The organism is Achromobacter sp. 1011791174, assembly GCF_059760925.1.
Window position 1 is genome coordinate 55,984 of sequence record NZ_JCBANH010000003.1, and the last position, 56,159, is coordinate 112,142.

At 69.5% G+C, this 56,159-nt stretch carries 48 protein-coding genes and 1 pseudogene (2 of these 49 only partly in view); 20 read left to right on the plus strand and 29 right to left on the minus strand.

Translation table 11 applies throughout. The features are described from left to right. From AC6LJ5_RS01945 to AC6LJ5_RS01990, 10 genes are all read right to left on the minus strand, one after another. Positions 1–60, minus strand: partial view of a helix-turn-helix domain-containing protein gene (locus AC6LJ5_RS01945; RefSeq protein WP_498139699.1) — the beginning only. Its footprint begins 1,161 nt before the window's first position; only the first 60 of its 1,221 coding nucleotides appear in the window; the start codon lies at positions 58–60; the stop codon falls past the left edge of the window. Between the two features lie 22 nt (positions 61–82). Then, positions 83–568, minus strand: a complete 486-nt coding sequence (locus tag AC6LJ5_RS01950) for a DUF6882 domain-containing protein (protein ID WP_498139700.1) — start codon at positions 566–568, stop codon at positions 83–85. A 42-nt stretch (positions 569–610) separates the two neighbouring features. Then, complete coding sequence (locus AC6LJ5_RS01955) at positions 611–1,120, minus strand: GNAT family N-acetyltransferase (RefSeq protein ID WP_498139701.1); 510 nt, start codon at positions 1,118–1,120, stop codon at positions 611–613. Between the two features lie 100 nt (positions 1,121–1,220). Continuing rightward, positions 1,221–5,306: a hypothetical protein gene (locus AC6LJ5_RS01960; RefSeq protein ID WP_498139702.1), complete on the minus strand. Its 4,086-nt coding sequence runs from the start codon at positions 5,304–5,306 to the stop codon at positions 1,221–1,223. After that, entirely contained in the window at positions 5,303–7,558 is a 2,256-nt protein-coding gene (locus AC6LJ5_RS01965) for a hypothetical protein (protein ID WP_498139703.1), read from the minus strand. Before AC6LJ5_RS01965 ends, AC6LJ5_RS01960 begins: the two co-directional genes overlap by 4 nt. 38 nt (positions 7,559–7,596) lie before the next feature. Continuing rightward, positions 7,597–12,240: a DUF6603 domain-containing protein gene (locus AC6LJ5_RS01970; protein WP_498139704.1), complete on the minus strand. Its 4,644-nt coding sequence runs from the start codon at positions 12,238–12,240 to the stop codon at positions 7,597–7,599. Between the two features lie 17 nt (positions 12,241–12,257). After that, positions 12,258–13,865, minus strand: coding sequence for an endonuclease/exonuclease/phosphatase family protein (locus AC6LJ5_RS01975; RefSeq protein WP_498139705.1), 1,608 nt, complete (start codon positions 13,863–13,865; stop codon positions 12,258–12,260). Between the two features lie 109 nt (positions 13,866–13,974). Further along, positions 13,975–15,480, minus strand: coding sequence for a hypothetical protein (locus tag AC6LJ5_RS01980; protein ID WP_498139706.1), 1,506 nt, complete (start codon positions 15,478–15,480; stop codon positions 13,975–13,977). A 12-nt stretch (positions 15,481–15,492) separates the two neighbouring features. Further along, on the minus strand, positions 15,493–20,073 hold the full coding sequence (locus AC6LJ5_RS01985; RefSeq protein ID WP_498139707.1) for a YncE family protein: 4,581 nt from the start codon (positions 20,071–20,073) through the stop codon (positions 15,493–15,495). A 210-nt stretch (positions 20,074–20,283) separates the two neighbouring features. Then, complete coding sequence (locus AC6LJ5_RS01990; RefSeq protein ID WP_498139708.1) at positions 20,284–20,490, minus strand: hypothetical protein; 207 nt, start codon at positions 20,488–20,490, stop codon at positions 20,284–20,286. 69 nt (positions 20,491–20,559) lie between these two features. On the opposite strand from AC6LJ5_RS01990, the gene AC6LJ5_RS01995 reads away from it, so the two are divergent. Beyond that, on the plus strand, positions 20,560–21,090 hold the full coding sequence (locus AC6LJ5_RS01995) for a MarR family winged helix-turn-helix transcriptional regulator (RefSeq protein ID WP_498139709.1): 531 nt from the start codon (positions 20,560–20,562) through the stop codon (positions 21,088–21,090). Further along, positions 21,087–21,953, plus strand: coding sequence for a DNA alkylation repair protein (locus tag AC6LJ5_RS02000; protein WP_498139710.1), 867 nt, complete (start codon positions 21,087–21,089; stop codon positions 21,951–21,953). Before AC6LJ5_RS01995 ends, AC6LJ5_RS02000 begins: the two co-directional genes overlap by 4 nt. Before the next feature lie 29 nt (positions 21,954–21,982). Here AC6LJ5_RS02000 and gstA read toward each other — a convergent pair whose 3' ends face one another. After that, entirely contained in the window at positions 21,983–22,582 is a 600-nt protein-coding gene (gene gstA / locus AC6LJ5_RS02005; RefSeq protein ID WP_498139740.1) for a glutathione transferase GstA, read from the minus strand. Positions 22,583–22,710: 128 nt separating this feature from the next. On the opposite strand from gstA, the gene AC6LJ5_RS02010 reads away from it, so the two are divergent. Then, positions 22,711–23,592: a LysR family transcriptional regulator gene (locus tag AC6LJ5_RS02010; RefSeq protein WP_498139711.1), complete on the plus strand. Its 882-nt coding sequence runs from the start codon at positions 22,711–22,713 to the stop codon at positions 23,590–23,592. An 80-nt stretch (positions 23,593–23,672) separates the two neighbouring features. Continuing rightward, a complete protein-coding gene (locus AC6LJ5_RS02015) occupies positions 23,673–24,098 on the plus strand; it encodes a GNAT family N-acetyltransferase (RefSeq protein WP_392410756.1) in 426 nt (141 codons plus the stop codon). Positions 24,099–24,122: 24 nt separating this feature from the next. On the opposite strand, the gene AC6LJ5_RS02020 is transcribed toward AC6LJ5_RS02015, so the two are convergent. Then, positions 24,123–25,028, minus strand: coding sequence for a LysR family transcriptional regulator (locus tag AC6LJ5_RS02020; RefSeq protein ID WP_392410757.1), 906 nt, complete (start codon positions 25,026–25,028; stop codon positions 24,123–24,125). A gap of 162 nt (positions 25,029–25,190) precedes the next feature. On the opposite strand from AC6LJ5_RS02020, the gene AC6LJ5_RS02025 reads away from it, so the two are divergent. The 5 genes from AC6LJ5_RS02025 (at position 25,191) to AC6LJ5_RS02045 (ending at position 29,889) form a co-directional block, all read left to right on the plus strand. Further along, the gene (locus tag AC6LJ5_RS02025; RefSeq protein ID WP_498139712.1) at positions 25,191–26,411 is read left to right on the plus strand and encodes an MFS transporter; all 1,221 of its coding nucleotides are present in this window, start codon (positions 25,191–25,193) and stop codon (positions 26,409–26,411) included. Between the two features lie 131 nt (positions 26,412–26,542). Further along, positions 26,543–27,070 carry a 2,4'-dihydroxyacetophenone dioxygenase family protein gene (locus AC6LJ5_RS02030; RefSeq protein ID WP_103274723.1) on the plus strand — a complete coding sequence of 176 codons (528 nt, stop codon included), beginning with the start codon at positions 26,543–26,545 and terminating at the stop codon, positions 27,068–27,070. Between the two features lie 138 nt (positions 27,071–27,208). Next, on the plus strand, positions 27,209–28,186 hold the full coding sequence (locus AC6LJ5_RS02035; RefSeq protein WP_498139713.1) for a tripartite tricarboxylate transporter substrate binding protein: 978 nt from the start codon (positions 27,209–27,211) through the stop codon (positions 28,184–28,186). Positions 28,187–28,219: 33 nt separating this feature from the next. Then, positions 28,220–28,939, plus strand: a complete 720-nt coding sequence (locus AC6LJ5_RS02040) for an SDR family NAD(P)-dependent oxidoreductase (protein ID WP_498139741.1) — start codon at positions 28,220–28,222, stop codon at positions 28,937–28,939. 128 nt (positions 28,940–29,067) lie between these two features. Beyond that, positions 29,068–29,889: an IclR family transcriptional regulator gene (locus tag AC6LJ5_RS02045; protein ID WP_498139714.1), complete on the plus strand. Its 822-nt coding sequence runs from the start codon at positions 29,068–29,070 to the stop codon at positions 29,887–29,889. On the opposite strand, the gene AC6LJ5_RS02050 is transcribed toward AC6LJ5_RS02045, so the two are convergent. Both AC6LJ5_RS02050 and AC6LJ5_RS02055 read right to left on the minus strand, forming a co-directional pair. Then, entirely contained in the window at positions 29,886–30,845 is a 960-nt protein-coding gene (locus AC6LJ5_RS02050; protein ID WP_498139715.1) for a DMT family transporter, read from the minus strand. The genes AC6LJ5_RS02045 and AC6LJ5_RS02050 overlap by 4 nt on opposite strands. A gap of 160 nt (positions 30,846–31,005) precedes the next feature. Continuing rightward, positions 31,006–31,872, minus strand: coding sequence for an AraC family transcriptional regulator (locus tag AC6LJ5_RS02055; protein WP_498139716.1), 867 nt, complete (start codon positions 31,870–31,872; stop codon positions 31,006–31,008). A gap of 334 nt (positions 31,873–32,206) precedes the next feature. On the opposite strand from AC6LJ5_RS02055, the gene AC6LJ5_RS02060 reads away from it, so the two are divergent. Further along, a complete protein-coding gene (locus tag AC6LJ5_RS02060) occupies positions 32,207–32,872 on the plus strand; it encodes a hypothetical protein (RefSeq protein WP_498139717.1) in 666 nt (221 codons plus the stop codon). Next, positions 32,869–33,633: a tetratricopeptide repeat protein gene (locus tag AC6LJ5_RS02065; protein ID WP_498139718.1), complete on the plus strand. Its 765-nt coding sequence runs from the start codon at positions 32,869–32,871 to the stop codon at positions 33,631–33,633. The genes AC6LJ5_RS02060 and AC6LJ5_RS02065 overlap by 4 nt, the downstream gene beginning before the upstream one ends. Positions 33,634–33,696: 63 nt before the next feature. Here the strand turns inward: AC6LJ5_RS02065 and AC6LJ5_RS02070 are convergent, their stop codons facing one another. The 4 genes from AC6LJ5_RS02070 to AC6LJ5_RS02085 all read right to left on the minus strand — a co-directional run bounded on the left by AC6LJ5_RS02070 (position 33,697) and on the right by AC6LJ5_RS02085 (position 37,164). Further along, positions 33,697–35,025, minus strand: a complete 1,329-nt coding sequence (locus tag AC6LJ5_RS02070; protein WP_498139719.1) for an RNA polymerase sigma factor — start codon at positions 35,023–35,025, stop codon at positions 33,697–33,699. Then, the gene (locus tag AC6LJ5_RS02075; protein ID WP_103274718.1) at positions 35,022–35,432 is read right to left on the minus strand and encodes a VOC family protein; all 411 of its coding nucleotides are present in this window, start codon (positions 35,430–35,432) and stop codon (positions 35,022–35,024) included. The genes AC6LJ5_RS02070 and AC6LJ5_RS02075 overlap by 4 nt, the downstream gene beginning before the upstream one ends. 140 nt (positions 35,433–35,572) lie before the next feature. Continuing rightward, positions 35,573–35,989 (minus strand): YciI family protein, encoded by a 417-nt coding sequence (locus AC6LJ5_RS02080; RefSeq protein ID WP_392410764.1) that lies wholly within the window; start codon positions 35,987–35,989, stop codon positions 35,573–35,575. A gap of 185 nt (positions 35,990–36,174) precedes the next feature. Next, positions 36,175–37,164: a D-2-hydroxyacid dehydrogenase family protein gene (locus AC6LJ5_RS02085; RefSeq protein ID WP_498139720.1), complete on the minus strand. Its 990-nt coding sequence runs from the start codon at positions 37,162–37,164 to the stop codon at positions 36,175–36,177. An 88-nt stretch (positions 37,165–37,252) separates the two neighbouring features. Here AC6LJ5_RS02085 and AC6LJ5_RS02090 point away from each other — a divergent pair, with 88 nt between their 5' ends. Then, on the plus strand, positions 37,253–38,179 hold the full coding sequence (locus AC6LJ5_RS02090) for a LysR family transcriptional regulator (protein ID WP_498139721.1): 927 nt from the start codon (positions 37,253–37,255) through the stop codon (positions 38,177–38,179). Positions 38,180–38,255: 76 nt separating this feature from the next. Here AC6LJ5_RS02090 and AC6LJ5_RS02095 read toward each other — a convergent pair whose 3' ends face one another. From AC6LJ5_RS02095 to AC6LJ5_RS02110, 4 genes and pseudogenes are all read right to left on the minus strand, one after another. Next, positions 38,256–38,609 carry a YciI family protein gene (locus tag AC6LJ5_RS02095; protein WP_103274714.1) on the minus strand — a complete coding sequence of 118 codons (354 nt, stop codon included), beginning with the start codon at positions 38,607–38,609 and terminating at the stop codon, positions 38,256–38,258. A gap of 216 nt (positions 38,610–38,825) precedes the next feature. Continuing rightward, positions 38,826–39,623 (minus strand): annotated as a pseudogene (locus tag AC6LJ5_RS02100) (OmpA/MotB family protein); the annotation flags it as partial. Beyond that, the gene (locus tag AC6LJ5_RS02105; protein WP_103274712.1) at positions 39,620–40,486 is read right to left on the minus strand and encodes a motility protein A; all 867 of its coding nucleotides are present in this window, start codon (positions 40,484–40,486) and stop codon (positions 39,620–39,622) included. The pseudogene AC6LJ5_RS02100 and the gene AC6LJ5_RS02105, both read right to left, overlap by 4 nt. A gap of 234 nt (positions 40,487–40,720) precedes the next feature. Further along, positions 40,721–41,281 carry a GNAT family N-acetyltransferase gene (locus tag AC6LJ5_RS02110; RefSeq protein WP_103274711.1) on the minus strand — a complete coding sequence of 187 codons (561 nt, stop codon included), beginning with the start codon at positions 41,279–41,281 and terminating at the stop codon, positions 40,721–40,723. A gap of 157 nt (positions 41,282–41,438) precedes the next feature. Between AC6LJ5_RS02110 and AC6LJ5_RS02115 the strand changes: the two genes are divergently transcribed. Beyond that, positions 41,439–42,998, plus strand: coding sequence for an NYN domain-containing protein (locus AC6LJ5_RS02115; RefSeq protein ID WP_498139722.1), 1,560 nt, complete (start codon positions 41,439–41,441; stop codon positions 42,996–42,998). Positions 42,999–43,029: 31 nt separating this feature from the next. Here the strand turns inward: AC6LJ5_RS02115 and AC6LJ5_RS02120 are convergent, their stop codons facing one another. Further along, entirely contained in the window at positions 43,030–43,824 is a 795-nt protein-coding gene (locus AC6LJ5_RS02120; protein WP_498139723.1) for an AraC family transcriptional regulator, read from the minus strand. A 116-nt stretch (positions 43,825–43,940) separates the two neighbouring features. On the opposite strand from AC6LJ5_RS02120, the gene AC6LJ5_RS02125 reads away from it, so the two are divergent. The 3 genes from AC6LJ5_RS02125 (at position 43,941) to AC6LJ5_RS02135 (ending at position 45,203) form a co-directional block, all read left to right on the plus strand. After that, positions 43,941–44,246 (plus strand): hypothetical protein, encoded by a 306-nt coding sequence (locus tag AC6LJ5_RS02125; RefSeq protein WP_498139724.1) that lies wholly within the window; start codon positions 43,941–43,943, stop codon positions 44,244–44,246. A 139-nt stretch (positions 44,247–44,385) separates the two neighbouring features. After that, positions 44,386–44,892: a 2-thiouracil desulfurase family protein gene (locus tag AC6LJ5_RS02130; protein ID WP_392410769.1), complete on the plus strand. Its 507-nt coding sequence runs from the start codon at positions 44,386–44,388 to the stop codon at positions 44,890–44,892. A 2-nt stretch (positions 44,893–44,894) separates the two neighbouring features. Beyond that, positions 44,895–45,203, plus strand: a complete 309-nt coding sequence (locus AC6LJ5_RS02135; RefSeq protein WP_498139725.1) for a hypothetical protein — start codon at positions 44,895–44,897, stop codon at positions 45,201–45,203. 22 nt (positions 45,204–45,225) lie between these two features. Here the strand turns inward: AC6LJ5_RS02135 and AC6LJ5_RS02140 are convergent, their stop codons facing one another. Continuing rightward, positions 45,226–45,735: a hypothetical protein gene (locus tag AC6LJ5_RS02140; protein ID WP_498139726.1), complete on the minus strand. Its 510-nt coding sequence runs from the start codon at positions 45,733–45,735 to the stop codon at positions 45,226–45,228. Positions 45,736–45,854: 119 nt separating this feature from the next. Then, positions 45,855–46,424 carry a carboxypeptidase regulatory-like domain-containing protein gene (locus tag AC6LJ5_RS02145; RefSeq protein WP_498139727.1) on the minus strand — a complete coding sequence of 190 codons (570 nt, stop codon included), beginning with the start codon at positions 46,422–46,424 and terminating at the stop codon, positions 45,855–45,857. A 64-nt stretch (positions 46,425–46,488) separates the two neighbouring features. On the opposite strand from AC6LJ5_RS02145, the gene AC6LJ5_RS02150 reads away from it, so the two are divergent. Both AC6LJ5_RS02150 and AC6LJ5_RS02155 read left to right on the plus strand, forming a co-directional pair. Further along, positions 46,489–47,046, plus strand: a complete 558-nt coding sequence (locus AC6LJ5_RS02150; RefSeq protein ID WP_498139728.1) for a TetR/AcrR family transcriptional regulator — start codon at positions 46,489–46,491, stop codon at positions 47,044–47,046. 142 nt (positions 47,047–47,188) lie between these two features. Continuing rightward, entirely contained in the window at positions 47,189–48,199 is a 1,011-nt protein-coding gene (locus AC6LJ5_RS02155) for an aldo/keto reductase (protein ID WP_498139729.1), read from the plus strand. Here the strand turns inward: AC6LJ5_RS02155 and AC6LJ5_RS02160 are convergent. Further along, a complete protein-coding gene (locus tag AC6LJ5_RS02160; RefSeq protein ID WP_392410774.1) occupies positions 48,120–49,475 on the minus strand; it encodes an MFS transporter in 1,356 nt (451 codons plus the stop codon). The two genes, AC6LJ5_RS02155 and AC6LJ5_RS02160, sit on opposite strands and share 80 nt — an antisense overlap. Before the next feature lie 85 nt (positions 49,476–49,560). Continuing rightward, complete coding sequence (locus AC6LJ5_RS02165) at positions 49,561–51,240, minus strand: GMC family oxidoreductase (protein WP_498139730.1); 1,680 nt, start codon at positions 51,238–51,240, stop codon at positions 49,561–49,563. Between the two features lie 193 nt (positions 51,241–51,433). On the opposite strand from AC6LJ5_RS02165, the gene AC6LJ5_RS02170 reads away from it, so the two are divergent. Beyond that, complete coding sequence (locus AC6LJ5_RS02170; protein ID WP_498139731.1) at positions 51,434–52,303, plus strand: IclR family transcriptional regulator; 870 nt, start codon at positions 51,434–51,436, stop codon at positions 52,301–52,303. 19 nt (positions 52,304–52,322) lie between these two features. Here AC6LJ5_RS02170 and AC6LJ5_RS02175 read toward each other — a convergent pair whose 3' ends face one another. Then, a complete protein-coding gene (locus tag AC6LJ5_RS02175; protein WP_392410777.1) occupies positions 52,323–53,504 on the minus strand; it encodes a low temperature requirement protein A in 1,182 nt (393 codons plus the stop codon). Between the two features lie 116 nt (positions 53,505–53,620). Continuing rightward, on the minus strand, positions 53,621–55,069 hold the full coding sequence (locus AC6LJ5_RS02180; RefSeq protein WP_498139732.1) for an MFS transporter: 1,449 nt from the start codon (positions 55,067–55,069) through the stop codon (positions 53,621–53,623). 408 nt (positions 55,070–55,477) lie between these two features. Between AC6LJ5_RS02180 and AC6LJ5_RS02185 the strand changes: the two genes are divergently transcribed. Beyond that, a protein-coding gene (locus AC6LJ5_RS02185; RefSeq protein ID WP_103274698.1) for a nitrilase family protein crosses the window boundary here: on the plus strand, positions 55,478–56,159 show its 5' portion. Its footprint extends 221 nt past the window's final position; the window shows 682 of its 903 coding nt (coding positions 1–682); the start codon lies at positions 55,478–55,480; its stop codon lies off the right edge, out of view.

Here is a 56,159-nt window from a genome sequence, read left to right on the forward strand (position 1 = left end):
CGCGCCCAGCGGATCGCCCGAGGCGAGCGCGCGGGCGGCGGCGGCCAGGGGCGCGTCCATGGAATGTCCCGGCGCGGCGGCCTCAGCCCTGGGACAGGGTCACGGCGCCAAAGGTCATCCACACGCAGGCGGTTTCCGACGCCTGTCCGCGATAGGTGCCGCTGGCGCCGCCCAGGCGCATGGCCACGGCGGCGAATTCCCAGGCCCGCATGTCGTCGCATTCGACTTTTCGATTGCTGTACTCGGGCAAGCCATGGGCTTCGCCGAAGGCGCGCGCCAGTTCGGCGTGTTCGGCCAGTTCCGGCGGCACGGACGGGTGATCCCAGCCCCACAGGAAGGATCCGTCGTCGCTGTTGGTGGTGCCGACGATCTGGACAGGGGCCGAGGCATGCATGCCGTCGGGCAGCACGAAGCGGATCAGCCCTTCGTCCATGTCCACCGACCAGCGCTCGGCTTCGTCCAGGTGCCAGGAACCGCAATGGGCGGCGGTGGCGGCCTTCATGCCTTCCAGGCTCTGCGCGATATAGACGCGGGGGTCGGCGGGGGCGGTGTTGTGGGCGTCGGTCATGAGTGGATGGTTCCAGGAAAGGGGTAAGAGTGATGACGTGGGTCAGGCCGAGGCCGGACGCGGCAACAGATAGGCCACGGTGTCGCGCCCGTAGTGCGTTTCGGTGCCGGCCTGGACGAAGCCGAGTTTTTCGAGCACGCGCCGCGAGGCCAGGTTGTCCGGCCAGGCGACGGCGGACAGGGCCGCGACATCCAGCATGCGCCATGCATAGTCGCACAGCTGGCGGCCGGCTGCGGTGGCGCAGCCCCGGCCCCAGGCGCGCCGTTGCAGCCGGTAGGCGAGCTGGATGCGGTCGGTGCCGGGCAATGGCGTCAGGCTGGCCCAGCCGACCGCGTCGCCGTCGGCCACCACGGCCCAGTGGCCGAGCTTGCCGGGCGCCTCGCGCAGCCAGTCCAGCAGTTCGCGGCGGCGCGCCTCGGTGGCCGGCTTGACGCCGGTGCTGTAGCGCATGACCTCGGGGTCGGACTCCAGGGCCAGCAGCATGGGCACGTCGTCCACGCACATGCGGCGCAGCAGGACATGGCTGGCGGAGGCGGCAAGGGGCGGATTCATGCGTGGCATCGGATCAGGGGCGGGGGCGGCGCGCGGGCCGTCGACGGCAGGATACCAGGGCGCCGTTGCGGGGATTGGAGGCCCCACGGACGGTCCGCGCTTAGGTGGGCTGCGCGCCGGCCGGTTGCACCGTCAGGACGGCCATGTCGATGCCGTCGTCGCTGCCTTGCAGGTTGTCGTAGTCGAAGTAGATCCTGGCCTGGGCAGGCGCCGTGGCGCTGACCTTGAGCTGGCTGATGGCGATGCTGAGCGACGCGCCGGGCGGCAGCGTCAGGTTCGCCTCCGTCACGGCGGCCCAGTACTGCCCGTAGCGCGCGTCCTGCAGCGGCAGGAAGCGCCAGCCGGGCGCGGCGTAGCGGATGTCCGGCACGTTCGCGTCGTCCACCAGCGCGCCCAGGTGCAGGTACAGGGCCGAGCCGGTGGCGGGCTGGTCCTCGCCGCTGGTCTGTCCGGGGGTGAAGACGATGGGCGTCTTGCGGCGGTTCTGGATCGTCAGCGTCAGCGCGCTGTCGGCGCCGGCGCGCACCACCGGCGCGCCCTGGGCGTTGGTCAGCGTGAATTGCAGCAGGTCCGGATTGAGTCGCAGCCAGCCCTCGGTCAGGCTTTGCGGGCTGTACTGCCAGATCGCACCGGCGTCGACCGGCTGCAGATCCGGGTCCACGTTCCAGCGGGGCGCGTTCTGGCCGTCGATATCCTCGGTGATCCAGGACGGGTTGTAGCCGGCGGCGCGCGGCAGCGGCACGGACAGGCCGCCATGGGCGCGCAACAAGGGAAAGGCCGGCATGGTGAACTCCAGCGCGGCGAGGATGTCCTCGTACTGGTCCGCCGGCAGGGCCAGCGTTTCGGTGGGCAGGATGCCCATGCTGGCGTGAATGGGCGCGCGCGGATCCACCAGCATCAGCAGCTTGGTTTCCGGCTCGGGCGGAGCATCGGGCGCTTGCATCGAGGCGGCCGCGGGCGACAGCGTGAGCCGGTCCACGGCGGGCGCCACCACGCCAGGATCGGCGCCGGTGGCGGCCTGGCTGTAGAACGTGCCGGTGTCGTAGCCGCCACCGGACGCGGCGGTGAAGTAGCCGACCAGCCCGTCGTCCAGCCGCTGCAGGTCGCCTATGACCACGGGGAAGCGGATGCCGCCAATGGCGTGATCGGTATCGGCGAAGGCGCCGCCCGACAAGGTCGCATAGCTTTGGTCCAGGTCCGCGAATCCCTGGCGCTCCAGGCGCAGCGAGGTCTGCGTGAGCGCCAGCGGACGGCCGACCAGCAGACCCAGGCTGGACTGGCTGTCGGCGGCGGCCGGGGAAATGCTGCCGGCCGAGCGGTCGCAGGCTTGCCAGAACGCGCGCAGGAACTGCGGCGTGGCGCCGCCCAGCGCGAGGGCCAGCGCGCGCAGCTGCGGATTCTCGTGCGCCATCACGGTTTGCAGGTCCGCGTCTATCGTGCCCTGGTTGCCCGGCGCGGATTGCCACAGGACCGCGCCGCCGTCGGCGCGCACCGCGATGGTGCCCAGCGGATTGCCCTGCGCGTTGTACAGGAAGAAGCTGTACGACAGGTGGCTGGGCAGCAGCCAGCCGCAGACCGGCGTGGTGGCAGGGTGCGCGTTCATCTCGTCGTAGCCGCTGCTGTCGGCGGCCAGCCAGCGCCACAGCAGGCGCGCGGGCTGGCTCAGCCGGGGCTGGGCATAGGCCACGCCCGGCACGGCGGCGCCCTGGGCCTGGGTCGTCAGGCTCTGGGCCAGATAGGTGTTGCGGATATTGACGGGGCGCTTGCGGCCGAACGGGTCCATCACCTGCGCGGACACGGTGAAGTAGCCGGCGCGCACGCCGCTGTAGGCGCCGTTCAGCTCGGGCGCCAGCGGCGCGATGTCGGTCAGCGAGCCGACCACGGTCTGCAGCTGCGAGGTGGCCGAGCGGAACGGCAGCGGCGCGGTGGCGGACACGCCGATGCTCAATTGCAGGCTGCGGCGGCGGCTGAGCAACTGGTCGTTCAGCCCAGTCATGCTCTGCATGCTGATGTCGGTGGCGGCCAACTGATCGGCGATGGTTTGCAGCGTCGGGTCCGGCTGCCGCGCCAAATCCCGCGCCAGCTGGTTGCGCAGGTTGTCCGCCGACGCCGCCGACAGGATGGACAGGCCTTGGTACAGATGCGTGCCCGACGCGGGATCGCGCGAATCGAAGTCGATGCTGGCGGGGTCGATGTGGATGCCGTCCGCCCCGGGCTGATAGGCGATGGCGCCCGGCGCGTTGGGGTTCAGCAGGTAGTTGGCGGTGAAATAGCGGGGTGGATAATCCACGGCCGCGCCGGCCTGGGCGGTGGCCAGCAGCGGGTGATAGTTGACCTGCCATAGCACCGCCAGCGAGCACCATGGATTGGCGCCGGGCCAGGCGCCCACGCCCACGGCCGATGGCGGCAGGCCCTGCGCGCTGGCGTAGTAGCGGGCCGCGCCGCCCTCGGTCCAGGCCGTCAGGTCGGCCGCCAGCGCGGCCGGGGCCAGGCCGCTGGCGCGCGCGCCGATCGCGGTGCATAGCAAGGCCGCCTCCAGCACCAGCGCGCCGACGGCGGGGTCGGGCAGGCGGTTGGGCGCGGGCGGAGCCAACGGCGCGTAGCTGGCGGCGCGCAGCGTGGTGGACGGACCGATCGATACGGTGTCCAGCACCGCGTCGGCCAGCCGGCACGGCAGATAGCCCGAGGGATGGTAACGGCCGTCGCCGCCATAGCGCAGCGCCGGCGCGGCGGCGTCGCCGGCCAGCAGCAGCACCGGCTCGGCCGGACCGCGATAGCTGGGGGCCGGCGCCGTGGTCAGCGTCAGCTCGCTGCCCAGCAAGGCGCGCACGGCGGCGGCTTGCGCGGCGACCGCGTCGTCGGCTTCATGTTGATGCCGGTCGATCGCGCCCTGTAAGGCGAACTGGCTGGAGAACGCGCTCAGCGCGGCCTGCTGGTTGACGCTGTCCACGCTGAACAGCCGCAGCCAGGCGGAGAACAACTGCCAGCGCGCCTGGCGCACCTGGACGGCGGAGGCATCGGCCGCCAATCGCAGCAGGTTGAGCTGGTTGAGCGCGTCGGCCAGCGGCAGGGGCAGGTCGATGGCCTCGGCGTCGTCGCGCGTCACCGTGTAGATCGTGCCGGCGTCCTGCGCGCTGAATTGCAGCGCGTGCAGCGTTTCCTCCAGCAGCGCCAACTGGCCCGGCGCGGGCGCGGACAGGCCGGGCAGCAGGCCGGTGGCATACAGCGTGAGCAGTTCCTCGTAGATGGGCGTGGCCGGGCTGTTCAGGCCTCGGAAGTAGGCGGCCAGCGCCTCGGCGGGATGATTGCCGATGGCGACGTCGCCATCGATGGGCGAGGGCGCGTCGTCGACATAGCGGGTGTGGGGATTCCAGACCAGGCCCTGGATCAGGCCGTTGTACAGCGAGCGGTCGGCCTTGGGATCGGCGCTGGCGCAGGTCCAACCCAGGGTCTGCTGCAATTGCGCCAGGCTGGGCGCGCCCCGCAGCGGATCCTGGGTCGGATCCGCGTACCAGCCGGTGACGGTGTACAGCAGCGCCACGCCGTCCGGGCCGGGATTCAGATCGGTCAGGTCGTCGTGGAAGCCGAATACGCCTCGGGAGTTCGGGTAGAAGGCGGCGAAGGCGATGTCGCCGGTGGCCACGGCATGCAGGTCCGCGCCGGTCTGCGCGCGCAGGCCGCGCGCGGCGTTGGCCGCCGAGGCCGGGTCGCTCCAGCCGGCGTCGAACACCTGCGTGGCGCCCAGGAAGCGGAAGCCGCGTTGCGTGGGCTGGCCGTTGGCCGCGGCGACCGCCACGGGCACGGTGGGCGCATGGCCGGCGGCGGGCGGCGTGTCCGACAGCAGATCGCTCTGCACGATCCAGTGGCGGCTCGTCAGCGCGTCGGGCGCGATGCGGCTGACCAGCCAGCGGTTGGGCAGCGCCGGAAAGCGCAGCGCATCGCCTTGCGGCGCGCGGGTCAGGGCGTCCGGCATGGCCCAATGCAGGTGCACGCCCTGTTCCATGGGCCATAGCGGCGCCTGGCTCGGATCGCGGCTGACGTTCAGGCCCAGGAAGGCGGGACGGTCGCGGCTGACCTGGTTGCTGTAATCGGTGCTGCCGCCGGCGAAGGCGCGCGCGGGGCCGGCGGCGTCCAGCGTGCCGATGCAATAGGCCGTGAGGTCGACGGGTACGATCAGGGTGCTCATCGCAGGTACTCCACTTCAACGACGCCCTTGGTCATTTCGAGCGCGTACTCGGCCGAGGTGAAACCGCTGGGCAGCTTTTGCGAGAAATCCCGCGTCAGGCGCAGGCTGATGACGCCGGCCGAACCGGCCACGTCCAGCGTGCGGCCGTCGGCGCGCACGCTCAGGCAGGCGCGCGCGAACTTGCCACCCGGGTCGCAGGGGCTGACGAAGGGCTTGGGATTGCTCGTGTACTGCTGGCCCGGCGCCTGCCCGTCGGGGCCGCCGCTGACGGCGCGCAGCGTGGTGTAAAGAGCGTCGGGCATGCCTTCCACGCCATGATGCTGCTGTTCCGGCGGTTCGCGCAGGCACAGCGAAACCAGCTCGCCGTTGAACAGGCACAGCACCGTGTCGTCGGACAGGCGCGCGATGCGCAGGGCGGGCAGCGCCTGCTGCATCTTGGCGTCGGCGAAACCCAGGATGCGCAGCTTGGGCCAGCCGGCGATGGCCTGCGAGCGGATCAGGCAACCGGTGACCGGCGCCTGGCCGGCCCTGATGCCGGCGGCGTGCAGCGCGCGGCGCCGGTTGGCCGCGCGCAGGCCCATGCCCATGCGGGCCTGGGCGCGCAGCGACGGGGCATGGCGCGCCTCGATCGACTGCGGCGACACGCCGGCGCGGCCGATGCTGAAGGCGCCGTCGATCAGCGCGTCCATCCAGTTGCTGTCCAGCCAGAAAAAGCGGATGGACTCGGGCGGCAGCATGCGCTCGTCCGGCACCAGGTAGCTGAACGGAATGCCCTGCAGCGTGGCTAGGTTGGAGAACCAGTCCGCCACCTCGTCGGGCAGCGGCGGCGGGCCGTCGCGCAGCAGGGCCGCGCGTTGCGACATGAAGCCCTGGAACAGGGGCGCGCCCTGCAGGCGCTGCGCCAGCAGCTGTTGTTCGGCCGCCATGGCCTGCTGCTGCGTGACCGAGCGCTTCCACGCATACAGCTGATTAGCCATGCCGGCGCTTTGCAGGGCCATCAGCTGTCCCAGCTGCCAGGCGGCGCCGTAGGACACATCGAACAGGCCCGTATAGGGGTTGTAGGCGTTGGCGGCGTCCGGACTGTTGTAGTAGGCGGCGGCGCTGGCGGCCGGCACCGGCAGCGGAGACAGCGGGCCGCGATAGAAGGAGACGGTCTTGCCGCCGTGGCGCAGGTGATGGTTCATCGGCACATAGCCCATCAGCAGGGCGTTGCGCATCAGCACGGCGGCATCGTCGGCGCTGGCCTGGCCGCTGGCTTGCGCGGCCATGGCGGCCGCGAGCCGGGCGGCGCTGGGCGGCGGCCCGCCCGCGGGCAGGCAGGGCGTGGTGACGCGCACGCCGTCGGGGCCGGGCGCGTTCAGGTTGCTGAGCAGCTGCGACAGCGTCTGGTCGAGGTTGTTGGCGGTGAAGGTCCAGCTGCGGTAGACCAGCAGGCGCACCTGTTTGACGCGGGAATCGATCAGCGGGCTGGCCTGGCCGCTGGCGGACGGCAGATAGTCGGCCATGCCCTCGAGCGACACCAGATAGGCGCGCGCCGCGCCATTGGAGGGCGCCGTGCGGTTGGCGACCACCACGGCGCTGCGAGCGCGGTCGGCGTCCGTGTCCGGTCCGTGCAGGGTGTCGACCTCGCGCACATGGGCCAGGTAGGCCAGGTCCGCGGCGGCGGGCGCGACCTGGTTGAACAGGTCCACGGGCAGGTCGATCACGCTGCAGGCGTCGTCCGGGGTTTCGCCATAGCCCAGCACCGACAGCAGCGCCGCGCCGTAGGACAGCTTGGATGCCGGCAGGGTGCCCTGGCCCGTGGCGCTGGATCCGGTCACGGTGATCGTGGTGCCGACCGGCACCAGGTCCTTGGCGGTGGCGGCGATGGGCAGCGGCGCCGGCTGCTGGTCGCTGTTGTCGCACACCAGCACGGCCAGCCAGGGGGACTGCGGGTAGGTATGGGCCGAATGCGGCGTGTCCAGCCCGCGTTCCCAGGGCAGGGTGCAGCGCGTGAGCGTCACGTGCGGCAGCACGCCGTCGAATTCGCCGTTGGCCAGGTTGGGCGGGAACACCGCGTCGATCTCGGTGGCGGCCAGCGCGAAGCGCTCGCCCTGGACCACGAAGCTGCTGGCCGCGCTGAAGCTGCCTGGATCCTGGTTCGGCACCGTGTGCGTGGCGCGCAGGGTGTAGACGCCGTCGCGCAGCGGCGGGATGTCGTTCTGGATGAAGACGACCTGCTTGTCGAGCTGGCTTGCGGTGTAGGTGCTCATGGGCTCCGGTCCGGTTCGGTTCCTGTTGCGCGCTGCCGTCAGGCGGCGGCCTGCTCGCCCAGCAGCCTGAGGCGGGGCGCGGATTCCAGGTCGTTGGTGGCGGGGTTGGCCAGGCGCGCCACGTTGACCTGGGTGTCCACGTACACGCCCAGCGGCGCCAGCGCGGCCGGGGCCGAGGAGATGGTGCCGGCCACGGTCTGGCCGGAGAAGTCGTCGCCGGCGGGCGGCTGTCCGGGGCTCCAGGCGAACGGCCGGATGTCATCGTCCAGCGTGTACAGCAGCGATTCCAGCGGCACCGGACACAGGGTGTCCGGCGGCGCCACGCAGGGACTGAGCGAGAGGCCGACCAGCGCATTGGCGAAGCTGGCGTCGGTCAGCGCGGTGCCGGGATCGACCTGCGGCACGCCATTGGCGTCGAGCTGCTTGACCTCCCACAGCGCCTTGGGCGCGTTCGACAGCATGCGCACGGCCTGCAGCGTCGAATCCTCCTCGGATTCCAGGCTCAGCGTCAGCGCGGGGTTGAAACGGCCCGACGCGATCCGCGCCGGGCCGACGCCGAAGCTGTTGTTCACCGGTATCGGCTTGCCGGAGGGATCGCAGGGTTGCTGCGCGTCCGGCGCCCAGCCCAGGTTCGCGAAACCGGCATGGTCGGGGTTGGTGTCGAACGCGACGTTCTTGGCCGGGATGGTGGTCAGCACGCTGCATTGGAAGGTCTCGGCGCTGACCAGGTAGCAGGGGCCGTCGGCGGTATCGGGCAGGCGGCGCACCAGGCCGCCGGTCAGGTTGATCTGCACCACCGCGGGCTGGACATCGTCGGCGCGCGGGGCGGACGCCGCGCCTTCCAGCCGGCCGCGCCGCGTCCTGCGCGCCATGGCCGGCGGTGCGTTGGACGGCAGCAGCTGCTGGACGAACTGCGACCAGGGAATCTTGGTGTCGCCCTGGCCGGCGTCGCCGAAGCTGATGGTGAAGGAGATGATGGACAGGTCCACGCGGGCCTGGCCAGAGAAGGGCGGTCCCTTGAGCGTCAGCTCCACGCCGATGTGGATGGTGACGGAAATGCTGAACAGCCACAGGTCCACCGTAAAGGAGGCGCCCAGGTCGATGCCGCCGTTCACGTGGTAGTGGAACGGCTTGAAGGTCATCAGGAAATCGGCCCAGTAGGTGAACCAGGCGCGGATCGGGCCGCTGTCCCAGACCGCGCTGAGCTTGCCGCCGGCCATGATGACGTTGGGCGTGACGGCGAAGTACAGGCCGCCGGTGATGCTCAGCTCCGGAATCACCTGCCAGTTCAGCCCCAGCCGGGGCACCACCGGATAGTCCTTGGGCACGGTGAAGTTGGGGTTGTAGCCGCCCAGGCTCAGCACCGCCTCGCCGGCGCGCTCGCCCTTGAACCAGACGTAGAAGGCGAAGCCGCCGGTCAGCTTGCAGTCGCGCGACAGCACGTAGCTGTTGTCGGTCAGCTGGCCGGCCACGGCCACCAGTCCGCGCGCATACGAGAACGACACTTCCAGCGCGATCTGCACCTCGGCCACGGGCACCGGATCCTGCGGCGGCACGGTCACGGTGGACAGGCCCAGCAGGTCGATCTCCACGTCAGCGCCGACGCTGACGGTGAGCAGCGCGAAGGAGTCCACCAGCTCGAAGCTGGTGAAGCGCAGGCCGGCCGCCAGCCAGTAGTCGCCCACGCTGGGCGCGACCACGCCCGACTGCGACAGCATGGTCAGCACCGCCTGGACCTGATCGCCGATGGGCTTGGACGGATCCATGGACGGCGTGCCGTCCCCCTGCGCCCACTGCACCAGCGGAAAGCTCGCCACGCCCGAGACATCGGGCACCAGCAGCTTGCGATTGAAGCCCACGCCGGCCGCCACGCCGTTGACGAAGAACGCCGGCGGTCCGCCCAGCGGCGCGTTCAGCACGCCGTACAGGAAGAAAGAGGGGTGATCCTGGTATTGGGCATAGCCCGCCAACGCGGCCAGCGAGAACTGCGGCACCTTGACGCTGAGCGCGCCGGTGAAGTCCAGCGGATCCAGCGTGCCCAGCATGCCGCCCATGATGGACACCGGCCCCTGCTGGTAGCTGATCGCCAGCCCCTCGATGGTGAAGGCCAGGCGCGGCTGCTTGATCGGCGAACCCATGCCGATGCCGATCAGGTCGATTTCCAGGCCGCCGGCGGCCAGGCTCAGGTTGGACAGCACGTACAGGCTGCCCTGGTCGTAGGCGAAACCCACCTTCTGGATAGAGACCGGGCCGAACGACTTCTGCACGTTGACCCAGGTCACGGACGACGGCGCGGGCGACGCATAGGGCGCGTGCGCGCGCGCCAGGCCCTTCGTGTTCGCCGGAGCCGGCGGGCTGGTCAGCAGCATCGTGAACTGGCCCAGCTCGATCTGCGCGGCCATCGAGAAGCCCTTGGGCACGGCGTCGCCCTTGAGCTGGGCGGCGGGCTCGGGCAGCACGGGCTTGGGCGACAGGCTGTTGATCAGCGTGACATCGTCGGCGCTCAAGGCGGCAGAGGACACGATCAGCTTCAGGTTCTTCAGGCCGGCCTTGGCGTCCTGTGGCACGGCCTTGCCGATCAGCGGCAGGCTGGACAGCGGGAACTCCAGCGCGATGTCCATCGCGAACAGGAACTTGCGCTGGCCGTTCTCGCTGACGATGGCGATCATCGCGTCGGCCAGGTCGATCACCAGGCCGTCCGGCAGGCCGGCGGCCACGTCCGGCACGACGCTGGCCAGCAGCTTCTTGACGTCGATCTCGCCGGCGCCGTCGTGCGCCTGGTATTGCGCCAGCAGCACGGTGCGCGGCGCCTGCGGATCGCTGCGCGTGTCCACGATCAGGTCGAACTCCAGACCGCCCACCAGCAGCGCGCCGCCGAAGTTGATGTGGTAGCCGGTGCCTTCCTTGGCCACGTCCACCGCCAGCATCAGCTCGACATCGCTGCCGCCCACCTGCAGGCCGATCTGGCAGCCGAAGTGGAACTGGGGCGTGCCGGTGTCCAGGTTCAGCCCGAGGTTGGAGATGGTGGTGCCGCGCAATGCCGCGGGCACCGCGCCCGACACATTGAATTTGTGGGCCAGCGCGGCCAGCAGCGCGTCCAGCGGCACGATCTGGCCCTCGGCCAGCCCGCCCTGCAGCAGCCAGGCGTCGCTGGCGGCGGGGCGCTCGGCACGCATGACCAGGTCGAATTCCGGCGCCGGCGGCTCGGGGCTGGGGCCGTCCTGGTCGGCCAGGGCAAGGGCGGGCAGGGCGCTGGGAGGGATCTGGAAGGTCAGCGTGCCGCTGACCCAGCCAGACAGCGTGGGACTCAGGGCGCCGTTGTACTGGACATCGACGCTGACGGCGGCCAGTTCGATGCCCAGGTCCTGCAACACGCTCCAGCGGCCGGTGATCGTGGCAGAGAGTTCATAGAAGCTGATGTCCGGCTGCAGCGTGACGACGAAGTCCTCCACCGTCAGTTCCGGAAAGGGCAGGCCGGGCGCGAAGGCGTGCACCAGGTCTGACAGGCTCAGCGTGGCGCCGGGCGCCTGGCTGAGTTCGACCACGTAGTTCAGGCCGGGCTGGGTCTGTATGCCCAGCAGCACGGGGCAGGTGGGAGTGAGCTGCAGATGGGCGACCGCGCCGAATTCCATGGCGCCCGTCGGGGGCTGGATGTTCCAGTCGAACGACAGGCTGTCGATCGCGATCGACGGCAGCGCGCTGAAGGGCTGGAAGCCGCCCAGGTCGAGCGTGATCTGGAGCCCGGCCGACAGCACCTGGGCGCTGGAGGTGTCCATCGTGAAGGACAGGCCGGTGAGCTGCAGGGCGGAGGCGGCCTTGGAAACCGCCTGTCGCACGGGGTCGGGCAGGCAGCTCAGTGGATCGACGTGGCCGATGTAGGCCGCCAGATCGGCGAAATCCTTGAGACTGGCGCCGGTGAATGCGGCCGTGAACAGGACTTGCGAGCCGTTCGAGGGCAGGCTGGCCTGCGCCGTTGCCTTGATGGACGGCCCGACCGCGATTTGCGCCCGGATGCCGGCCTCGATGACCGAAATGACGGGCTGGCCGGCGGGCGCGATATTGCCGAAGTCGTAGGTCAGCGCCAGGTCCGTGAGACTGATCGGTCCCAGCGCGACGGACGCCGGCGTGCTTGCCAGCGTCATCAGCGGCGTCTGGCCATCGCTGACGGGACCGGTCACGGCGCGCGGCGGGGCGCCCAGCAGGGCCGCCAGGGCGGGATAACCGGCGGCGATGTCCAGAACGGCCAGCATGTTCATGCCCGGCGGCAGGTCGATGCCCTGGCCGGCATCGCGGTAGGGGGTCGAGCACAGCACGATGCCGCCGCCGGTGAAGCGCAGGCCGGCATAGTCGCGGATCAGCACATTGGGATAAAGCTGCGCCAGGGTCCAGGGCGCGGCCGGAGTCAGCGTGAGCAGCAGGTCGATGCCGTCGCCGTTCGGCGTCAAGGCCAGCGCGGCGACGCAGGCCGCCGCGCCGTAGCTCACCGTGCCGTTGACCGTGGCGCGCTTGCCGTCGGCGCTGGGCGCGACAACGGCCGCGCCAAACGGCACCGTGCCATCGGGAAAGCCGATGCGCAGTAGCGGGTCCAGGGCGGGGCATTCGATCAGCGCGGCGTTGAACGGCAGATTGTTCCGCGCGTCCAGCGCGCCGCGCAGCGTCGCTACCAGGGTGTTGACGTCCATGTCTGCGGCTCCGGCCGTTACGCGGCTTGCCAGCGCGAGTAGTGCAGCGCCTGGTGGAAGATGTTGTAGGTGGTGGCCTGGCCGGGGTTGAACGTCATGCTCTGATAGGCGCCGCCCACCGGATAGCGCAGCACCACGGTGAAATCGTTCATCAACGCGTACAGCTCCGCTTCATGCACGTACAGCATGCGCCCGCCGGCAATGCCGGCGACGTAGCGGGCGTACAGCGCCTTGAACCCCTTGGTCTTGAAGGGATCGGTGTCATTGGCCAGCAGGCGGTTCAGCATCAGAGATTCCGTCGGCTGGCCGCTGAACTGGTTGATCATGGAGGACAGGATCGCGGCGCGGATGCCCGGTGTGTTCGGCATCTCTTCCTCGGTCTTGTAGCTCTGCAATTCCGTCGTCATTGCATTGCGCTTGGCGGGGGCGTTGGCGTCCACGTAGATGCCGCCTTGCAATACCCCGTGGATGGCATGGAACAGGCAGTTGTTGTTGGCGCCGCTGGTGGGCAGCACCTGATCGGAGCCCTTGCCGGATCCGGCGCCCTTGATCGTGAATTCCGCCCATACCGGCAAATGGTCGCTGATGCCGGTGACGGCATGCTGCCGCTTGTACATCGTCCGATGCACTTCGTACCACTGCTCGGCGGCATCGGGGTCCGGCGGCGAGAAGCACATGGCCGGTCCCAGCGTTTTCGCGCGTTCCAGGATGAAGTCGATGACGCCGCAGGTCTTCCATGTCAGCGAGGGCATGAACTTGCCGTGCTTGCACAGGCTGAAGATGTTGTCGTAGGCGCTGACCAGCCGCAATGGCTCGCTGCCTTTCGGCGAATAGGTGGTGTACTGCACGAACTCGGGCGTGCTGATGTTGGTCTGGTAGTTCCTGAGCAGGCTCTTGTAGGTGTCCGGCGCCTGCTTGATATCCATGGAATAGTTGAAGTCGCCCAGCACCAGCGTGTCGACTTCGGGCAGCGGATACTTGCTCTCCTTGTATAGCCATTGACGTCCCGTGCCGTACCAGAGTCCGCCGCCGACTTCCGCCAGGGTCGCCAGCTGGTTGATGCCGTAGCCGGAGCCATTGGTCTTGGAAAACTGGTCGCAGGGCGTGCGCGCGTGATAGGAAACCAGATTGACAAGCACGGTGTCGGTGCCGGCTTTTACGTTGACGGTGAGCATGCCGGGCCGCCGGCCGGGAAAGTTGTCTTCCCCGGGCTTGCGCAGGATGACGGGGTCTCCCACCATGACAATGGCGTCCGGCGGTTCGGCATGGGCGCGCTTGGACTTGGCGGGGGAAGCCTTGTAGAAAAACGCGTAGGCGTCCCGCTGACTTTTGCGCTTGGGCGCCTTGCCGGCGTTTACACCCGAAACCTCGGCTTGCCAGCCGGCATTCGTGTCGAGTTCATGCAGCTTGGTGCACAGTCTCTGCACGACGGCCTTCGACGTGTCGGAGATGGGCATGCCGATCTTGCTGGCGATGCCATTGCCGATCATCAATTCCTGGATGCAGATGATGTCGGCCTGGCTGCCGACGATGATGTCCGCCATGGTGGCCAGATCGTCGGACGGTATGGTTTCATGCGATCCGAACGTGCGCAGATTCCACGAAAGCACTCTCAAGCTGGCCATGAGGCTGACCTTCCATGAATGGGGCGGGCGCGACGCGCGGGACGCGTCGCGGGGAACGCATGCGCGTCCCGCGCCGGGGCGCAGGACGCGCGCGGGGGGACGCGCCGGCTCAGCGGACCGGGGAAACCTTGGCGCCTATGCCGGGTTCCTCCAGCAGCACGATGCTGAAGCTGGCCTGCGCCGGCGGCGCCGTGGCGCCCTGGGTATAGGTCAGCACCGCGCTGGTGGCCAGGCCCGCCGGGTAAGTGACGGGCCAGACCACGGCCGCGCCGCTGGCGGGCACCGTCATGGCGGGCGCGACCACGGTCGAGGCGGCATCCGCGCCGGGTATCGACAGGCTGACGGTGCCGTCCGTGGGAATGTTGCGCAGCTGCACGCCCACGTAGCAGTTGCCCGCCGCCGACACGTTGATCGCCTCTTCCATGCTCATGCTGATGGCCGGCGCGGTGGCGGCGCCGACGGCCAGCCAGGCGAGTTGCGGCTGCTGCGCCAGGAAGCCCGTCACGGCCTTGGTCGTGAAATAGCTGAATACCGACAGGTCCGGCGCTTGCGGCGCGCTGGAATTGTCGACATAGGCCGCCAGGATCCAGGACTGGCCGCTGGGCTGGGCCGGTGGCGTCCAGACCAGCGGTATGGTGGAAACGGCGATCTGGCCGGCCTGCGTGTAGCTCAGGTCGACCCAGTTGCGCGGCTGTCCCGCGTAGCTGAAATTGGTGGCCTGCCAGTTGGCGGGCGAGGGGGCGGCGGTGCTGGTCCAGTACAGGTAGACGCGCGAGCGGCCCGCGCCCGGCCGCGTATTGATGGCGCGCACATAGACGAAGTTGCGCCGGTCGGCGGCGGCCTGGTTGTTCAGCGTGGTCGAGCCGTATGACGGTTGGCTGGTGTAGGCGCTGGCGTCCTGCGTGGCGTTCACGCCGGCGACGATGAGGTCGGGGCTGGTCTGCGCGCCGGCGCCGCCCTGGCTCGATCCCTGGCTGGGGGCCTGCCGCAGGAACGCGCCCCGGAACTGCGTGTCGGCGATCGCGATCTGCGCATTGGCCTGCAGATAGGCCGCCAGCGCGGCGGCATTGGCGAACGGCGTCGCCGGTAGCGTTGGAGGCCGGGGCGTGGCGCTGTTGTCGATCCAGGAGATCAGGACGTAGCTGGCGCCCGCCGTGCTGGGCTGCGGCGGGGTCCACAGCACCGGCGTGCCGGTGGCAACGAGCTGGTACGTGGCGGCCGCGTTGATGCCCACATAGTTCTGGCTGACGCCGCCGACGCTGAAGCCGCTGCTCTGCCACTTGCTCGGGTCCAGCAGCTGGTCGCTCTGCGCGTAGTACAGATAGATGCGCGACGTCTGCGGCCCCGTGCTGGTGTAGTTGGTGCCGCGCACATAAAGGTAGTTGGCCTGGCCGAACGTGGGCTGCTGCTGGAACACCCAGCGCTTGGCGTCCGGATCGGAGAACAGGCCGGCATCGAAGGCGGCGGCCGTCCCGGTCACGATCAGGTCGGGCGACTGGGGCAGGCCGGGGCCGGGAGACTTGTCCAGGCTTTGCCGGATGACGATGCCGGTGAGCTTGTCCGTGGCGCGCGTGGGATCGATATCGCCGCGCGCCTGCAATTCTGGTAGATGCATGGTGGGGTGTCCTTATCGCGCGGCGGGCGTCTTTTGGGCGCCGAAGCTGAGGTTGTAGGTGTTGGTGCCGACGATGAACACCGGTATCCCGCCCCAACGCCGGAAGGGGCTGGGACGACCCATGCGCACGTGGCGTCGCTCCAGGTCTCGCATCAGCGCCGGGCCGGTCTGCACGCCCATCGTCACGCGGATCTTGGCGTTGTCCGGCATGGGCGTCGCGCCCGGCCAATGCTGTACCTGGATGCTGGTGACGAATTCCGAGGTGAAGACCAGCGGGTTGTTGCGCGGCGTGAAGCCGCCCTGGTATTGGGACAGCGAGCTCTTGGGCTGGTACACCGAGTTGTCCGGACCGGTGCCCTGCACGTTGACGGAGAAGTAGCCGTCCAGCGGCACATTGGGGAAGGTGACCGACAGCATCACCTGGCCGCCGCCGGCGGGCATGGCGATGACGTTGGTGTAGGAATTGTCGGGCGGAATGGCCGTCACTTCCGTGGTGTTGCGCCAGGCCATGTTGTGATGCGACGAGATGAAGTTCACCAGGTCGTCGAAGGTGGTGAACTTGCTGTAGTGCGCGAAATCCGGCGGCTGCGGGTTGGCGCTGTTGTCCACCCAGGCGATCACGCAGTAGTGGTCCGAGCCCGGATCCAGCGAGGGCGGCGTCCAGATCAGCGGCAGCGGCGCCACGCCCACGCCATTGCTGTCGCCGCCCTTGACCGGCGCGGGCACGTCCAGCCAGTTCTGCGGCTGGCCATTGACGGTGACGTTGGCCGAGGACCAGTTGGCCGGCCACAGCGCCATGCTGCCCTTGGTGTAATAGAAGTAGGCGCGCGACTTGATGGCGGCGTTGGTGGTGTTCAGGCCGCGGATGTAGACATAGTTGGGATTGTTCAGCGCGATCTGCTGCTGCACGTAGTCCTTGGCGTAGCCGCTGTCCGTGGTGAAGATGGACAGGTCCGGCGCGATGTTCGGGCCGTAGGGAATCACGTCCGGCGAGCTGGACCAGCCGGTGGCCGGCGAAGTCGGCGTCTCGCCCAGCGAGTGGCGCATGAACAGCGCGCTGCTGACATCGCCCACGCCGCCTTCCAGATGGGCCAGCGCGGCCAGCCTGGACATCAGCGCGGCGCTTCGGCCGAAGGCGCCGGCCGCGCGCGTCGACGGCGTCGCGCCCATCTGGATCTGCTCGACCACGCCCAGCGTCTGGCTGACCAGGTTGGCGGTATAGATGGCCGATCCGTCAGGCGCCACCGACAGCCCGCTGGCGCCCTGCGCCTGGCCCAGGTTGGCGGCCAGCGGCAGCGTCTGCACGATGCGCAGCGAGGCCGGCTCCAGCACCCGCAGCGCGGCGGCGTTGATGTCGGTGGCGAACAGCCGGCGGCCGTCGGGCGAGTATTGCAGGCCGGTCAGGTTCACGTAGGGCTGCGGGATCGCGGCGATGCGCGATTGCAGCGTGGCCGTGTCGATGACGGTGACGGTGTTGTTCTGTGTGCCGGCGTTCAGCACGCAGACGCTGCGGCCGTCCGGCGACACCGCCAGATCCTGGGCCTTGACGTCGCCCTGGATGATCTTGGGGTCGAGTACATAGCTGGCGCCGCGCGCCCGGATCACGCGGACCTGGGCGGCGTCCACATTGACCAGGAACAGCGAGGCGCCGTCGGGCGTGGCGCGCAGCAGGATGCGCCGGGCCGACGTGGCGGTGTACAGCGCGACCTGGAGGGTCTGTTTCCAGCCGATGGCGCTGACGGCCGCGCCGCCCTGGAATACCACCAGCGACAGGGCATGCGCGGCATCGGCGCAGACCATCCAGACGGTGTTGCCGTCGCCGGATACCGCCAGCGCGACCGGCGCGGCGCCCGCGCCGGCCGAGATGGTCAGCGGCGAGACGTCGAGCGTCTGCGTATCGATGGCGTAGAGCGTCGGGTCGCCCTGGACGATGGCGAACGCCAGGTGCGCCAGGGGATCGGGCGAGCTGACGCAACGCAGCACGGGCTTGTTGGCCAGCAGGCTGCGCGTCTGTCCGGATTGCAGCCCGTACACCAGGATGCCGGGGCTGGGCGTGGTGGCCGGCAGCGAGGCGTCGTGCCAGGCCGCCACCGCGGTGCCGCTGGCGCAGGCCTCGACGCTGGTGGGATGGATGGGCAGGCTGGGCGGCGTCTGCGTGGATGCCTGGTAGGTGGCCAGGGTCACCACGCCGAGGCCGCCGGCGGCGGCCACCAGCACCTGCTGTCCGTCGGGCGATACCGCCAGGCCGGCCGGGGCGGCGCCGACGCCCGCCACGGTGCCCAGCACCGCGGCGGTGGAGGGCAGGCCCCAGCAATCGATCAGCGACAGCGTGCCGTCGCCGCCATTGGCGACGAAAGCGTAGGCGCCGTTGGGAATGATGCCGATGGCGCCGGGCGCCGAGCCGACGTTCAGCGTTTTGCGTTGTCCGGTATTGGGATGGTCGGGATCGATGGCCACCACCGTGCCCGTGCTCTTGCACGAGACCAGCAGCTGCTGCCCGCCGGGCGCGGCGGCCAGGGCGGTGGGGCCGCCGCGCACCGACTGCACCAGGGTCACGCCGCCCGGCGCGCCGCTGTTGGTCAGGCCGATCATGGATAGCGTGTCGTCGCCCTGGTTGGCCACGAACACGCGTGCGCCGGCGGCATCCAGCGTCAGTCCGGCGGGCTGCAGGCCGACCGGGACGCTGGCTTCGAACTGGAAGCCGTTGGCGCCGCCCAGCAGCGACACCAATTGGCCGTTGCTCTGGCTGGAGGCGCCGGCCACCGTGATGAACAGGCGCGGGCCGTTCGGACTGTAGGCGATGGCCTGGCCGGCGCCGGGAAGGGTCACGACCGACGGCGCGCCGAATTGCGGCAGGCCATCGATGCCGAGCGTCGCGGAAAAGACCGATACGGTCTTGTCGGCGTTCAACACCGCCACCGTGCCGCCATCCGGCGAGAAGACCAGCGCCTGCGCCACGCGGTTGGTGGCCACGCTGCCGACGACGGAATACTGGATGGTGTCCAGCACGGACAGGCCGGCGACGGTGCCGCCGCCAGCCAGCAGGTAGGGGCCGGTGGGCGAGGCCGCGACCACCGAGGGCGGCGAACTCAGCGCATGGATCCTGGCCTGCGGGTCGAACGCGCTGATCACGATGCGTCGGGTCAGGCTCAACGGGTTCTGCGCCGTCGTGGGCGCCAGGCTGACCATCTGCGGCTGCGTCACGGAAACCGTGGTGCCGCTGACGCGCGGAAAGCTCTGGCCTTCGAACGCCGGGCCGGTGGAGGTGATGGTGACGCCGTCGCTGGAATCCACCGCCCAGTTGAAGCGCGCATCATGCGACAGCGAGCCCGCATAGATATCGGCCGGCATCGCCGAAAAGGCATTGACCACCGGCAGGGCGATGGCGTCGACGGTGCGGCGGTCGACGTTTTCCACGGTGCCGGCCGCGCCGGTTGCCGTGAGCAGGAACGCGGTCGATTCCGCGTCCAGGGTGGCGTCTATCTGCGTCTTGCCGGTCACGGGCGTGATGGCGTAGGCCTGGGTCAAGGTCAGGCTCTGCGCGCCGTTCGTGGTCCAGCTGACCTGCACCTGGGCCGAACCGTTCGAGAACACGGCGGGATTGGGCGTTACCTGCAGGCTGCCGATCTGCGCGTGCGCGACCTTGTTCAGGATCAGCATGAAGGTGCCGTCGCGGTAGCCGGGCACATTGGCATAGGCGATCAGCATCGCGGTTGCGCCGGGCTGATAGGTGGTGACCACGTTGCTGAAGTTCACCTGCACGATGGACTGCGGGCCCAGGCCGACGATGGGCGCGCCATCGGGCGGCTGCAGCGTCCAGCACGGGCTTTGAGCCTGCGTGTTCTGCGTGATCTCCCAGGCCTGCGCGTTCTGGCCGGCGGTCGCCTGGATCAGGGTGCCGTTGGCGGCGTCGGTGAGCGCGCCGAAGCCATAGCGATCCTGGGGCGCGCCATAGACGAAGCCCACCGTGAAAACGGTGTCCGGGCCCGCCAGCACCTGGGTTTGCTGGCGGTTGGCGAACTGCAGGCCGAAGAGGTTGCGCGCGGTCAGCGTGGCGGTTGGGCTGTTGACGATGCCGTTGGCGCTGAGCGCGACGCTCAGCACCGTGGACAGGTCCAGCTGGCCCGAGGGCTTGTTCTGCAGGGCGACGGCAAAGGCGCCATACGAGCCCGCCACGCCCGGCACGTTGTAGTACTCGGTGTACAGCTGCACCTGGGGACTGGCCAGGGGCGCGGGCACGGTGATGCCGTCGATCGCCACATTGACCACGCCGGCGGTGCCCGATGCGAGGGGAATGGGCCGCAGCGGCGTCATGCCGAATACGCCCTGGCCGGGGAATTTCTGGAATTGCCAGTCCGGTGCGCTGAAGTCCAGCCTGGTCCAGGTGTCGGCGCTCATTTGCAGGGCGCTCAGGTCCACATAAATCGTGGTGCCGGAAACCGGGGGCGAGGCTGGGTCGGGAATCTCGCCCGGCGACAATGTGGTGGAACCCGAACTTAACTGGATTTGCAGCGTGGCCTGGTTATAGCTGCTGTCCGAAGTGATATAGATGACGTTTTCAGCGTCGCGGTCATCGGCTTTATTGATAATCAAAAAACCCAATTGCATGGCCGCTGTCGCAGCGACAGCCGTGGTGTCTTCCAACATTCGAGTTCCTTTATGGAGATACTAGGGACCAACGTCAGTGCCGACCAGATTGCGTGCTGTCAGTGCGCGCGGGCAGAGTATATATAGTCTTAAATTTGGCGAGAAGTGGATTATTGAAAGGTTTGGAATTTTTTTGTTGACCCCGTTTTATTCTCTCTAAATATCACCGGCATATATATTCATTTTCATTAAATTGCCGCAATCGCCATGTTCGATTTTTTTGTCGACAAAATAATAAAAAATGGTGTTTTGGGAAATGCTGGGTACGGTTTGAAGCGGTGGGCGGGCAGGGCGGATGCTGGGTTGATGAATATTCAGATCGGGGTTCGCGGCTGTCCGTCCGGTTATCCAGGCGATGCGCAATCCGGAGTCTCGATAAATTTGTTAGGCACCATATGATATGCTGCCTTCTTTTTGACGCAGGATCAGGCCATGGCAGACCCGGAACGCATGCTGGAACCCAAGCACCGCGCCTTGCTGGATGAGTCGGCGCGGCGCGGCTTGCCTTCGGCGGATGACGTGCGCCTGTGCTTCCAGTTGCTGGCGACCGCCGGCGCGATCGACCGCGATTGCGCCGCGCGGCTGGCGCCCCGAGGCCTGTCCGAAGGCAAGTTCGTGCTGCTGTTCCTGTTGCATGGCCAGGCCGGCGGCTTGTCGCCGCACGAACTTGCCGAGCGCGCCGGCGTTACGCGCGCCACCGTGACCGGCCTGCTCGACGGGTTGGAGCGCGACGGCTTTCTGCGGCGCGAGGCCGATGTCATCGACCGGCGCAGGGTGCAGGTGGTGCTGAGCGCCAAGGGCAAGGCCGCGGGCGCGCAGCTGTTCGCCGAACACACGCAATGGATAGGCGGATTGTTTGGTGGCCTGTCCGCGTCGGAACGCAAGCGGTTGGCCGAACTGCTGGCCAAGGTATGGCGCGCCACGGGCAGTGGCCGCGCGGCGATGGAGGAATCGGAGCGATGAGCAGGACAGTATCCAAGGCGGCGACGGCTGGCGCGCGCGTGCCCGTGGCGCGCACGCGCAAGACCACGGCCGGCGCGGGCAAGGCCGCGCCACGCGGCAAGACCTCCGCCGCCGGGCGCGGCGTGCAGGACATCAGCCCGGCGCGGCGCGCGCAGCTGGACGCTGGCGCGCCGGCATCCAACCTGACCGAGTGCCTGGCGGTGGACTTTGCCGCGCTGATGGCGGCCGCCGTGCCGCAGGCCGGCGCCGACGCGGCAGAGGCCCTGCGCGTGGCGGCGGGGCAGGGCATCTCGCGCCGCATGGCGCTGGCCGGCGCCCTGCTGCTGGAGCGCCTGGGACCGGCGGGCTTCGAGTCGCTGCGCGCGCATGCGTCCGACACGGTGCGCGGCTGGGCCTGCTTCATGGCGGGCGCGATGCCGGGCCTGGAACTGGAAGCGCGGCTGCGCCTGATCCGGCCGCTGGCGGACGACGCGCACTTCGGCGTCAGGGAATGGGTCTGGATGGCGCTGCGCCCCGGACTGGCGGCGGAACTGCGGCGCTCGGTGGCCTTGCTGACGCCGTGGACCAGGGAACCGTCGGAGCGCCTGCGCCGCTTCGCCAGCGAGTCGCTGCGTCCGCGCGGCGTGTGGTGCGCGCACATCGCCGAACTGAAGGCCGATCCGGATATTGGCCTGCCGCTGCTGACGCCATTGCGCGCAGATCCGTCCGTGTATGTGCAGGACTCGGTGGCCAACTGGCTGAACGACGCCAGCAAGGACCAGCCGGACTGGGTGCGCGGCGTATGCGCGCGTTGGCAGGCCGACGCGCCGGCCGAGGCCACGCTGCGGATCTGCAGGCGCGCGCTGCGCACGGTCGGCGCCTGAGGCGGGCGCTGCCGAGGCCAGGCTGGCGCTCAGGCCTCGGCTTGCAGGGCCGCGAGCGTGTGCGGCCGCTGGCCGATGCGCGCCATGTAGGCATGCAGCGCCGGCCAGCGTTCCAGCGCGATGCCGAAGCGCGGCGCCCAGCGCAGCACGGTGTACAGATAGGCGTCGGCCACGCTGTAGCCGGCGTCCAGCAGCCAGTCGTCGGCGTCCAGCGCGGCCGCCGTATAGTCCAGCCGCTTTTCCAGCCGCGCCTGCCACCAGGCGCGCGCCGATGCTTCCAGATCCGTGTTGAACAACGGTCCGAAGCCGCCGTGGATCTCGGCCGAGATGAAGGCCAGCCATTCGTGCAGGCGGTGACGCGCCCACGAGTCCGCCGGCGGCGCCAGCCCGGCTTCGGGCTTCAGGTCCGCCAGATACAGCAGGATGGCCGGGCCCTCGGTCAGCACCCGGCCGTCCGCGAGCTTGAGCGCGGCGACATAGCCCTTGGGATTGATGGCGAGAAAGTCCTCGCCTCGGTCGCTGCGCTTGGCGCGGTTGTCCACGCGCGACAGCGCATGGGGCAGGCCCAGCTCGCGCAGCACGATATGCGGCGCCAGCGAGCAGGCCTCGGGGGCGTAGTACAGGGTCAGGGGAGCGGGGGAGACATCGGCGGTCATGCTGGGATCCGGCTGGGTGAGGTGGAGCCGCCAGCATGAACCCGTCTCTGGTATGCGTAAAATTAACTTATCAGAAAGTAGGTATAAGACGAACTAATGCCATGATGAACCTCGTCCATTGGCGGCTGCTGCAGGCGGTGGCAGACGCCGGCAGCATCACCCACGCCGCCGCCCTGGTCGGCATGACCCAGTCGGGCGCCAGTCAGGCCATCGCCCAGCTGGAAGACAGCATGGGCGCGCCGCTGTTCCTGCGCGAACGCCGCCGCACGGTGCCGACCGCGCTGGGCCTGCAGGCGGTGGCCGAGGCCCGCCTGATGCTGGCTTCGCTGGACCGCCTGCGGGCGTTGGCGCGACAGGCGCGCGGCGAGGCCGGGGGCACGCTGCGCCTGGCCAGCCTGCCTATCGTGTTCTCCACCATCCTGCCGCCGCTGCTGCGGCGGTTCCGGCAGGCGCATCCGGGCATCGAGGTCGTGCCGCTGGAGGCCAGCGACCATGAAATCGAAACGCTGCTGGCGGCAGGCACCGTGGATCTGGGCGTGGTGCTGAACGCGCCGCCGGACAGCGGCGTCTGCCCGCTGGGCGAGGATGACTGGGTGGCCGTGGTGCCCGCCGCGCATCCGCTGGCGCGCGGACCCGGCGGCGGCGTGGCGCTGGCCGACCTGGCGGCTCAGCCCTTCGTGCTGGCCACCGGCGGCTGCAGCGTCAACGCGGGCAGCGTGGCCGAGCAGGCCGGGCTGGCGCTGCGCGACGTGCGCGCCACCGTCACGGAATGGTCCAGCGCCTTCGCGCTGGTGCGCGAGGGCGTGGGCGTGACCCTGGCGCCCGAGCTGACCCTGCCCGAAAACCGGCGCGGTCTGCGGGTGCTGCCGCTGACCGCGCCGGTGCGCCGTCGCTTCGGGCTGGCCGCGTCGCGGGCGGCGGTGGACACGCCGGCGGTGCGGGCATTGTTCGCCACATTGCAGGCGCATGACGGCTTGGCCTGAGCGGCGTTCGCGCTGCCCTGCGCCGGTCATGCGGCGGACATGCGGGCGTCATATCGTCTGCGTTTTTTGGAGATCGGGCCATGCGCATCCGGGACGCGGAAATCAAGGACGCCGCGGCGATCGCCGCATTGCTGGGCGAACTGGGCTATCCCGGCACGGAGGATTTTTGCGCCGACAAGATCGCGCGCATCGCCGCGCATCCGGACGCGCGCCTGCTGGTCGCGCAAGCCGGGGACGGCGGCGTGCAGGGCTTCATCGGCCTGCATTTCATCGTGCAGCTGGCCTTGCCGGGCGACTTCTGCCGCATCACGTATTTCTGCGTCAGCGAGGCGGCGCGCGGCCTGGGCGTGGGTCGCGAGCTTGAAGAGACGGCCGCGCGGCTGGCGCGCGAGCGCGGCTGCGACCGCATCGAGGTGCATTGCCACGAGCGCCGCGTCGACGCGCACCGTTTCTATTACCGCCAGGGGTATGAGGAATCGCCGAAGTACCTGATGAAGCGCGCATGACGCCGCTCTTCGAGGCAACAGGGCTCAGGCCAGCGTCTGCAACGCTTCCCTGAACGCCCGTGCCGCCGGTCCCAGCGGCTGGTCGATGCGATGCGCCAGATAGGTCTCGACGGCGACCTGGCTGCCCCGGCCCAGGCTGCTGGTGGGCAGTCGCAGCAGCCGGCCCTCGGCCAGGTCGCGCTCGGCCTGCCACAGCGGCAGCCGGCCCCAGCCCAGGCCGGCCAGGATCATGGCGTGCTTGGTGTCCTGGCCGCTGACGCGGCAGGTCTGCGGCGACAGCACGGCGAAATCGCGGCCCTGGCTCAACGGCGAGGCATCGGTCTGCACGATCTGCACATGGTCGGCCAGCTCGGCCGGCTCCAGCATCTGCCCGGCGACGACGCGGCCGGCCAGCGCATGGCCGGCGCCGACCACCGCCACCATCTGCACCGAGGACAGCGCCTGCACCGCGATGCGCGGGTCGCGGAAATGCTCGCCGGCGATGATGCCCAGGGCGTGGCTGCGGTCCAGCAGGGCGGCGATCGGGCCGCCCAGCGGCAGCACCGTGACGCGCGGCGCCACCGACGGGTAGGCTGCGCGCATGCGGCACAGCGCGGCGCCCACGTGGGCGATGGGAAACAGCGTATCGACGACCAGCGGCAGTTCGAGTTCAACGCCTTCGCCCAGCCCCTGCGCGCGCGCCCGCATGGCGTCGACCCGCAGCAGGATGTCGCGGGCATTGGCCAGCAGTGCCTGGCCCTGCGGCGTCATGACGGGACGCCTGCCCTGGCGGTCGAACAGCGACACGCCCAGTTCGGATTCCATGTTGGCGATGGCATGGCTGACGGCCGACTGCACCCGCGACAGCTGGCGGGCGGCGGCGCGGAAGCTGCCGGCGTCGGCCACGGCGGCGAACACGCGCAATTGGTCCAGGGTGAGGGCGTCCAGCATGGGCGTCAGTGATCTATGGAATCGATCGGTTGCGTCAAAAGATTATCACTTAACAGGATCGCCACGGACGGGCATGCTGGCGGCTTCGATACGCGGACACAGAAGGCGGCGATGGACCAGCACGAGACCCGGACGGCCCGGGCGCGGAAGACGGAGCAGGGCATGCGGCGCACAGGCGACGGGCAGGGCGGGACGCCGGCGGGCACGCGCTGGGCGGCGGTGCTGGCCATCGTGGGCGCGGGCGTGGTGGCGGCGTTGCAGGTGGGCAAGGTCATCATCGCCGCGCCGCTGTTGCGGCGGGACATGGGGCTGGACTTGGCCGCCGTCGGTTCGCTGACGGCGGTGTTCTCGGTGCTGGGCATGGTCGGCGGCATCGCGGCCGGCGGCGTGATCGCGCGCTTCGGCGCGCGCCGCATGCTGCTGCTGGGGCTGGCGGCCACCGCGCTGGGCACGGCCGCGGGCGCGGCGGCGCCGGGCTACGGCGCGCTGCTGGCATCGCGCGTGCTCGAAGGGCTGGGTTTCCTGATGATCACCGTGGCGGGGCCGGCGGCCTTGCAGCGGCTGGTGACGCCGGCGCGGCGCGACCTGGCCTTCGCGCTATGGAGCTGCTACATGCCGGGGGGCATGGCCGTCGCCATGCTGGCCTCGCAGGCGTTCGCGGACTGGCATGCGTACTGGTGGTGCGCGGGCACGGCGGCGCTGCTGGCGTTGGCCTGCGTGGCGCTGCTGGCGCCGCCGTCCGCCGCCGGCGCAAGCCTGTCCTGGCGCGGCCTGCGGCAGGACACGATCGACACGCTGGGCACGGCCGGTCCGGTGCTGCTGTCGCTGACCTTCATGCTGTACAGCCTGATGTTCTTCGCGCTGTTCAGCTTCCTGCCGGTCCTGCTGATGGAGCGGCTCGGACTGTCGCTGGCGCAGGCCGGCCTGTACAGCGCCATTGCCACCGTCGCCAACGTTATCGGCAACCTGGGGGCGGGCATGCTGCTGGCGCGCGGCTGGCGGCGTTCGACGCTGATCGCGATCGCCTGCGCATCGATGGCCCTGATCGCCTTGCTGATCTTCCGCTCGGGCGCGCCGGCCATGACGATCTTCCTGCTGTGCGTGGCGTTTTCGGCCGTTGGCGGCCTGATCCCGGCCACGCTGCTGGGCTCGGCGCCGCTGCTGGCGCCCAGGCCGGCGCTGGCGGCGGCCTCGGTCGGCCTGGTCATGCAAGGCAGCAACCTGGGCCAGGTGATCGGGCCGGTCACGGTGGGCGCCGTGATCGATCGCCACGGCTGGCCCAGCGCCGCCTGGGTGGTGGTCGCGGCCGGCGCGGGCGGCCTGCTGATCGCCTGGGGGCTGCGCCGCCTGGGCCGGCGCGCGTCGCACGCGGCGCGGCTCTAGTGTGCTGTCCCGCAGGGGCGCTCACACGAAGTCCAGTCCTGGCCGCTACGGGTTTTCATCAATTCCCGCGCGGCTTGGGCTGCTTACAATTATCCATATTGTGAATGATTGTCCACAATATGGATAAAAATATGCCCGTAGAGACACCCGACCAGACTCCCTTGATGCCTTACCAGTACCCGAATCCGCCGGACGCGCTGCCGGAGATCGTGGTGCCTCACGCGATCCCGCAGGACGAGCGCCTGTGGGTGCCGCAGGCCGAGAACGTGTGGTTCCGGCCGCTCTGTCTGAACGCCAGCCAAGGCTATTGGATGAACCTGCTCAGGGTCCGCAAGTCCGGCGTGCTGAGCCGCCACCGCCATCCGCAGGCGGTGCATGGCTTCGTGCTCAAGGGACGCTGGCGCTACCTGGAACATGACTGGGAGGCCGTGGAAGGCAGCTATGTGTTCGAGCCGCCCGGCGAGACCCACACGCTCTATGTGCCCGAGGACGTCGAGGAAATGATCACGTACTTCCAGGTCAACGGCGTCATGTACTACACGGATCCCTGGGGCAAGGGCATGGGCTTCGAGGACGTGTTCACCAAGATCGACATGTGCCGCAAGCACTTCGAGGCGGTCGGCCTGGGCGCCGGCTACGCCGACCAGTTCATCCGCTGATCCAGTCCGGCTGGCGCCGTGGCGCCGCACGCCAGCCGCCGCATTGCAGGCGCCGCCCGCGCGGCCGTCCGGCCATGCTTCGTCCGGATCCGTGCCGCGCATCACCACAGCACAAGACCAAAGAGCAAGGGAGACAAGATGAGTGAGCACAATATGCGGCGCCGCGTCCTGGCGCGCGGCGCGGCGGCGATGGCCGCGCTGGCGTTGTTCGGCGGGCCGGCCGTGGCGGCGGATTTTCCCAGCCGGCAGATCGAGCTGATCGTGCCGTTCCAGCCCGGCGGCGGCACCGACGGCGTGGCGCGCGCCTTCGCCGAGGCGGCCCGCACGCACATTCCGCGCAGCATCGTGGTGCTGAACAAGCCCGGCGCCAGCGGCGCCATCGGCTGGACCGAGATGATCAACGCCAAGCCCGACGGCTACAAGCTCGCGGTGGTGACGGTGGAGCTGGTCACGCTCAAGCCCATGGGGCTGGCGAAGTTCAACCAGGACGACATCCAGCCAATCATCCAGTTCAACGCCGATCCGGCCGCCATCACCGTGCACGCGGACGCGCCCTGGAACACGCTGCAGGAGTTCCTGGCCGACGCCAGGAAGACGGCGGGCAAGGTGTCGGTGGGCAATGCCGGCAACGGCTCGATCTGGCACTTCGCGGCGGCGGCGCTTGGGGAAAAGACCGGCATCGAGTTCAACCACATCCCGTTCCAGGGCGCCAGCCCGGCCGTGCAGGCCTTGCTGGGCAAGCACGTGGACGCGGTGGCCGTCAGCCCGGCCGAGGTGGCGCAGTACGTGCTCGCCGGCAAGCTGAAGATGCTGGGCGTGATGGCGGACCAGCGCGTGAAGAACTTCGACAAGGTGCCCACGTTCAAGGAAATGGGCATAGATCTGAGCCTGGGCACCTGGCGCGGCATCGCCGGGCCGAAGAACCTGCCGCCGGAAGTCCTGGCGTATCTCAAGGCCGAGTCGCGCAAGGCGATCGACGAACCGGCCTTCCGCGAGGTTCTGGAGAAGCAGTACCTGGGCTTCTCCTATGCCGACGACAAGGGCTTTCGCGACAACATGACGCGTGACGCGGCCGTCTTCACCGAACTGGTGAAGACGCTGCCCATGAAGAACTGAGTCCGGCGCGAGGAACGCATGCAAGCGATGGACATGACGTATCGGCAGGACATTCTCGCGGGCAGGACGGCCCTGGTGGCCGGCGCCACCCAGGGCATCGGCGCGGCCATCGCCAACCAGCTGGCGGCGATGGGCGCCCGGGTGGTGGCGCTGGGCCTGGGGCCGGGCGATGGCACGCTGGACGCCTCGGTGCGCACGCGCCAGGCCGACGTCACGCGCCAGCAGGAGGTGGACGCGGCGCTGGCCGACTTCGACCGCCTCGATATCCTGTTCAACTGCGCCGGCATCATCAAGCGCGGCCAGGAGCACGATCCGGACGTGTTCCAGCAGGTGCTGGACGTGAACCTGACAGGCACCATGCGGGTCTGCGCCGCCGCGCGGCCCGCGCTGAAGGCGGCGCGCGGCTGCATCGTCAACACGGCGTCCATGCTGACGTTCTTCGGCGGCGGACTGGTGCCCGGCTACGCCGCCAGCAAGGGCGGGGTGGGGCAGTTGACCAAGTCGTTGGCGATCGCCTACGCGCCGGACGGCATCCGCGTCAACGCGGTGGCGCCCGGCTGGATCGCCACGCCGCTGACCCAGGCGCTGCAGGACGACCCGGCCCGCGCCGGGCCCATTCTGGCGCGCACGCCGCTGGCGCGCTGGGGCACTCCCGAGGATGTGGCGCGGGCGGCGGTGTTCCTGTGCACGCCAGCTGCCGCTTTCATGACGGGCGTGGTGCTGCCGGTGGACGGGGGATACATGGTGGCCTAGCGTCGTTTTCAGCCTCGACAGGCAGCAAGGCCGCGCGGGCGTGAGCGGCGGGTTATGCTGTCCCGCCTTTCCGCCCGCTTTCTTTATCCGCGCGGCCGCAGCCGCGCCCGGATACACAGGTTCCTCGCATGTCTTCCGCCACGCCCGCTTCCGCTTCCAACTCCGCCGACAATGGCGTCGCGGGCACCGCCGCGTTTTCCAAGTTCATGCGCGTGCTGCAATGGGTGGCGGACAATCCCGAGCCCGTGGGCATCGCCGAGATCGCCAAGGCCACCGGCTTTCCGCGTCCCACCGTGCACCGGATCGTGGCGGCGCTGACGGCCGAGCGGCTGCTGGTGGAGATCGGCGCGACCCGCAGTTGGACGCTGGGCCATCGCCTGGTGCAGCTGGCCAGCCGCAGCTGGAGCCGCTCGGGCCTGCGCACGGCCGCGCGCGACGCCCTGCGCGCGCTGCGCGACGAAACCGGCGAAACCGTGCATCTGGCCGTGCCCTCGGGCCTGTGCATGGTCTATATCGAGAAACTGGAAAGCCCCAGCGCGGTGCAGATGGCCTCGCGCATCGGCACCAGCGTGTGCCTGCATTCCACCGCCGTGGGCAAGGCCTACCTGGCGGCGCTGGCGCCCGACGCGGCCGAGCCGCTGCTGGGCCAGATCGGCTACGAGCGGCAGACGCCGCAGACCATCGCCGACGCCGCTGCCTTGCGCAAGCAGCTGCTGGACGTGCGCGCCTGCGGCTGGTCCACGGACGCGCAGGAGAACGAGCAGGATATCCACTGCTTCGGCGCGGCGGTGCGCGATGCCGGCGGCCGTCCGGTGGCCGCCGTCAGCGTCAGCACGCTGGCGTTCCGGCAGAAGCCAGACATCCAGGCCAGCTACGTGGCGCCGCTGCTGCGCGCCTGCGCTGCGATCGGCCAGCGCCTGGCCGAGAATCCCAACCTGGCCTACGCCTAGGCCTGCGCCGCCATCGGCTCGGGCTTGACGCGCACGGCGCGCAACACGCCCCCGATCAGGCAGCCGATGCCGATCAAGGTCAGCGGCTGCGGCATCTGGCCGCGCAGCATGTAGGCATAGGCCAGCGCCGCCAGCGTCTCGAACACGATCAACTGCCCGACCAGCGCGGTCGGCAGGCGCTGGCTGGCCTCGTTCCAGCACAGCGTGCCCAGCCACGACGCGAACAGGCCGATGGCGGCCATCAGCGCCAGGAACACTTCGGGGCGCGGGCCCAGCGGCATGGGAAAGGCGTTGCCGGTCGCCGCCATGCCGGTCCACAGCAGCGCGTAGCCGGCCAGGGCCAGCGGCAGCGTGGCCACGCCCTGGGCGGTGGCCCAGGTGCGCGGGCTGCGGTCGGGATGGGCGCGCAGCCAGTCGGCGTTGCGCAGCGGATACCAGGTCCAGCAGGCCACGGCGGCCAGCGCCAGCAGCGCGCCCAGCGCGTAACGGCCCAGGTCGGCGTCCGGATCCTGGCGCAGCGCCTGCAGCTCGACCTGGTTGACGCAGGCGATGCCCAGCGCGATCAGCGCCAGCGACGGCGCCAGCCGCTTCCAGGGCAGCCGCCCGTCACGGCGCGCGTTGCGCAGGTTGGCGCTGACGGCGATCACGACCGGCAGCGTGCCGATGATCATGGTGGGCACCGGCCCGCCGGCGCGCTGGATGGCGCTGGCCAGGCACAGGTAGTACAGCAGGTTGCCGATGGCGGCCAGCTTCAGCGCCTCGATCCAATCGGCGCGGCCCAGCTGGCGCAGCGCGCGCCGGTCCAGCCAGGCGAGCGGCAGGGCGATCAGGCCGAAGGCCAGGTAGCGCGCCACCGATTGCAAGGCCGCCGGATACTCGGGCAGCAGCAGCGGGCCCACGAACACCAGCCCCCACATCAGGCCGGCGGCCAGGGCGTACAGGGTTCCAGCCCACATAGAATCACTCCGGTTCCAGACAAGGAAAACGCGGCCAGTCTATCGGCGGCAGGAGAGGGCGGTCTTGTACCAGATTGCTGCGCGGGCGTTGGCGGCGCATTCCCGCGACCGCGTCGGCAGCGCCGGCGCGGCACCCGCGCCTGTTCGGCGATCTGCGGTCTCAGGCGCGCATCTGCTTCTGGTAGCGCGCGGGCGTGACGCCGTAGCGCCGGGCGAAGGCCCGCGTCAGGTGGGCCTGGTCGGTCAGGCCAGCCGCCAGCGCGACCTGGGCGGGCGGTTCGCCGGCGGCCAGGCGGCGCTTGGCCTCGAACAGGCGCAGCGCCATCAGCATCTGCTGCGGCGTGGCGTGGCAATGCGCCTGGAAGCTGCGCAGGAAATGGAAGGGGCTCAGGCCGGCCTCGCGCGCCAGCTCTTCCAGCGTCAGCCGGCGCGACAGATGCGCGCGCATGTAGTCGATGACCGGCGTGAAGCGCGGCGCGCCCTCGGCGCGGACCGGGCGCGGCACGCGGGCGTGGCGGCGGAACTCGGCCAGCAGCGCGTGCAGGGCGCTGTCGAAGGCCAGCGGCTCGCGCGCGCGCCACAGGGCGTCGAGCAGGGCGGTGACGCGCGCGGCGCTGGCCGTGTCCAGGCCCACGGCCGTGTCGAACCACCAGCCGTCCTCGCCCGTCACGCGCGCGACCACGTCGGCGTCGATGTACGCCATGCGGTAGCGCCAGCCGCCCTCGGTCTCGGCGCGGCCGGTGTGCAGTTCATCGGGATTCATCAGCACCACCGAGCCGGACGGCGCCAGGTGATCGGCGCCACGGTAGCGGAAGCGCTCCACGCCGGATTCGATGGCGCCCAGCCCGAAGGCGTCGTGGGTATGGGGCTCGAAGGCGTGGCGGATGATGTGGGCGCGGTACAGCTCCACGCCGGGCCGGTGACCGGGGCGGCGGAATTCGGCGCGGTCGTCCGGATGGTCGAATGCGTCCGGCACGCCCGCCATGGCGGGCGCGGGTTCGTCGGGGGAGGTGGAAACGGGGCGCATTGCGGCACTTGGAGCGAGTTGTGCAAAGGGCGAGCGCAGCTTCTGTCGGATGAACCGATTTCGGCAGTTGCCTCGTGATTATGAGCGCATACCGAATTCCTGGCTGGGCTGCATTTTCTGTGCCTGCTGTGCTTGTGCATGACATACATGCTGCCCAATACAAGTTCACAACGCACTCTAGCACCAAGTGATTGCGTTCTAGTCTTAGCGGCAGGACGCTAGTCCTTGATATATAGTGCAGGCCGGCATATCAAACGCCCGATCAATACGGACTGTCAAGTGCCATGACAAAGCGAGCCTGTTCCATCTATTGACCATTCCCGCAGGAGATCCAGTGTCCAGTTTTCTTCGCACGTTGCTTGCCTCGAGTTTGATCCTTGCTGCCCCTTCCGTTTCGACGGCAGGCAGTCCGCCCGTGTCGGCAAACGAGGCGCTGCGCCTGTTTGCGAGATGCGACGCATCGCTTTTCAATGCGCTCAAGGAAAATCCGAATCTGTTCGGGGCTCCCGTTGAGGTGAAGTCCAGGGGGAAAGCGGCGACGATCGCGGTTGGCAACCCGCTATCCGACAAGGGGCGGGATCAGGTTTTCAAGGCACCGCTCGACATTGACGGGTTGCGCCTGATCGCCTGGCACGATGAAGTGTCCTATGACGAGGAACTCGGCGGCTTTCTGTTCTGGGGGTTCAAGGCGGAAGGCGATATCAACGCCGTGGCCAAGAAAATGAATGCGGTCCTGCCGGCTTCGGGAAAACTCGTGAATGCGGGCGACGTCTGGGTTCGCGCCGAAGTCCGCATGATTGGCGACCCGGCGGACGCCTGGCGACCGAACCGCGCTGGTAGCGGGACGGTGACTCCGAAGGGAAGCGTCGAGCGCGTACTCATGCTTGAGCGTGACGCCGATGGCCAGACCACTGTTCTTTGCACGCTCCAGGGATCGATTACGCCGCCGCTACTCCAGGCCCTGCGTCCCGATCTGACCATCGCCGAGTATCCGCAATGAAGCCGCGCATCTCAGCAACGTTGACCGCTGCCATCCTGGTTCTGCTTGCAGGCTGCGTCTCCACGCCGAAGACGGGTCTGGCGGATCGCTCGCCTGTGCGTGAGACGAGCGCTTGCCAGCAGACGGAAAACACGAAGTTCACCAAGGACGGTAAGGGCCTTGCCGATCCAGATCTGGTCATTCGGAATCTGTCCGCTTGTCTCCAAAGCTGGCCCGACGCGCCGAGGGGGTATCGGGCGGCGACGCTGCAAATGCGTGCCATCGGCTATGAGCAACTGAAGGATTATGCGCATGCCATTGCAGACCGCGAGGAGTCGTTGCGCTTGAAGCCGCCAAGCACGGGTTGGGACATTATCGACCTCGCAAGCAATTATCGGAGTATTGGGCAGTCTGAACGGGCGGTCGAACTGCTTCGGAAAATGCTCCAGGACAATTTGGGCCTCAGGGGCAAGGGCACGACCCCGGGCATGCCGAGCTATTATCATCTCGGCCGGGCGCTGGTCGAGCTGCAGCAGTGGTCGGGTGCCGCCGAGTCCTTTTCCGAAGGCATGCGCTACCAACAGGATTATGTGTGGGCATATGCCTATCGTGGTCTGGCCTATGACCGGATGGAGCAGCAGGCACTTGCGCAGGTCGACATCAACAAGGCACGCTCGTTGATCGGGGCGCTCAAACCGGACGCTCGTGAGGAAGCTCGCCAGACAATTAAGGAACCGCCATTTGCGGAATTGTTCGCAAAGTACCCTGAGCAAGGAAATTAGCGCGAGCCATGGACTTGGCCAGGTGCTATTGCAAGTTCATAGCACCTCCCAGGCACGCGCGCGTCAGGCCGGGCCGTCCCGCATCTGCGCCGCGCGGGCCAGCAGCATGTCGCGTTCGCGGGCGTTTCGGGTCATGCCGGCGGCGCGTTCGAAGGCCTCGCGCGCCTCGGCATGCCGGCCCAGCTTGGCCAGCAGGTCGCCGCGCACGCTGGGCAGCCAGTGGTAATTGGCCAGCGCGCCCTCGGCCTCCAGCGCGTCCACCAGGTCCAGCGCGGCCCGCGGGCCGAAGGCCATGCCGACCGCCACTGCCCGGTTCAGCTCCGCCACTGGCGAGGGCATGGCCTGGACCAGCGCGTCGTACAGCGCCACGATGCGCGGCCAGTCGGTGTCCTCGGCGCGACGGGCGCGGGCGTGGCAGGCCGCCAGCGCCGCTTGTAGCGCGTAAGGGCCGAGCGCGCCGCCCAGCGATTCGGCGCGCGCCAGCGCGGCCAGCCCGCGACGGATCAGCAGCGGATCCCAGCGGCCGCGGTCCTGGTCCATCAACAATACCGGCCGGCCCTGGGCGTCGGCGCGGGCGGCCAGGCGCGAGGCCTGCAGCTCCATCAGCGCGACCAGGCCGTGCGCCTCGCTGTCGCCGAGCGCCAATTGCGCCAGGATGCGGCCCAGGCGCAGCGCTTCGTCGCATAGCGCGGGCCGTGTCCAATTCTCGCCCGATGTGGCCGAATAGCCTTCGTTGAAGATCAGGTAGATCACTTCCAGCACCGAGGCCAGCCGCGCGGCGCGCTCGCCCGGGCCGGGCACTTCGAACGGCACGCGCGCGGCGGACAGGCTGCGCTTGGCGCGCACGATGCGTTGCGCGATGGTGGACTCGGAGGCCAGGAAGGCGCGCGCGATCTCGGCCGTCGACAGGCCGCCCAGCAGCCGCAGCGTCAGCGCCACGCGCGCCTCGGTGGACAGCAGCGGATGGCAGGCCGTGAAGATCAGCCGCAGCAGATCGTCGCCGATATCGTCCTGGCGCGCGGCGTCCAGCGCGTCGACGAAATCCGGTTCCACGTCGGCCTCCAGCGCCTGCAGCTCGTGGCCGATCTGCTCGTGCTTGCGGCTGTGCAGCGCGTCCAGCCGCAAGCGGTCGCGGGCGCGGTTCTTGGCGGTGGTCATGAGCCAGGCTCCGGGATTGTCGGGCACGCCGGACGCGGGCCAGCGTTCCAGCGCGGCGACCAGCGCGTCCTGCGCCAGCTCCTCGGCCAGGCCGACGTCGCGCACCAGCCGCGCCACGCCGGCGATGACGCTGGCGGCCTCGATCCGCCAGACCGCCTCGATGGCGCGGTGGGTGGCCAGCGCGGCCGGACTGTCCGGCGCGCCGGCGTCGGCCGAGGGCTTGTTGCCCCTCATGCCTGCGGCGGCACCGCGCCCGGCTCCATGTACACCAGTTCCCAGACATGGCCGTCCAGGTCCTCGAAGCCGTGCGAATACATGAAGCCGAGATCCTGCGGGCTGCGCGGCACCGCGCCGCCGGCGGCGCGCGCGCGGGCCACCAGCTCGTCGACATGGGCGCGGCTGTCGCAGGACAGCGCCACCAGCACCTCGGTGGATTGATGGGCGTCGGCCACCGGCTTGCCGGTGAAGGTCTTGAAGAAGTCCGTGACCAGCAGCATCACGAACAGATTCTCGCCCGCGACCAGGCAGGCGCCCTGGTCATTGGTGAACTGCGGATTGAACTCATAGCCCACGCTGCGGAAGAAGGCCTGCGATTTCTTCATGTCGCGGATCGGCAGGTTGACGAACATATGCTTGTGCATGGCAATTCCTGGTGTCTGATGTCGAAGGAAAAAACGGTATCCAATACGCCCAGCTCGCCCCGGACCGGGGTCGCACGGAGCCGGCTCCGCCGGGCCGTAGCGACGCCCCTGGGGGAGCGCGTAGCGCTCGGGGGGGGCTTCTACTGTTGTCCGTTGCCAGGAATGTCGCGGAACCGTTCGATGGCGGGGCTGGGCGCGAAATCCTCCAGCTCGTACAGCTGCCGCACCTCGACCGAGCAGGGCTGGCCGGGGAAGGGTGAGGGAAAGCGTAGCGCCCATTGCATGGCTTCCTCGCGCGAGCGGGCCTGGATCATGGTGTAGCCGGCGATCAGCTCCTTGGTTTCGGCGAAGGGGCCGTCCAGCACCTTGCGTTCGCCCTGGGCATCGTAGTGGACGCGCCAGCCCCTGGACGAGGGCAGCAGGCCGTTGGCGTCCAGCAGCACGCCGGCCTTGGACAAGGCCTCGTGGTAATTCACCATCGCGGCAAGCAGGCTTTCTTCGGGCATGCGGCCGGCTTCGCTGTCGGCGGTGGCGCGGACCATGATCATGAATCGCATTTCTGAGTCTCCGGGAGGGAAAGATCCAGGCCCGGATCCGGGCTTGGATCGGGGCTTGTACTGGCACGACGAACGGAGAGGATGCAGATCGACAGTCCGCTTGTATTCCTGGGGTAAACCCCTAGAAAAAAATCCCGCGACGGGTGTCGAGGGACGGGGCGATACGGGTTCAGGAGAACGGCGCGCTAGGCGCCGCCAGGCCTGGTCGCCAGCACTTCCGGATTGACCACATGGATCGGCTGGCCGGCGGCATAGGACACGATCTGGTCGAACACGTCGGAGAATTGGGTCTCGTATTCGTCCTCCGTGACATAGCCGATGTGCGGCGTGCAGATCACGTTGGGCAGGTTCAGGAGCGGATGCCGGGTGTCGCGCAGCGGCTCTTCCTCGTACACGTCCACCGCCGCCATGCCGGGCCGGCCGGCGCGCAGCGCCTGTTCCAGCGCGCCCGGCGCGATCAGGCCGGCGCGGCTGGTGTTGACCAGCAGAGCGCCGGGCTTCATGCGCGCCAGGTCATCGGCCGTGACGATGCCGCGCGTGTCCTTCACCAGTCGCATGTGCAGCGACAGCACGTCGCAGGCCTCGAAGAAGGCGGCCTTTCCCGGCGCCGTGTCCCAGCCCTCGTCGCGGGCGCGCTGGCGCGAGGCCTCGCGGGCCCAGACCAGCACCTTCATGCCGAAGGCCGCGCCGTAGCGCGCCACTTCCGCGCCGATCCGGCCATAGCCGTAGATGCCCAGGGTGCGCCCGCGCAGCGTGCGGCCCACGCCGATCTGCCAGTCGCCGGCCTGCAGCGCCTTCATCTGCTGCGGGATCTGGCGCATGGCGGCCAGCGCCAGCCCCCAGGTCAGCTCGGCGGCGGCATAGGACGGCGTGCCGGCGTGCTGGTTCGAGGACACGATGACGCCATGCGCGGTACAGGCGGCGATGTCGATATGCGGATAGACGCTGCGCTGGCTGATCAGCTTCAGGCGCGGCAGCTGGGCGATCAACGGCGCCAGGATCTGGGTGCGCTCGCGGATCAGCACCAGCGCGTCGGTGTCGCGCAGCCGCTCGGCCAGCGCGTCCGTGTCCTGCACGTGGTCGTTCCACACGGTGACCGCGTGGCCGTCCAGCTTGCGGAAACAGGGCAGGCCCCGCAGCGTGTCGAAGTAATCGTCGAGGATGGTGATGTTCATGTCGGTCTCCCTGGCTGTGCCGGCATTGTGGACGCGACGAGCGGCGCACGTAAAATGAAATTAATTGCCCGATTGATGCATTTTTCTCATGAAAATAGACGTGCTCGGCGTGCAGGCTTTCGTCGCGGTGGCGGACCACAAGAGCTTTCGCCGGGCGGCGGGCGAACTCAGCATCACCCAGACGGCGCTCAGCCGCCGCCTGCAGAACCTGGAGTCCTTCCTGGGCGTGCGGCTGGTCGAGCGCAGCACCCGCTCGGTGGCGTTGACGCCGCCAGGCGAGAGCTTCCTGCCGCAGGCGCGCCGGCTGCTGACCGACCTGGCCGCCGCGCTGACCGAGATCCGCGAAACCGGCAAGGCCAGGCGCGGCGACGTCACCATTGCCTGCGTGCCGACCATTGGCGTGCACTACCTGCCGCAGATCCTGCAGCGCTATAGCGCCGATCATCCGCAGAACCGCGTCAAGGTGCTGGATCACTCCTCGGCGGTGGTGGCCCAGGCGGTGCTGACGCGCGAGGCGGAGTTCGGCATCAACATCGCCGAGTCGCATCCGCCCTCGCTGGAAAGCGTGCCGCTGCTGCAGGACGATTTCGTGCTGATCTGCCGCGATGACCATCCGCTGGCGGGCCTTGAGGCGCTGCCTTGGAAGGCATTGGAAGGACACCGGCTGATCTTTCCCGGCGCCAGCAGCAACAACAGGCCCTTGCTGGACCATGCGCTGGCGGAAAGCCAGCTGGAGCTGTCAGCCTTCTACGAGGTGCAGCGCAGTTCGACGGCCGTCGGGCTGGTGGCGGCGGGCGCCGGCATCGCGGTGGCGCCCAGGCTGGCCTGGCAGGCGGGCTCGTATCCGGGCCTGCGCGTGGTGACGTTGCACACGCCGACGGTCAGGCGCACGTTTTCGTTGCTGAGCCGCAAGGGCGCTGTGCTGTCGCCGGCGGCGCAGGCGCTGCACGACCTGATCCTGAAGCATGGCCGGCAGGCGCCTGCCGGGTCGCGGCGCGTTGGCAAGGGCGGCTGAGGTTGCCAGAGGAGAAAGACGGGGGCGCGGCTACTGAGCAGGCTGGCGAGGCATTCATGGAGCGGTCGAAGCCGACTCAAAGAAAGCAGGGGCCCAGCTCGCGCACTTCCACGGTGGCCCAGGCGGCGGCCGGGCATTCGGCGGCCAGCGCCAGCGCTTCCTCGCGCGTGTCGCAATCCAGCAGGAAGAAGCCGCCGATCATTTCCTTGGCCTCGGCGAAGGGGCCGTCGACCACGCTGCGCTCGCCGTCGCGCACGCGCAGGCGCACGCCCTCGGCGTCGGATTTCAGCGATTCGGCGCGTTGCAGCAGGCCGCGCTCGTTCAGGCTTTCGGCATAGCGCAGCATGGCGCCATAGGCCTCGCGGCCTTGTTCGGGCGTGCGCTCGGCGCGTTGGCCGACCGGTTCGACGATCAGGAGCAGATAGGACATGGAGGGAGGTTCCTGGCGCAGGGCAGGCCGCCAGCTTAGCGCCGTTCGCGGCCGGCGGCGAGAGGCGCCGCCGCCCGCCGCCGCGCAGGACGTGGCCGGCGCGGGCGCCGGCGCGGCCTTGGGCGGCTGCGTGATGTCCATGATCAGCTCGACGCGGCGGTTGGCGGCGCGGCCGGCCGGCGTTTCGTTGCTCTCGATGGGTCGCGTTTCGGCATAGCCCACCGCGCGCAGGCGGCCGGCGGACACGCCGTCGCGCACCAGCTCGCGCAGCACGCTGGTGGCGCGGCTGCTGGACAGCTCCCAGTTCGAGGCGAACTGGCGGGTCTGGATCGGCACCGTGTCGCTGTGGCCCTCGACCGAGACCTGGTACTCGTTCTTGTTCAGGATCGCCGCCAGCCGCTTGATCACGTCCAGCCCGGCGGGGCTGAGCGTGGCCTGGCCCGAGGCGAACAGCAGCTCGTTGCTGATGCGAAAGCTCACCGATTGCTCGTTGACGATCACGTCCACCGATTTGCCCAGGTCGGCCAGTCCCAGCGACTCCTTGGACGGGGCCTTCAGCGGCGGGGCGGCCTCGGCGACGATCTCGCCGTCGCTTGCCGTGGCCGGCGCGGCCGCCTGGGCCGTGGCCTCGGGCGCGGCCCATTCGGGCGGAATGGCGACCTTGTCGAACTCGGAATATTCGCCGTCGTAGGCGGGCAGGCCGCTGGCGGCCAGCGAGCCGACCAGCTCGACCGGTTTGCTCTCGCCGGGGAAGCCGTGCAGGCGCGAGATGGCCAGCATCACCACCAGCATGGCCAGCAGCAGCGTGATCAGGTCCAGGTAGCTCAGCAGCCAGTTCTCGGAATCCTGCTCGACCGCCTCGTCCACGTGCCAGCGCGCGTAGCGGTCCTTGCCGCCGGCGCTCTTGCTCTGGCTCATGCGCCAGCCGCTGTTCTCGGCGGCCTTCTGCGCGCGCAGCTGGGCCTGGCGGGCCTGTTCGATCCGCTGCGCCAGGGAGGGAGAAATCAGGCTCATTGGCGCGCGGCGGCGGGGCGGGCGATGGACACGGGACGGGCGCCGGCCTTGACCTGGCCTTCGGTCCTGGCCGGCTGCGCGGCGGGGGCGCCGCCGTCATAGATCTCGTCCTCGACGTGCATGACGAAGGAATTGAGGGTCTCGCGCACGACGGCCGGGCCGCGCTTCTCGCACATCATGGCGATGCCTTGCAGCACCATGTTCATGGATTCGACGCGGCGGGCGGTGCGGCGCTCCAGCTTGACCGCGATGGGCTTGCACACCAGGTTGGCCAGCAGGATGCCGTAGAACGTGGTCATCAGGCCGATCGCCAGCTGCTGGCCGATGGTCTGCATGCTGCCGTCGCCCAGGATGGCCATCAGGTTGATCAGGCCCACCAGCGTGCCCAGCATGCCGAAGGCCGGGGCGAAGGTGGCCATGACGCGGAACATCTGCGCCTCGGCCTGTTCGCGCGCGCGCAGCCGCGCCACGCGCCATTGCAACAGCTCGATGATCTGGTCTTCCGGGGTGTTGTCGATGATGAGCTGCACGCCGGTGCGCAGGAAGGGGTTCGAGACCTTCTTCAGCTCCTGTTCGACCTTGTGCACGTCGGTGTTCATCCACAGCTGGGCCATGTTCACCAGCTCGTCGATGTCGCGCTGCTGGTCGTGCTGGTCGTTGCGGAACACGGTGCGCACCAGCTTGAACACGCGCACCACCTCGGACAGCGGGTAGGCGATGAAGAGCGCGGCGCAGGTGCCGCCCAGCACGATGGCCAGGCCCGGCAGATTGAAATACATGCCGGGGTTGGTGGCGGACAGCGCCACCACGATGATCAGGGTGAGCAGGCCGACGGCGGCCCCGATGACGGTAGACGGATTCATGGATCTGGCCCGAAGGGAAGGCGCTGCGCGGACGCAGCGCTGGATGCTGGGGCATTCTAGCCAGGGCGGGCCGCCTTCAATCGGCGGGAAAACGGGGCGAAAAGGGCGGTAAGCGGCGGCTTGGCGCGGGCGGCGGGGAGCAGGAGCGCCGTGAGCAAATCGGGGACGCATGGAGGGGCGCAATCGCCGGAGCCGCCCGCGCCGGCCGTCCGTTCGCAAGGCCAGCCCCTGGCGTCAGCGGTTGCGGCGCGCCAGCCACTCCTCGCGGCTGATTTCCCACAGCTCGCTCGGATGGCGGCCGCTGACATAGCCGCGTTCCTCGGTGCGCAGCAGCCGCATGCCGGATTTCTCGGAGATGCGGCGCGAGGCGGCGTTAGGCGCGGCTTTGGGCGCGCGCAGCAGCGGTTTGCCCAGCGTCTCGAACCAGTAGCCGGTCACGGCCTCGCAGGCCTCGCTCATGTAGCCCCGGCCCTGCCAGGCCGGCGCCAGCCAGAAGCCGCGATGATTGTCCGGCTCGTCGTCCATCAGGCTGATCACGCCGATCAGCGCCTCGGGCGCGGCCTGCTCGCGGATCGACCAATGCCACTGCTGGCCGCGCGCCATGGCGGGCAGGGCCAGGTTCTCGACGAAGTGGCGCGCGCCGTCGGGCGGATAGGGCCAGGGAATCTGGTCGGCCAGGTAGCGCACCACTTCCCATTGCGGAAACAGGCGCTGGATGGCGTCGGCGTCTTCGCGCGCCAGCGGGCGCAGGATCAGGCGGGGGGTGTGCAGGACGGGCAGGTCTGGGGCGGACATGGGACGGGGCGGGCGTGGCGCCGGGTGCGGCGTGTAATGGCGGGAATGCGACGGCGAGGGATAGCAGGCGGGAAAAGGGGGCGCGGCCAGGGGAAATGTATATCATGACGGCCTGAGCGACGCGTCCGCGCGGCCGTCGCGGCATTGGAGAAAGACTGTGAATACCCCCAACGAAAACGTCAGCATGGCGCTTTTCTGCGACTTCGAGAACGTGGCGCTGGGCGTGCGCGATACCCGCTACCAGAAGTTCGACATCCGGCCGGTGCTGGAACGCCTGCTGCTCAAGGGCAGCATCGTGGTCAAGAAGGCCTATTGCGACTGGGAGCGCTACAAGGAATTCAAGGCCCCCATGCACGAGGCCAATTTCGAGCTGATCGAAATCCCCCACGTGCGCCAGTCCGGCAAGAACTCCGCCGACATCCGCCTGGTGGTGGACGCGCTGGACCTTTGCTACACCAAGTCCCACGTCAATACCTTCGTGATCATCAGCGGTGATTCCGATTTCTCGCCGCTGGTGTCCAAGCTGCGCGAGAACGACAAGAAGGTGATCGGCGTGGGCGTCAAGCAGTCCACCTCCGACCTGCTGATCGCCAATTGCGACGAATTCATCTTCTATGACGACCTGGCCCGCGAAGGCCAGCGCGCCGCCGAGTCGCGCCGCGACAGCCGCGACAGCCGTGGCGCCGGCGGCGGCCAGCGCCGCACGCCGGAAGAGGAGCGCCGCCGCAAGGAAGAACAGGAAGCCCGCAAGACCCAGGCGGTCGAGCTGGTGGTCGAGACCTTCGACGCGCTCATGGCCGAGCGCGGCGACGGCGACAGGATCTGGGCTTCGGTGCTGAAGGACGCGCTCAAGCGGCGCAAGCCCGATTTCAACGAGTCCTACTACGGCTTCCGCGCCTTCGGCAACCTGCTGGAAGAGGCGCAGTCGCGCGGCTTCCTGGACGTGGGCCGCGAGGAAAAGTCGGGCACCTATGTGTACCGCGACAGCGCCCATGGCCGTCCGGCGCCGCGCCAGGGCGTGCGCGCCGCGGCCTTGCAGCCGGCGGATGAGGCCGTTGCCGCCGCCACGCAGGAAGCGTCCGCCGAACCGGCGCAAGGCGCCGCGCGGGGTTCGCGCGGCGGCCAGCAGGAGGGCGCCAAGGGCCGGTCGGGCCGCGATCGCAAGCGCGGCGGCCGCCGTGACGCCGAGCGTGCGCAGGATGATGGGGCGGCGGATGGCGACCGCGAACCGGCGCAGGACGCCGCGCGCGCGGCCACGCCCGTGTTGCCGTGGGAGGATGCTGAATCCTGGGAAGGCGAGCAGGCGCAAGCGGGAGACGAATCCCGCGCCAGCGCCGGCTTCGCGTCCACGCGGCCGTCGCAAGCCGCGCCGGACCTGCGTTCGGACGCCGCCGCGCATGCGCAGGACGACAGCCAGGCAACGCAGGATGGCTCGGCCGATGCCGACACGCCCGCCGCCGTCCAGGCGACCGCGAAACCGGCCGCCAAGCGTGCCGCCAAGACCCCGCGCCGCGCCGCCGGCCGGGGCAAGGCCGCCAAGACGGCGGGCGACACCATGGCCGCCGACGACGGCGCGACTGGCGACAAGGCCGGCGTTGCCGCGCCGGCGCCTGCCGCTACCGCCGACGCGCCGGCGCCGGACGAGGCCAAGCCCGCGCGCAAGACCGCCGCGCGTCCGCGTCGTCCGCGCAAGACGGCCGCGTCCTCGGACGCCTGAGTCCGGTCGCTGTGCCCGGCGCAAGGGTCGGCTACGCGCCGCCCGGCGCGTAGCGTCCCGGCGTCACGCCATGCTCGCGCTTGAACATGGCGATGAAGGCGCTGACGTTGTCATAGCCCAGGTCCAGCGCCACCGTGGTCACGGCGGCGCCCGCCGCCAGCATTTCCAGCGCCCGCATCAGGCGGGCGCGCTGCCGCCACGCGCTCAGCGTCAGGCCGGTCTCCGCCAGGAAATGCCGCGCCAGCGTGCGCGGCGCCATGCCGATCCAGTCGGCCCATTGGGCCAGCGTGCGGGTGTCGGCGGGATCGTCCGACAGGGCCAGCGCTAGCCGTTGCAATCGGGCTTCGGCGGGTAGCAGCAGGGCGTCGGCCGCTTGCGGTTGGTCGCGGATCTCGTCGCGGATCACTTCGACCACGCGCCGGCGCGGCGCGTCCCGCGCATCGCCGTCCCAGGAGGCCGCGCGCTCCACGGCGGCCAGCAGCAGGGCGGACGCCGCCAGTGCGCGCGGCGCCGACGGCAGGCCGGCGCAGGCCGCTGGGCTCAGGTAGACGCTGTAGCCCGAATATGGCCCGTGCGAGCGCAGCCCATGCGGCCAGCCTGGAGGAATCCACACCGCCTGAGAGGGCGGCGCGACCCATTGCCGGTCGCCGGCATAGACCGTGATCAGGCCCCGGCGCGCGCCCAGCAACTGGCCGCGCGCGTGGCGGTGCATGGCGGTGTCGCGCAGCTCGGCATCATCGCGTCGCACGGCGATGGCGCGCGGACCGCGCGGGGAACGCGCCAGGGCGGGATCGAGCAGGGGAGCGGGCGGAGTCGGCGTTGGCATGAGTGCGGTATCGAATGACCAGAATACGCCAGTCTTGCCGGCGCGACGCGCCTATCGTAGCGCCAGTGCCCGCAGCGCGCGCCATCACGGCGGCCCGGGCGCGGCAAGGAGCCGATATGAAAGCGCAAGACGTACTGCCCGATGACGTGAACCAGGGCGAATTCCAGGGCGTGATGGTGCGCAAGGGCACGGTGGGCGCGTTCCTGGCGAATGCGCGCGCCTGGTGCGACGCCGCCGCCACGCGGGAGCGCCGCGAGGCCGCCGGGCGCGACATTGCGGAGGCCTTGCCCGCCTTGCGCGCGCTGGGCCTGTTCGAGGTATTGCAGCTGCGTGATCCGGCGCTGCGGGCCTGGATCGAGGCGCATGAGGCGGATGAGGCGACCAAAGCGGTAGCGGCGCTGGCGCGGGAAGTGATCGCATAAGGGGGCGAGATGCCGGCTGGCGGCGATCGCGGGCGCGCACCCGTGGCGCGATGCATTAACCGCCCCTGATCTATCATCCAGGGTTTGCGGCGGGCGCGGGGCGTGGGCCCCGATGCCTGCCGCGGTTCCGGTGCCTTTCATGCAATACGTCCTGGTCAGTTCCTGTCTGCTGGGCAACCCCGTGCGCTACGACGGCCGCGGGGTGCCCGTCGATCATCCCGTGCTGGCGCGCTGGCGCGCCGAGGGCCGCATCGTATCCGTCTGTCCCGAGGTCGCCGGCGGCATGCCCATTCCCAGGCCGCCCGCCGAGATCGAGCCGGGGGCCGATGCCGCCGCCGTGCTGGCCGGCCGCGCCCGCGTGGTCGCGGTCAACGGCGAGGACGTCACCGCGCCCTTCGTGCAGGGCGCCGGCATGGCGCTGGACGCCGCGCGACGCCAGGGCATTCGCGTCGCCGTGCTCAAGCAGGGCAGTCCGTCCTGCGGCAGCGCCTATGTGTATGACGGCCGTTTCCAGGGACAGCGCCAGCCCGGCCAGGGCGTGACGGCCGCGCTGCTGCGCGAAGCGGGCTTGCAGGTGTTCAGCGAGCAGCAATGGGACGAGGCGCAGGCCTGCCTGCTGGCGCTGGAAGACGCCGGGGAACCCTGACCATGGGCGAGCTGCTGGTGGCCGTGGGGATCGGGGCCTGCGCCTGGCTGGCGTGGCGCTTCCTGGCGACCACGGCGGGCCGCCGGCGCGGCGTGGCGGCGGCAGGGGCCGGGGCGTGCCTGCTCCTGTCGGCCTTCTGCTTCTGGCTTTGGTACGACCTGTACCTGATACGCGACTTCAACGAGCTGGGCCGGGACTACGATCCGGTGGATCAGGTCGTCTATACGGACAGTGCCTTCGTGTGGATCGTGCCGGCGCTGCTGTTGCTGGCCGCCGGCGCGTGGCTGGCCTGGCGGGCCAGGCGGCGCTGAGGGCGGCCGCCCGGCCTGGCAGTCAGTTGGCGCGGTAGCCGCGGCTGTTCATGCAGGAATCCAGCGCGCGGTTGTAGGAGTCCACCATGACCTGCGTGGTCCATTGCGAGATGGTGGCCGGGTCGTAGCCGCTCTGGTTGATGGCCCAGCGCTGGCAATCGGTGGACGCGTTGGCCAGCGCATTGTCGGCGGGACTCTGCTGTTGATACTGCACCGGCGCGTACTGTTGCGGCGCGGCTGCGTAGACGGGCGCGGCATAGACAGGCGCCGAATAGACCGGCGCGGCATAAACCGGAGGGCTGGTGTAGGCCACGCCGGGCGCGTAGACGCCGGCCTGCGCGTAGCTCGGCTCCGAGTTGGCCGCCAGGTACAGCCCGGCGGCGGCCAGCGCCACCGCGCCGCCTATCCACCAGCCGCTGGCGCTGCCGCCGCGATAGTGATCGTGATGGTGATACCTGCCGGCGAAGGCTGGCGAACTTGCCAGGGCCAGTGCCAGCGCCGCGCTGACCAGTCGGCCTGAAAACCGCTTCATGATTCGTGCTCCCGAGTCGCCCAGGCCCGGCGATGCGCTGAGAACTGTGGCGATGACGCTACTTTACCGCCGCGGCGCGGAAATAGATGTGTCAATGGTTACCCGCATTTCAGCGGATTTCAGGACTTGGGCGGACGGTCCTTGCTCGCGCCCGGATCGTCGCAAGTTTGCGACGATCCGGGCGTCAGCGTGATCGTCGGCCGCGCGTTGAAGTCGTCCGACGACGTCAGCAGCGTGCGATAGGTCGCATAGCCCGGTTTCTCCACGCACCAGTTCCAGAAAAAGATCGTCCGGCCATGGATCATCAGCGATTCGGCACGCCATTCGCTGTGATTCTCGAATGAGGCGACGCCGTCCTCGCCGCTGCGCTGTTCATCGCGCCAGCGTTCCCGGCCATAGGGATAGGAGGAGGTGATCAGGATCACGCGGGCGTCCGCCAAGGGCCTGGACTGCTCGTCGATCACGGTGGCGCGGGCCTGCGGCTGCAGCGTCTTGTACGCCGGGTACGGAATGCAGCCGCCCAGCAACAAGGGCGCGGCCAGCAGGGCTGCGCGCAGCGAAAAAAATGGGAGACGGAACGGTCGACGCAACAGTCGATACATATTGGCGGTGTGGCAATACAGGGAAACAGTGGTCAAAAGAATACGAAGGTAGTATTTTCTCGCGACTAGCAAGGCAAGACCATTCATGAGTACGGCACGACCCCCATCTTTATCGCAAGACCCGCGCCTGACGAAAGGCGAACGCACCAGATTGCAGCTTTTGGAAGTGGCCGCGGCGGAATTCGCCGAACGCGGCTTCCAGCATACCCGGATCAGCGACATTGTCGCCCGCGCCGGCGTGACGCAGCCGGTCTTCTATCAATACTTCACCAGCAAGCAGGCGGCCTATGACGAACTCGTCGGCATGTTCGCCGAGCGCCTGCGCGGCATCATCGGCCAGGAGCGCGAGCCCGGCGCGCCGGGTTCGGGGCTGGACGAGCGCGTGCGCGCCAGCGTCGGCGGCCTGCTGGCCATCTTGCGCGAGAATCCCAACCTGACCCGCATCGGCTTCTTCCAGGCCGATTCGGCCGAGGATCTCAAGGACGAACTGGCGCGCATGATCGCGGCCAGGGTGCGCCTGGAGCAGCAGGCCGGCCTGTTCCGCGCCGAGGTTTCGGCCGAGCTGTTCGCGCATGCGCTGATGGGCATCATCGAACGTTTCGTGCGCCAGGCGCCGGGGCAGGAATCCTCGACGCTGTCGGGATTCATCTCGGACCTGCTGCTGGACGGCGCGCGCCGCCGCGCGGCGCCGGCGGGCATGCCCGCCTGACGCTCCGCCCGCACTGACGGATCCCTGAACGCAGGCATGGCGCGTGGCACGGCTTCGGCGCCGGCGCGTCCCATGGCGCGGGCTTCTGGCAATATGTGCCGTCCGGCGCAGACGCCGCCCGCAACGCCACAAGGGAACCGCCATGAATTACCGCAGACTGGGAAACAGCAATCTCCGCGTATCGCCGCTGTGCCTGGGCACCATGATGTTCGGCGAACAGACGCCGGACGACGAGGCCGCGCGCATCGTCGCGTCGGCGCGCGAACAGGGTGTGAATTTCATCGACACGGCCGATGTCTATAACGACGGTCGTTCCGAACAGGTGCTGGGCAGGCTGCTCAAGGGCCAGCGCCATGACTGGGTGCTGGCCAGCAAGATCGGCAACGCCATGGGCCAGGGCCCCAACCAGGCGCATTATTCGCGCCAGTGGCTGGTGCGCGGCGTCGAGGCCAGCCTGGCGCGGCTGGACACCGATTTCCTGGACATCCTGTACCTGCACCGCGACTACCACGAGGAAAACCTGGAAGAGGCCGTGTGGGCGCTGGGCGACCTGATCCGCGCCGGCAAGCTGCGCGGTTTCGGTCTGTCGAACTTCCGAGGCTGGCGCATCGCCGAGGTCATCCGGTTGTGCGCACAGCTGGGCGTGCCGCAGCCGGTGGTCTGCCAGCCGTACTACAACATGCTCAACCGTGGCCCCGAGGTCGAGATCCTGCCCGCCTGCGGCCACTATGGCCTGGGCGTGGTGCCGTACAGCCCGATCGCGCGCGGCGTGCTCACGGGCAAGTACCTGCCGGGCCAGGCCCCCGGGGCGGACACGCGCGCCGGTCGTGGCGACCGCCGCATCCTGGCCACCGAGTTCCGCGAGGAATCGCTGCGGATCGCGCAGCGGCTGGTCGAGCATGCCGCCGCGCGCGGGGTGCAGCCCGGCCCCTTCGCCACCGCCTGGGTGCTGGCCAATCCGCTGGTCAGCTCGGTGATCGCCGGCCCGCGCACGCTGGCGCAGATGCAGGACTACTACGCCGCGCTGGACCTGCGCATCACGCCCGAGGACGAGACGCTGGTGGACGATTGGGTCACGCCGGGTCACGCTTCCACCCACGGCTACAACGATCCCAACTATCCGTTCCACGGCCGGCCGGTCCCCCGCGCCTGACTCCGCCGCGTCCGATCAGCCATGCGCACAGCGCCGACACCAGGCCCGCGAACAGCACGTACAGGCAGATCAGCCAGGGCTGGCCGCCGCCGCTCTTGAGCAGGGCGGTGGCGATGATGGGCGTGATGCCCGAGGCGAAGATGCCGGAGAACTGATAGACGAAGGAGATGCCGGTGTAGCGCACCTTGGCGTCGAACAGCTCGCAGAACAGCGCGGCCTCCGGCCCGTAGACGGCGGCGTAGAAGATGCCGAAGGGCACGATGATGGCCAGCCACACCAGCATCACGCTGCCCTGGCTGTTGAGCATCAGCCAGAAGCCCGGAAAGGACGCCGCCGCCGTGATCAGCGAGCCCCAGAAGTAGACGCGCGTGCGGCCGATGCGGTCCGACAGCCGGCCGAAGAAGGGGATGAACACGCACATCACCAGCGCCGCCGCCATCACGCCGGTCAGCGCCTGCGTGCGCGTGATCTGCACGGTCTGGGTCAGGTACGAGATCGAGAAGACCCCGAACACATTGAAGAACACGCCGTCGATGTAGCGCGCGCCCATGCCCTTGAGCACATTGCCCGGATAGCGCCGCAGCATGTCGAAGAAGGGAATGCGGCTCTCGGCGTTGCGCGCCTTGACCTCGGAGAACTCGGGCGTCTCCTTGATGTTGAGCCGGATGTACATGCCCACCAGCACCATCGCGGCCGAGGCCAGGAAGGCGACGCGCCAGCCCCAGGCCATGAACTGCGCGTCGGTGAGCAGGGTGGACAGCAGCGCCACCGTGCCCGAGGCCAGGCACAGACCGATGGCCAGCCCGATCTGCGGCAGCGAGGCGTAGAAGCCTTTCTTCTCCGGCGGCGCGTACTCATAGGCCATCAGCACCGCGCCGCCCCATTCGCCGCCCAGCCCGATGCCCTGGAACACGCGCAAGAGCAGCAGCAGCACGGGCGCCCAGATGCCGATGCTGTCGTAGGTGGGCACCAGGCCAATCAGGAAGGTCGACACGCCCATGATCATCAGCGTCATCACCAGCATGCTCTTGCGGCCGATGCGGTCGCCGAAGTGGCCGAAGATCAGCCCGCCCAGCGGACGCGTGATGAAGCCGACCGCGAAGGTGGTGTAGGCCAGCATGGTCGACACCAGCGGGTCGTCCGTGGGGAAGTACAGCTTGTTGAACACGATGCCGGCGACGACGCCGTACAGGAAGAAGTCGTACCACTCGATGGTGGCGCCGATCAGCGAGGCGGTGACGACTCTGCGCACCGCCGCTACGTTCTGCTTGGCCATGTCTGCTCTCCTCTGGTGGATGGCCGGGCGGTCTGCGCCGCGCCTGGCCGTTGGGGGTGCTACGGTTGGACTGGCGGATGCCGCATCATCGGGCTGCCGTGGCGCCGGCCTCGCCCGTCCGCGTGCATGCCTCCAGCGAGGCGGCGCCTGGCGTCGCGGGCAGGGACTGTTCCTGCAATATGAATTCGGCCGCGCGCTCGGCCAGCATGATCACGGGCGCGTTCGTGTTGCCCGACACCAGCGTCGGCATGACCGAGCAGTCGACCACGCGCAGCCCGGCCACGCCGCGCACGCGCAGCCGCTCGTCCACCACCGCCAGCGGATCGTCGGCCGGCCCCATCTTGGCCGTGCCCGAAGGATGAAAGATGGTGGCGCCGTATTCGCGGCAGAAGTGCAGGATCTCGTCGTCGTCGCGCACCTCGGGGCCGGGCCGGAACTCGCGTTTCATCAGCCCGGCCAGCGGCTCGGCGGCCGCCAGCCGGCGCGCGTATTTGACCGCATCCACCGCCATGCGGCGGTCCAGCTCGGTGGACAGGTAGTTCGGCTGCATGGACGGGGCCTCGAAGGGATCGGCGCTGCGCAGCCGCACATGGCCGCGCGAGCTGGGCCGCAACTGGCACACCGAGTAGGTGCAGCCCGAGAACGGATGCACCTTGCCGCCGGCCATGTCGGCCGACAGCGTGGCGAAATGGAACTGCGTGTCCGGCGTGGCGCTGGCCGGATCCACGCGGCAGAACAGGCCGCCCTGGTTGATGCCGACCGCCAGCGGCCCGTCGCGGAACAGCAGCCATTGCAGGCCGATGCGCGCGCGTCCGGCCAGCGTGCGCAACTGGTCGTTGGTGGTGATGGGACGGCGGGTCTCGTAGATCAGCCGGATCTGCAGATGGTCCTGCAGGTTCTCGCCCACGCCCGGCAGGTCGCGCACCACGCCGATGCCGTGCTGGCGCAGCAGCGCCGCCGGCCCGACCCCGGACAGCTGCAGCAGCTGCGGCGATTGCAGCGCGCCGGCGCACAGCAGCACCTCGCGCCGGGCTCGCAGCGTGCGCACCTCGCCGTCGACGCGGTAGCGCACGCCGCAGGCGCGGCGGCCCTCGAACAGCACGGCCATGGCGTGGGCGCCGGTCTGCACGCGCAGGTTGGGCCGGCCCTCGGCCGGACGCAGGTAGGCCACGGCGGTGGAGCAGCGCCGGCCGTGGCGCGTGGTGAGCTGGTAATAGCCCGCGCCTTCCTGTTCGCCGGTGTTGAAGTCGCGCACGCGCGGCACGCCCAGGCCGGCGGCGGCCTCGATCATGGCCTCGACCAGCGGATGCGGCGTCTTGATCGAGGTGGCGCTCAGCGGGCCGCCCACGCCGCGCGTCGGGCTCTCGCCCAGGTCGTTGTCCTCCAGCCGGCGGAAGTAGGGCAGGCAGTCTTCCCAGCGCCAGCCGGGATTGCCGGCGGCGGCCCAGGCGTCGTAGTCGGCGCGCTGGCCCCGGATATAGATCAGGCCATTGATGGCGCTGGAGCCGCCCAGCGTGCGGCCGCGCGGCCAGTAGATGCGGCGGCCCAGCATGTTGGGATCGGGATCGGTGTAGTAGCCCCAGTTCACTTCCTTGTGGAACATGGTCTTGCCGTAGCCGATGGGGATGTGTATCCACGGATAGCGGTCGCGCGGACCGGCCTCCAGCAGGCAGACGGCATGCGCGCCGTCCTCGCTCAGCCGGTTGGCCAGCACGCATCCGGCCGAACCGGCGCCCACCACGATGTAGTCCACTGTGTCCGACATGCCGCCTGTCTCCCTGGCGCCCGGGCCTGCGCAAGCGCGCGTCCGTCACGACGCGTTTTTTCCTGCTTGCCGGGGCCGGGGGCGCTTATATACTGGCCGGGTTCCTCGCGGCGCGAGCACGGCCCGCGAGGCTTGAGGCGATTCTAGGAAGCGCGCGCGCCGGGCCAAGCGCAATCGGCGCGCGGGGCGGGAAATGGAACAGAACATGGGGCTTCGGTTTCAAAATCGCAGTGCAGCATCGCGGGACGGCGCCGATGGCGGCATCCAGGACGGCCGGGACGAGGACGCCGGGTCGCGGCTGGAGGAGGCGCGCAGCCTGCGCGCCCTGCATGTGCTGGACCATCTGGCCCGGGCCCAGCATCCGCCCACGCTGGCCCAGCTGGCGCAGCGTCTGGCCATGCCCAAGACCACCCTGATGCGGCTGCTGGCCGCGATGCAGCGCGCCGGCTTCGTCGCCGCCACGCCGGTCGAGCGCGGCTACGTGCCGGGGCCGCAGGCCGGCGCGCTGGCGCTGGCCACGCTGCGCGCCTCGGCCTACACGCGCGCCTGCCGCGCGGTGCTGGCGCAGCTGGCCGGCACGCTGGGAGAGACCTGCAACCTGACCGCGCCGGACGGCGACCGCGTCATCTACATGGAGCGCGTCGAAACCGCCGAGCCGTTGCGGCTGATCTTCGCGGTGGGCAGCCACGTGCCCATGCACTGCACCGCCAGCGGCAAGCTGTTCCTGGCCTCGATGAGCCGGCTGGAACGCGCGCGCGTGGTGGCTCGGCTGCCGCTCACGCGCAACACGCCGCGCACGCTGACCCGGCCCGAGCAGCTGGAGGAAGAGCTGGAGCGCCTGGCCGCGCGCGGCATCGGCATCGACAACGAGGAGTTCGTGCGCGGCATGAGCGCGGTGGCGGTACCGGTGCGCGACGAGGAAGATCGCGTGGTGGCGGCCGTGGCCTGCCATGCGCCGACGGCGCGGGTGATGCTGGACGATCTGCTGCGCGCCGTGCCGGTGATGCAGCGGGCGGCCGAGGCCATGCGCGAGGTGTTCTCGCAGCGGCCGGCGGCCGGCTGATCGGGGCGCGCGCCCCGGCTCAGTGCGGGGCGGCGGCGCGAGCCTTGCGCCGCGCCACGCTTTCCCAGGCCGCCACCAGGATCATGATCAGCGTGGTCAGGCCGCCCACCATCAGGTTGTCGGTGACGAAGGCGATGGGCGCCAGCACGGCCAGCAGCAACAGGCCGACCACGTGCGACAAGGGGAAGCGGCCGTAGACCACGGTCTTGTAGATGCCGTTGCCGGCGAGGTATAGCGCCGGGCCGCCGATCAGCGCGGCGGCGGCCGGCATGGTGTTGCGGCCGTCCGGATGCAGGATGACCAGTTCGTTGGCCACGGCCGAGACGATCACGCCGGCGATCAGGATTACGTGCACGTAGTGGAACCAGGCGCCGATGCGGCCCGGATCGTCCGAATGCACGATGGCCTCGGTGCCGTCATGGCTGCTGGTGTCGAAGTACACCCACCACATCGCGGCGGTGCCGAGGAAGGCGGCCAGCAGCGCGATCAGCGCCGGCGCGTGCCAGTTGTCCAGGCCAGCCAGCGTGGCGCCGGTGATCAGCAGGGTCTCGCCCAGCGCCACGATGACGAAGAGCTGGCAGCGCTCGGCCAGGTGGCCGCCCTCGATGGTCCATTCGCGCGTGGCGGAACGGCCCAGGCCGGGGAAGCGGAAGCCGATCATGGGCGACAGGTATTCGCAGGCCACCGCCAGCGCCCACAGCGCCAGCCGCGTGTCGTCCTGAGACAGGCCGCCGGCGATCCACAGGACCGCCGACACGCACAGCCAGGCCAGCATGCGGCGAAAGTTGGGCGAGAGCGGATGCGACGGCCCCAGGTGCAGCACGATGAACAGCGTGCGGCCCACCTGGATCACCACGTAGCTGATGGCGAACACCAGCCCGGTGGCGCCGAAGGCGCCGGGCAGGGCGGCGCCCGAGACCAGGCCGGCGAGCATCACGGCGAACAGCATCACGCGCATGGGCACGGCGTCGGGATCGAACCAGTTCGTGACCCAGCAGGTGTACTGCCAGCCCAGCCAGACGGCGAACCACAAGACCAGCGCGTGCAGCGCGCCCATCAGGGTCAGGTCGTGCAGCAGGCTGTGGGAGATCTGGGTGACCGCGAAGACGTACACCAGATCGAAGAACAGCTCGACGAAGGTGACGCGGGCTTCGTGGCCGTCGCGGCGGCGCAGCAGGTTGGCGCTTGCGAGAAAGGTCATGAGGAGGCTGCCTGGCTGTGGTGGCGCAGCCAGATTAGCGCAAGCCTGTCCGCGCCGGACCGTCAAGCTCTGCAAAGTCCGGCCGGGCGTGGCGGCGACGCCACGCCCGCCTCGCCTTAGTGCATGGGCGGCGTGTCGCCGGCCGGCCGCGCCAGCTCATGGTTGCGCGTGCGCACCAGCGCGGCGCTGAGCAGCGCCGCGCCCCCGGCGCGGAGGGCGCCGGCCAGAAAGGTAGCCTGGTAGCCGCCGTTCAATGCGGCCTGCGGGGCGGCCCCGGCCGCCGCCAGTCCGGCGCTGCGCGCGGCGGCCAGGCTGGCCAGCGCCGCCAGTCCCAGCGCGCCGCCCATCATGAAGGCGGTGTTGACCAGGCCCGAGGCCAGGCCGGAGCGCGACGGCTCGACGTCGCTCATGGCGGCCAGCAGCATGGGATTGAAGGCCACGCCCGCGCCCAGCCCCAGCAGCACCATCGCAGGCAGCACGTCGAGCGTGAAGCTGCCGTCGATGGGCGCGCGCGCGAACAGCGCCAGCCCCAGGGCCGCCAGCGCCAGCCCCCAGGCCAGCGGCCCGCGGATGCCGAAGCGCATCACCAGCTTGGCCGACAGGCCCAGCGAGAACACCGCCATGATCAGGTTGCCGGGCAGGAAGGCCAGGCCCACCTGCATGGCGTCATAGCCCAGCACGCGCTGCATGTAGAGCGCCGACACGAAGAACCACGCGAACATCGCGGCGGCCCACAGCACCGCCACGACGTTGGCGGTGGCCAGGTTGCGCAGGCGGAACATGGACAGCGGCATCAGCGGGTCGGACGAGCGCGCCTCGATCGCCAGGAACAGCGCCATCAACAGCGCCGCCGCGCCCAGCAGCGACAGCGACTGCGCCGAGGTCCAGCCGGCCTCGTTGCCGTTGACCACCGCATAGACCGCCAGCAGCAGCGAGGCCGTCACGGTCAGCGCGCCGCCCGCGTCCAGCCGGGTGCCGGCCGGAGCGGGCCGGGACGCCGGCAGCAGCCGCAGGCACAGCGCGTAGACCAGCACGCCGATCGGGATGTTGACCAGGAAGATCCAGTGCCAGCTCAGCGCGCTGGTCAGGAGGCCGCCCAGCAGCACGCCGATGCTGCCGCCGCCGGCGCAGACGAAGCCGTACACGCCCATGGCGCGGGCGCGTTCGCCCGGCTCGGTGAAGAGGTTCATGATCAGCGACAGCGACACCGCCGAGACCACGGCGCCGCCCAGGCCTTGCGCGGCGCGCGCGACGATCAGCAGCGTTTGCCCCTGGGCCAGTCCACAGGCCAGCGACGCGGCGGTGAACAGCGTCAGGCCGGCCAGGAACATGCGGCGCGAGCCGTACAGGTCGCCCAGCCGTCCGCCCAGCAGCAGGAAGCCGCCGAAGGTCAGCATGTAGGCGTTGACCACCCAGACCAGCGCGGTCTCGGTGAATTGCAGGTCTTCGCGGATCGAGGGCAGGGCGACGTTGACGATGGTGGTGTCCAGGACGATCATCAACACGCCCAGGCAGAGCACCATCAGCGCCCACCATCGTTGCTTGCCATGCAGGTCATGCGTCATCGATTGTTGCTCCCGGGGGCCGAAGGACACCGGAAGCCGTCGCGCATGAGCCCCTTGCGTGCGCGATCGTCCAGGCGCGGCGCGCGGGCAAGGCGCGGTCCGCGGAATTTTCCGGAGCGCGATAGTAACGCCGGCGATGCCGGTAGTGGTGTCATTTCGAGACGATTTGTCCGGGAAATCTCTTATTGCCACGCCGCCGCCGGCCTTTCTATCATGCGAGCCAAGGTCAGCTTCGACCGCGGCGCGCACGGCGCGCCGGCAGTGGCGGTACCCGCGGCAATGATTGCCGCCTGAATTCACCTTCTGGCTATGAAAGCCCCCGATATGCACGCAACGCGTGGTCGGGGGCTTTTTGTTTTCGTCGTCGGATCGTGCGTCGCGTTCTGTTCCAGAAATGAAGGAGATGGCATGCAAGAGTCTTCCCCGCAGCATCCGCCCGCCGCCGATTTGCGGATCGCCTGCGTGCAGATGGCCCCGGCGATGGGCGAGGTCGCCGCCAACGTGGCGCGCGCCGGGGCGCTGGTCGAACAGGCCGCCGCCCAGGGCGCGCGGCTGGTGGTGCTGCCCGAGCTGGCCAATACCGGTTACATGTTCGAAAGCCGCGAGGAAGCCTACGCGCTGGCCGAGACAGTGCCGGACGGCCCCAGCGCGCGCGCCTGGATCGCGCTGGCGCAACGGCTGGGCATCCATCTGGTGGCCGGCATCGCCGAGCGCGACGGCGGCCGGCTCTACAACTCTGCGCTGGTCGCCGGCCCGCAAGGCTATCTGGGCACCTACCGCAAGCTGCACCTGTGGGGCGACGAGAACCTGTATTTCGAACCGGGCGACCTGGGCCTGCCGGTGTTCCACACCGAGTTCGGCCGGCTGGGCGTGGCCATCTGCTACGACGGCTGGTTCCCCGAGGTCTACCGGCTGCTGGCGATGCGCGGCGCGGACATCGTGGCCGTGCCCACCAACTGGGTGCCGATGCCGGGGCAGACGCCTGACGGCCCGGCGATGGCGCACGCGCTGGCGATCGCCGGCGCTCACAGCAACGGCCTGACCGTGGCCTGCGCCGACCGCGTGGGCATCGAGCGCGGCCAGCCCTTCG

Excerpts from the sequence above, each read along its gene's own strand:
- AC6LJ5_RS01950 (WP_498139700.1), bottom strand. The coding sequence starts at position 568 with ATGACCGACGCCCACAACACCGCCCCCGCCGACCCCCGCGTCTATATC.
- AC6LJ5_RS01955 (WP_498139701.1), bottom strand. The coding sequence starts at position 1,120 with ATGAATCCGCCCCTTGCCGCCTCCGCCAGCCATGTCCTGCTGCGCCGC.
- AC6LJ5_RS01960 (WP_498139702.1), bottom strand. The coding sequence starts at position 5,306 with ATGAGCACCCTGATCGTACCCGTCGACCTCACGGCCTATTGCATCGGC.
- AC6LJ5_RS01965 (WP_498139703.1), bottom strand. The coding sequence starts at position 7,558 with ATGAGCACCTACACCGCAAGCCAGCTCGACAAGCAGGTCGTCTTCATC.
- AC6LJ5_RS01970 (WP_498139704.1), bottom strand. The coding sequence starts at position 12,240 with ATGGACGTCAACACCCTGGTAGCGACGCTGCGCGGCGCGCTGGACGCG.
- AC6LJ5_RS01975 (WP_498139705.1), bottom strand. The coding sequence starts at position 13,865 with ATGGCCAGCTTGAGAGTGCTTTCGTGGAATCTGCGCACGTTCGGATCG.
- AC6LJ5_RS01980 (WP_498139706.1), bottom strand. The coding sequence starts at position 15,480 with ATGCATCTACCAGAATTGCAGGCGCGCGGCGATATCGATCCCACGCGC.
- AC6LJ5_RS01995 (WP_498139709.1), top strand. The coding sequence starts at position 20,560 with ATGGCAGACCCGGAACGCATGCTGGAACCCAAGCACCGCGCCTTGCTG.
- AC6LJ5_RS02000 (WP_498139710.1), top strand. The coding sequence starts at position 21,087 with ATGAGCAGGACAGTATCCAAGGCGGCGACGGCTGGCGCGCGCGTGCCC.
- AC6LJ5_RS02010 (WP_498139711.1), top strand. The coding sequence starts at position 22,711 with ATGATGAACCTCGTCCATTGGCGGCTGCTGCAGGCGGTGGCAGACGCC.
- AC6LJ5_RS02015 (WP_392410756.1), top strand. The coding sequence starts at position 23,673 with ATGCGCATCCGGGACGCGGAAATCAAGGACGCCGCGGCGATCGCCGCA.
- AC6LJ5_RS02020 (WP_392410757.1), bottom strand. The coding sequence starts at position 25,028 with ATGCTGGACGCCCTCACCCTGGACCAATTGCGCGTGTTCGCCGCCGTG.
- AC6LJ5_RS02025 (WP_498139712.1), top strand. The coding sequence starts at position 25,191 with ATGCGGCGCACAGGCGACGGGCAGGGCGGGACGCCGGCGGGCACGCGC.
- AC6LJ5_RS02030 (WP_103274723.1), top strand. The coding sequence starts at position 26,543 with ATGCCCGTAGAGACACCCGACCAGACTCCCTTGATGCCTTACCAGTAC.
- AC6LJ5_RS02035 (WP_498139713.1), top strand. The coding sequence starts at position 27,209 with ATGAGTGAGCACAATATGCGGCGCCGCGTCCTGGCGCGCGGCGCGGCG.
- AC6LJ5_RS02040 (WP_498139741.1), top strand. The coding sequence starts at position 28,220 with ATGACGTATCGGCAGGACATTCTCGCGGGCAGGACGGCCCTGGTGGCC.
- AC6LJ5_RS02045 (WP_498139714.1), top strand. The coding sequence starts at position 29,068 with ATGTCTTCCGCCACGCCCGCTTCCGCTTCCAACTCCGCCGACAATGGC.
- AC6LJ5_RS02050 (WP_498139715.1), bottom strand. The coding sequence starts at position 30,845 with ATGTGGGCTGGAACCCTGTACGCCCTGGCCGCCGGCCTGATGTGGGGG.
- AC6LJ5_RS02055 (WP_498139716.1), bottom strand. The coding sequence starts at position 31,872 with ATGCGCCCCGTTTCCACCTCCCCCGACGAACCCGCGCCCGCCATGGCG.
- AC6LJ5_RS02065 (WP_498139718.1), top strand. The coding sequence starts at position 32,869 with ATGAAGCCGCGCATCTCAGCAACGTTGACCGCTGCCATCCTGGTTCTG.
- AC6LJ5_RS02070 (WP_498139719.1), bottom strand. The coding sequence starts at position 35,025 with ATGAGGGGCAACAAGCCCTCGGCCGACGCCGGCGCGCCGGACAGTCCG.
- AC6LJ5_RS02075 (WP_103274718.1), bottom strand. The coding sequence starts at position 35,432 with ATGCACAAGCATATGTTCGTCAACCTGCCGATCCGCGACATGAAGAAA.
- AC6LJ5_RS02080 (WP_392410764.1), bottom strand. The coding sequence starts at position 35,989 with ATGCGATTCATGATCATGGTCCGCGCCACCGCCGACAGCGAAGCCGGC.
- AC6LJ5_RS02085 (WP_498139720.1), bottom strand. The coding sequence starts at position 37,164 with ATGAACATCACCATCCTCGACGATTACTTCGACACGCTGCGGGGCCTG.
- AC6LJ5_RS02090 (WP_498139721.1), top strand. The coding sequence starts at position 37,253 with ATGAAAATAGACGTGCTCGGCGTGCAGGCTTTCGTCGCGGTGGCGGAC.
- AC6LJ5_RS02095 (WP_103274714.1), bottom strand. The coding sequence starts at position 38,609 with ATGTCCTATCTGCTCCTGATCGTCGAACCGGTCGGCCAACGCGCCGAG.
- AC6LJ5_RS02105 (WP_103274712.1), bottom strand. The coding sequence starts at position 40,486 with ATGAATCCGTCTACCGTCATCGGGGCCGCCGTCGGCCTGCTCACCCTG.
- AC6LJ5_RS02110 (WP_103274711.1), bottom strand. The coding sequence starts at position 41,281 with ATGTCCGCCCCAGACCTGCCCGTCCTGCACACCCCCCGCCTGATCCTG.
- AC6LJ5_RS02120 (WP_498139723.1), bottom strand. The coding sequence starts at position 43,824 with ATGCCAACGCCGACTCCGCCCGCTCCCCTGCTCGATCCCGCCCTGGCG.
- AC6LJ5_RS02125 (WP_498139724.1), top strand. The coding sequence starts at position 43,941 with ATGAAAGCGCAAGACGTACTGCCCGATGACGTGAACCAGGGCGAATTC.
- AC6LJ5_RS02130 (WP_392410769.1), top strand. The coding sequence starts at position 44,386 with ATGCAATACGTCCTGGTCAGTTCCTGTCTGCTGGGCAACCCCGTGCGC.
- AC6LJ5_RS02135 (WP_498139725.1), top strand. The coding sequence starts at position 44,895 with ATGGGCGAGCTGCTGGTGGCCGTGGGGATCGGGGCCTGCGCCTGGCTG.
- AC6LJ5_RS02140 (WP_498139726.1), bottom strand. The coding sequence starts at position 45,735 with ATGAAGCGGTTTTCAGGCCGACTGGTCAGCGCGGCGCTGGCACTGGCC.
- AC6LJ5_RS02145 (WP_498139727.1), bottom strand. The coding sequence starts at position 46,424 with ATGAATGGTCTTGCCTTGCTAGTCGCGAGAAAATACTACCTTCGTATT.
- AC6LJ5_RS02155 (WP_498139729.1), top strand. The coding sequence starts at position 47,189 with ATGAATTACCGCAGACTGGGAAACAGCAATCTCCGCGTATCGCCGCTG.
- AC6LJ5_RS02160 (WP_392410774.1), bottom strand. The coding sequence starts at position 49,475 with ATGGCCAAGCAGAACGTAGCGGCGGTGCGCAGAGTCGTCACCGCCTCG.
- AC6LJ5_RS02165 (WP_498139730.1), bottom strand. The coding sequence starts at position 51,240 with ATGTCGGACACAGTGGACTACATCGTGGTGGGCGCCGGTTCGGCCGGA.
- AC6LJ5_RS02170 (WP_498139731.1), top strand. The coding sequence starts at position 51,434 with ATGGAACAGAACATGGGGCTTCGGTTTCAAAATCGCAGTGCAGCATCG.
- AC6LJ5_RS02175 (WP_392410777.1), bottom strand. The coding sequence starts at position 53,504 with ATGACCTTTCTCGCAAGCGCCAACCTGCTGCGCCGCCGCGACGGCCAC.
- AC6LJ5_RS02180 (WP_498139732.1), bottom strand. The coding sequence starts at position 55,069 with ATGACGCATGACCTGCATGGCAAGCAACGATGGTGGGCGCTGATGGTG.